44 protein-coding genes (2 of these 44 running past the window's edge) are annotated in these 57,671 nt (G+C 40.5%); 8 read left to right on the top strand and 36 right to left on the bottom strand.

Annotation, left to right across the window (positions count from 1 at the left end; genetic code table 11):
- Together JWG40_RS07245 and JWG40_RS07250 are read right to left on the bottom strand one after the other, a co-directional pair.
- Positions 1–261, bottom strand: partial view of an alkane 1-monooxygenase gene (locus JWG40_RS07245; protein WP_205285161.1) — the 5' end (the start) only. The gene continues 828 nt to the left of window position 1, outside the view; the window shows 261 of its 1,089 coding nt (coding positions 1–261); it begins with the start codon at positions 259–261; its stop codon lies off the left edge, out of view.
- Positions 262–276: 15 nt separating this feature from the next.
- On the bottom strand, positions 277–780 hold the full coding sequence (locus JWG40_RS07250) for a TetR/AcrR family transcriptional regulator (RefSeq protein WP_205285162.1): 504 nt from the start codon (positions 778–780) through the stop codon (positions 277–279).
- Positions 781–1,170: 390 nt separating this feature from the next.
- Here JWG40_RS07250 and JWG40_RS07255 point away from each other — a divergent pair, with 390 nt between their 5' ends.
- Entirely contained in the window at positions 1,171–1,620 is a 450-nt protein-coding gene (locus JWG40_RS07255; protein ID WP_205285163.1) for a DUF1499 domain-containing protein, read from the top strand.
- A gap of 39 nt (positions 1,621–1,659) precedes the next feature.
- Here the strand turns inward: JWG40_RS07255 and carB are convergent, their stop codons facing one another.
- The 12 genes from carB to JWG40_RS07315 all read right to left on the bottom strand — a co-directional run bounded on the left by carB (position 1,660) and on the right by JWG40_RS07315 (position 25,544).
- A complete protein-coding gene (gene carB, locus JWG40_RS07260; RefSeq protein WP_205285164.1) occupies positions 1,660–4,980 on the bottom strand; it encodes a carbamoyl-phosphate synthase large subunit in 3,321 nt (1,106 codons plus the stop codon).
- A 21-nt stretch (positions 4,981–5,001) separates the two neighbouring features.
- On the bottom strand, positions 5,002–7,260 hold the full coding sequence (locus JWG40_RS07265; protein ID WP_205285235.1) for a sulfatase family protein: 2,259 nt from the start codon (positions 7,258–7,260) through the stop codon (positions 5,002–5,004).
- A 41-nt stretch (positions 7,261–7,301) separates the two neighbouring features.
- Complete coding sequence (locus JWG40_RS07270; RefSeq protein ID WP_205285165.1) at positions 7,302–12,902, bottom strand: alpha-2-macroglobulin family protein; 5,601 nt, start codon at positions 12,900–12,902, stop codon at positions 7,302–7,304.
- Between the two features lie 181 nt (positions 12,903–13,083).
- Positions 13,084–14,346: a porin gene (locus JWG40_RS07275; protein WP_205285166.1), complete on the bottom strand. Its 1,263-nt coding sequence runs from the start codon at positions 14,344–14,346 to the stop codon at positions 13,084–13,086.
- Positions 14,347–14,490: 144 nt separating this feature from the next.
- A complete protein-coding gene (locus tag JWG40_RS07280; protein WP_205285167.1) occupies positions 14,491–15,174 on the bottom strand; it encodes a response regulator in 684 nt (227 codons plus the stop codon).
- Between the two features lie 12 nt (positions 15,175–15,186).
- Positions 15,187–17,763, bottom strand: a complete 2,577-nt coding sequence (locus JWG40_RS07285) for a sensor histidine kinase (RefSeq protein WP_205285168.1) — start codon at positions 17,761–17,763, stop codon at positions 15,187–15,189.
- Positions 17,756–18,334, bottom strand: coding sequence for a potassium-transporting ATPase subunit C (locus JWG40_RS07290; RefSeq protein ID WP_205285169.1), 579 nt, complete (start codon positions 18,332–18,334; stop codon positions 17,756–17,758). The genes JWG40_RS07285 and JWG40_RS07290 overlap by 8 nt, the downstream gene beginning before the upstream one ends.
- Entirely contained in the window at positions 18,331–20,385 is a 2,055-nt protein-coding gene (gene kdpB, locus JWG40_RS07295) for a potassium-transporting ATPase subunit KdpB (protein WP_205285170.1), read from the bottom strand. Before kdpB ends, JWG40_RS07290 begins: the two co-directional genes overlap by 4 nt.
- Before the next feature lie 9 nt (positions 20,386–20,394).
- Positions 20,395–22,032 (bottom strand): potassium-transporting ATPase subunit KdpA, encoded by a 1,638-nt coding sequence (gene kdpA, locus JWG40_RS07300; protein WP_205285171.1) that lies wholly within the window; start codon positions 22,030–22,032, stop codon positions 20,395–20,397.
- Positions 22,033–22,121: 89 nt separating this feature from the next.
- Entirely contained in the window at positions 22,122–22,910 is a 789-nt protein-coding gene (locus JWG40_RS07305; protein WP_205285172.1) for a hypothetical protein, read from the bottom strand.
- Between the two features lie 3 nt (positions 22,911–22,913).
- Positions 22,914–24,074 carry an LIC10775 family protein gene (locus JWG40_RS07310; RefSeq protein ID WP_205285173.1) on the bottom strand — a complete coding sequence of 387 codons (1,161 nt, stop codon included), beginning with the start codon at positions 24,072–24,074 and terminating at the stop codon, positions 22,914–22,916.
- A 3-nt stretch (positions 24,075–24,077) separates the two neighbouring features.
- A complete protein-coding gene (locus JWG40_RS07315; RefSeq protein WP_205285174.1) occupies positions 24,078–25,544 on the bottom strand; it encodes a hypothetical protein in 1,467 nt (488 codons plus the stop codon).
- A gap of 93 nt (positions 25,545–25,637) precedes the next feature.
- Here JWG40_RS07315 and JWG40_RS07320 point away from each other — a divergent pair, with 93 nt between their 5' ends.
- A complete protein-coding gene (locus JWG40_RS07320; protein WP_232369236.1) occupies positions 25,638–25,907 on the top strand; it encodes a hypothetical protein in 270 nt (89 codons plus the stop codon).
- 25 nt (positions 25,908–25,932) lie between these two features.
- Here JWG40_RS07320 and JWG40_RS07325 read toward each other — a convergent pair whose 3' ends face one another.
- The 3 genes from JWG40_RS07325 to guaB are packed head-to-tail and all read right to left on the bottom strand — an operon-like array spanning position 25,933 to position 28,927.
- A complete protein-coding gene (locus tag JWG40_RS07325) occupies positions 25,933–26,613 on the bottom strand; it encodes a 16S rRNA (uracil(1498)-N(3))-methyltransferase (protein ID WP_205285175.1) in 681 nt (226 codons plus the stop codon).
- A 4-nt stretch (positions 26,614–26,617) separates the two neighbouring features.
- Positions 26,618–27,391: an outer membrane lipoprotein-sorting protein gene (locus JWG40_RS07330; RefSeq protein ID WP_205285176.1), complete on the bottom strand. Its 774-nt coding sequence runs from the start codon at positions 27,389–27,391 to the stop codon at positions 26,618–26,620.
- Between the two features lie 9 nt (positions 27,392–27,400).
- Positions 27,401–28,927, bottom strand: coding sequence for an IMP dehydrogenase (gene guaB, locus JWG40_RS07335; RefSeq protein WP_205285177.1), 1,527 nt, complete (start codon positions 28,925–28,927; stop codon positions 27,401–27,403).
- A gap of 97 nt (positions 28,928–29,024) precedes the next feature.
- Between guaB and JWG40_RS07340 the strand changes: the two genes are divergently transcribed.
- A complete protein-coding gene (locus tag JWG40_RS07340) occupies positions 29,025–30,182 on the top strand; it encodes a DUF1577 domain-containing protein (protein WP_205285178.1) in 1,158 nt (385 codons plus the stop codon).
- 1 nt (position 30,183) lies between these two features.
- On the opposite strand, the gene JWG40_RS07345 is transcribed toward JWG40_RS07340, so the two are convergent.
- The 3 genes from JWG40_RS07345 to JWG40_RS07355 all read right to left on the bottom strand — a co-directional run bounded on the left by JWG40_RS07345 (position 30,184) and on the right by JWG40_RS07355 (position 33,784).
- Positions 30,184–32,121, bottom strand: coding sequence for a B12-binding domain-containing radical SAM protein (locus tag JWG40_RS07345; protein WP_205285179.1), 1,938 nt, complete (start codon positions 32,119–32,121; stop codon positions 30,184–30,186).
- Between the two features lie 46 nt (positions 32,122–32,167).
- On the bottom strand, positions 32,168–33,427 hold the full coding sequence (locus tag JWG40_RS07350) for an EAL domain-containing protein (RefSeq protein ID WP_205285237.1): 1,260 nt from the start codon (positions 33,425–33,427) through the stop codon (positions 32,168–32,170).
- A 192-nt stretch (positions 33,428–33,619) separates the two neighbouring features.
- Positions 33,620–33,784, bottom strand: coding sequence for a hypothetical protein (locus JWG40_RS07355; protein ID WP_002981258.1), 165 nt, complete (start codon positions 33,782–33,784; stop codon positions 33,620–33,622).
- A 79-nt stretch (positions 33,785–33,863) separates the two neighbouring features.
- Between JWG40_RS07355 and tmk the strand changes: the two genes are divergently transcribed.
- Positions 33,864–34,469, top strand: a complete 606-nt coding sequence (tmk, locus tag JWG40_RS07360) for a dTMP kinase (RefSeq protein ID WP_205285180.1) — start codon at positions 33,864–33,866, stop codon at positions 34,467–34,469.
- Position 34,470: 1 nt separating this feature from the next.
- Here tmk and JWG40_RS07365 read toward each other — a convergent pair whose 3' ends face one another.
- From JWG40_RS07365 to JWG40_RS07405, 9 genes are all read right to left on the bottom strand, one after another.
- Positions 34,471–35,352: a class I SAM-dependent methyltransferase gene (locus JWG40_RS07365; protein ID WP_205285181.1), complete on the bottom strand. Its 882-nt coding sequence runs from the start codon at positions 35,350–35,352 to the stop codon at positions 34,471–34,473.
- A 7-nt stretch (positions 35,353–35,359) separates the two neighbouring features.
- The gene (locus tag JWG40_RS07370; protein ID WP_205285182.1) at positions 35,360–36,214 is read right to left on the bottom strand and encodes a metal ABC transporter permease; all 855 of its coding nucleotides are present in this window, start codon (positions 36,212–36,214) and stop codon (positions 35,360–35,362) included.
- Positions 36,207–36,920: a metal ABC transporter ATP-binding protein gene (locus tag JWG40_RS07375; protein WP_205285183.1), complete on the bottom strand. Its 714-nt coding sequence runs from the start codon at positions 36,918–36,920 to the stop codon at positions 36,207–36,209. Before JWG40_RS07375 ends, JWG40_RS07370 begins: the two co-directional genes overlap by 8 nt.
- Positions 36,898–37,842 carry a metal ABC transporter substrate-binding protein gene (locus tag JWG40_RS07380; protein ID WP_205285184.1) on the bottom strand — a complete coding sequence of 315 codons (945 nt, stop codon included), beginning with the start codon at positions 37,840–37,842 and terminating at the stop codon, positions 36,898–36,900. Before JWG40_RS07380 ends, JWG40_RS07375 begins: the two co-directional genes overlap by 23 nt.
- 17 nt (positions 37,843–37,859) lie before the next feature.
- Positions 37,860–39,215 (bottom strand): TonB-dependent receptor, encoded by a 1,356-nt coding sequence (locus JWG40_RS07385; protein ID WP_205285185.1) that lies wholly within the window; start codon positions 39,213–39,215, stop codon positions 37,860–37,862.
- Positions 39,216–39,233: 18 nt separating this feature from the next.
- Complete coding sequence (locus tag JWG40_RS07390) at positions 39,234–39,989, bottom strand: hypothetical protein (RefSeq protein WP_205285186.1); 756 nt, start codon at positions 39,987–39,989, stop codon at positions 39,234–39,236.
- 53 nt (positions 39,990–40,042) lie between these two features.
- Complete coding sequence (locus tag JWG40_RS07395) at positions 40,043–41,002, bottom strand: amidohydrolase family protein (RefSeq protein WP_205285238.1); 960 nt, start codon at positions 41,000–41,002, stop codon at positions 40,043–40,045.
- A 43-nt stretch (positions 41,003–41,045) separates the two neighbouring features.
- Complete coding sequence (locus JWG40_RS07400; protein WP_205285187.1) at positions 41,046–42,803, bottom strand: acyl-CoA dehydrogenase family protein; 1,758 nt, start codon at positions 42,801–42,803, stop codon at positions 41,046–41,048.
- Positions 42,804–42,928: 125 nt separating this feature from the next.
- Positions 42,929–44,467, bottom strand: a complete 1,539-nt coding sequence (locus JWG40_RS07405; RefSeq protein WP_205285239.1) for a methyl-accepting chemotaxis protein — start codon at positions 44,465–44,467, stop codon at positions 42,929–42,931.
- 165 nt (positions 44,468–44,632) lie between these two features.
- On the opposite strand from JWG40_RS07405, the gene zigA reads away from it, so the two are divergent.
- Together zigA and JWG40_RS07415 are read left to right on the top strand one after the other, a co-directional pair.
- Positions 44,633–45,877: a zinc metallochaperone GTPase ZigA gene (gene zigA / locus JWG40_RS07410; RefSeq protein ID WP_205285188.1), complete on the top strand. Its 1,245-nt coding sequence runs from the start codon at positions 44,633–44,635 to the stop codon at positions 45,875–45,877.
- Positions 45,874–46,392 (top strand): hypothetical protein, encoded by a 519-nt coding sequence (locus JWG40_RS07415; protein WP_205285189.1) that lies wholly within the window; start codon positions 45,874–45,876, stop codon positions 46,390–46,392. The genes zigA and JWG40_RS07415 overlap by 4 nt, the downstream gene beginning before the upstream one ends.
- A gap of 70 nt (positions 46,393–46,462) precedes the next feature.
- On the opposite strand, the gene JWG40_RS07420 is transcribed toward JWG40_RS07415, so the two are convergent.
- From JWG40_RS07420 to JWG40_RS07450, 7 genes are all read right to left on the bottom strand, one after another.
- Positions 46,463–46,975, bottom strand: a complete 513-nt coding sequence (locus JWG40_RS07420; protein ID WP_205285190.1) for a VOC family protein — start codon at positions 46,973–46,975, stop codon at positions 46,463–46,465.
- Positions 46,976–47,133: 158 nt separating this feature from the next.
- The gene (locus JWG40_RS07425) at positions 47,134–47,607 is read right to left on the bottom strand and encodes a group II truncated hemoglobin (RefSeq protein ID WP_205285191.1); all 474 of its coding nucleotides are present in this window, start codon (positions 47,605–47,607) and stop codon (positions 47,134–47,136) included.
- Positions 47,604–49,169, bottom strand: a complete 1,566-nt coding sequence (locus JWG40_RS07430; RefSeq protein WP_205285192.1) for a HEAT repeat domain-containing protein — start codon at positions 49,167–49,169, stop codon at positions 47,604–47,606. The genes JWG40_RS07425 and JWG40_RS07430 overlap by 4 nt, the downstream gene beginning before the upstream one ends.
- A 112-nt stretch (positions 49,170–49,281) precedes the next feature.
- Positions 49,282–50,790, bottom strand: a complete 1,509-nt coding sequence (locus tag JWG40_RS07435; RefSeq protein WP_205285193.1) for a di-heme oxidoreductase family protein — start codon at positions 50,788–50,790, stop codon at positions 49,282–49,284.
- A 26-nt stretch (positions 50,791–50,816) separates the two neighbouring features.
- On the bottom strand, positions 50,817–52,652 hold the full coding sequence (locus tag JWG40_RS07440) for an RCC1 domain-containing protein (RefSeq protein ID WP_205285194.1): 1,836 nt from the start codon (positions 52,650–52,652) through the stop codon (positions 50,817–50,819).
- Between the two features lie 187 nt (positions 52,653–52,839).
- Positions 52,840–53,517, bottom strand: a complete 678-nt coding sequence (locus JWG40_RS07445; protein WP_205285195.1) for a hypothetical protein — start codon at positions 53,515–53,517, stop codon at positions 52,840–52,842.
- An 11-nt stretch (positions 53,518–53,528) separates the two neighbouring features.
- Positions 53,529–54,824 carry a hypothetical protein gene (locus JWG40_RS07450; RefSeq protein ID WP_205285196.1) on the bottom strand — a complete coding sequence of 432 codons (1,296 nt, stop codon included), beginning with the start codon at positions 54,822–54,824 and terminating at the stop codon, positions 53,529–53,531.
- Between the two features lie 223 nt (positions 54,825–55,047).
- Between JWG40_RS07450 and JWG40_RS07455 the strand changes: the two genes are divergently transcribed.
- On the top strand, positions 55,048–56,340 hold the full coding sequence (locus JWG40_RS07455; protein ID WP_205285197.1) for an imelysin family protein: 1,293 nt from the start codon (positions 55,048–55,050) through the stop codon (positions 56,338–56,340).
- An 8-nt stretch (positions 56,341–56,348) separates the two neighbouring features.
- On the top strand, positions 56,349–57,671 hold the 5' portion of the coding sequence (locus tag JWG40_RS07460) for a di-heme oxidoreductase family protein (protein ID WP_205285198.1). The gene runs 204 nt beyond the window's last position; 1,323 of the gene's 1,527 nt are visible here — the first part of the coding sequence; it begins with the start codon at positions 56,349–56,351; its stop codon lies off the right edge, out of view.

The following is a 57,671-nucleotide window of genomic DNA, read 5'->3' on the forward strand; positions in this document are numbered from 1 at the left end:
AGACCAAATTACAAACGTTAGCTGAACAAAAGCCCAGGTTTTTGTCAGATATCGAAAATAAGAATCATTTTGTAATTCTAAAAAATTGGTATCGGTTGGATTGGAAGTATCTCTCCCAAGAAATAAATCAAGGACTGGCAAAATGAGAAAGACTGTGATAGGGACAATCAAATAAGAAAGTCCCCCCATTCCTTCCGCAAAAACTGCCAAAATCGGCAAAAGATAACAAAGTAAAAAGCTAAGTCGTTTGGTGAGAGTCATAAACTCACCTCCTTATTATTCTTTGCTTTGAAACAATACCTTCAAGTTCTCCAAACCTTCAAAAAGGGCAGGCCAACCTGTTTCTTCCGTTGCTTTGTTTTTCAAAAACAAAGCTCCCAGAAAAAAAGATAAAAAAGCCTTTCCACTCATAACGCTGGCATCTGCAGGAAAAAATCGGTCCAAAGCCGTTCGGTATGAAGTAAAGGAATCCTCAACGAGTTGTGTCAGTTCTGTAGAGTCACTGAGTTGTCTTTTCACATCCACTGCGAGTAACATCAGGTTCATAAAATGGACCTCTCGTGAAGCAACAAAGTTCATAATGTCCGCTAACCCTGAATGATTTTCGGAAAGCTCAGTAATCTCTTTTGCGTCAGTCGCAACCACTTGCCTTACCATAGAGGCAAAGAGAATCTCTTTCGTTGGAAAGTAATGATAAAGAGTACCCGTTGAAACTCCGAGCTCTTTAGACAACTCACGCATCGAAACGGAAGACACTCCTTTAGCTACAAAAATAGGCATACACTTTGTCAAAAGCTCCGCCCGATAAAGATCGTGATCGACTATCTTTGGCATCTGAGGAAATCTCGCTTTATATCGAACGATTGTTTTAAATAAATACTTTTACCACAGTTTGTCCATCTTTTTTTCCTAGCTGCAATAGATTCCCATTTTTTCCGATTAATTTCCATAAAATCCTGGTCCTTCCCCTAGCCCATCCCCCCAATTCCAATCGGATTAGGGGGAATAGGCACAAGTACGAAGCGCGGATGGGAAAATTCAAGCGAGAAAAGGGGCCAAAAACCCCGAGACCCACTAAAGCGGAGATGTAAAAGGGAAAGCTGTTCGATTTTTGACATAGAGGCTCACCGGAACCGTCGAATAGATTGAAACTAAAAAGATAGGTATCCAATGAATCCTAAAATCCATACCCTCCTCGGAACAACACTCCTCGCGTTGTTTTTCAACTGTACGGGAACCAGGCCAGACTCTCTAGGAATCAAATCAGAGAGATTGGCCGAATGTCCAGAGACACCGAACTGCGTCAGCAGTTTTGCCAGTCCAACCGATAAAGAACATTATCGTAGCCCAGTGCCTTATAAAAAACCTTTAAAGGATGCCTATTTGGTTTTGAAGGGAAAGTTAGAAGTTTCTCCTCGAACAAAGATCATAGAGGAAAATCCGAATTACATTTATGCAGAGTTTACGTCTAGACTGATGAGGTACGTGGATGATGTGGAATTCTATTTCGATGAGAAAAATAAACTCCTTCACTTCCGATCAGCCTCGCGGTTGGGGAAATCGGATTTTGGAGTGAACAGAAATCGAATCGAATCGATTCTTAAGGATTTAGAAATCTAACAATCATCTGTTAAACTTTCTAAATCCTCGTTTCTTTAGTTAAACCTTTTTGTGATTTGCGTGAATTTCCTGCAGGGAATTCACAGAAAATCCTTTGTCCTTCATTTCCACCAAACCATGAATTAACGCCTTAGCCGCTTGTGCGGTAGTCAAACAAGGAACCTTATATTTAATGGCTGCTTGACGAATCGTAAATGCATTTTCACGAGTGACTCTTGACAAAGGAGTATTGATGATCAAATGGATTTTTTTCTCTTTGATATAATCAATCACGTTAGGGAAGTATCCATCGTAAATTTTGTTAATTTTACTAGATAGAATTCCGTTATCAGAAAGAAACTTATGGGTTCCTTCTGTTGCGATAATATTATAACCTAAGTTAGATAACGAACGAACCGATTCGAGTAATTCTTTCTTTGTTTTATCATTGATCGTTACAAAAACCGTTCCGTGTTTCGGTGGTTCTTCTCCCGCCATGATCTGTGCTTTGACAAAGGCTTCCCCTTTTGTCAGAGCAACACCCATCACTTCCCCAGTGGATCTCATTTCAGGGCCGAGGATTGTATCCACACCTGGGAATTTACTAAAAGGCAATACAGCTTCTTTCACCGTAATCATTGGTGCGGAAAAACGTTTTCCAAGTTTAAAGGATGCCAATGGTTCCCCTAACATCAATCGAACGGCAATTTTCACCACAGGAATTCCAATGGATTTTGCAACGAAAGGAACCGTTCTTGAAGCGCGTGGGTTTACTTCTAAGACGTATAGTGTTTCTTCTTTGATTGCATACTGAACGTTGATTAAACCCTTCACATCTAACTCTAAAGCCAAACGATAAGTTGCTTCTTCAATTTCTTGTAACATACGTTGCGAAATGTTCTGTGGCGGCAACACACAAGCAGAATCACCTGAGTGAATCCCTGCTTCTTCAATGTGTTCCATAATTCCAGCAATAAATACATCTTTTCCATCACAAAGTGCATCGACATCCACTTCCACAGCGTCTTGCAAAAAGGAATCCACAAGAAGAGGCCGATCTTCCGACACCTCTTCCGCTTCTTCCATGTATTTATCAAGTTCAGACTCTTCGTTGACTATAAGCATCGCCCTTCCTCCCAACACGTAGGAAGGTCTTACAAGAACTGGGTATCCGATTTTTCTCGCGATTTCTCGTGCTTTGTCTTTGGAGGCAGCAATTCCGTTGTCAGGTGATTTTAAATTGAGTTTTTCTAAAACTTCAGCAAACCGTTTTCTGTCTTCAGCACGGTCAATCGAATCAGGGCTTGTTCCCATAATGGGAACTCCTCTTTTTTCAAGTGCTTTTGCAAGTTTCAGAGGGGTTTGTCCACCTAACTGGACAATGACACCATCTGGTTTTTCTTTTTTGAAAATTGCCATTACATCTTCAAGGCTTAATGGTTCAAAATACAATCTATCCGAAGTATCATAATCGGTAGATACTGTTTCTGGATTGGAATTGACCATAATGGATTCCACTCCCGCTTCCTGTAAGGAAAAGGAGGCGTGACAACAACAATAATCAAACTCAATCCCTTGACCGATACGGTTGGGCCCACCACCAAGAATCATCACTTTCTTTTTGGATGTTACATCAGATTCATCTTCCTCATCATAAGAGGAATACATATAAGGAGTAAAGGCTTCAAATTCACCAGCACAAGTATCAATCCGTTTGTATACGGGGCGAATGTTCTTTTCTTCTAAGTATTTTTCAATAGACTCTTCTTCTTCACGAATAGTTTTTTCTACCTTGGCTTTGGTAATTTCAATGGCCGCACCACTGCGAACTTGCGCAAGAATTTGTTCTTCTTTGGTAAGGAAAGCAAGTTGGCGATTGGAAAAACCTGCCTTTTTCATTTCTTCAATGATGGCTTTTCCCTCTTTGCGAAACCTGTTTTCTAACTGGTATAATTCTTCAAACTGATAGAGAAACCAAGGATCAATTTTACAAATCTCAAAAATTTCCTCCACACTCATCCCAAAATCAAAAGCCATCTTTACATAAAAAATTCGTTTGTCAGTGGGACGTTTTACTTTCGCAGTAAGCCAAGTTTTTCTTTCTTCTTTTGGAATAGCTTCCCATTCTAAAAGTTCTTTTAGATATCCATCACTTCCAAAACCAAATCTGTCAGTTTCCAAAGAACGAAGTGCTTTTTGAAAACTTTCCTTGAAGTTACGACCAATAGCCATCGCTTCTCCCACAGCTTTCATCTGGACTCCCAAGGTAGGATCAGAGCCCGGAAATTTTTCAAATGCGAACCTTGGAATTTTGGTCACAACATAATCGATAGATGGTTCAAAACTTGCTGGAGTCACTCGAGTGATATCATTTTTAATCTCATCTAAAGTGTATCCGATGGATAAAAGAGCCGCAATTTTTGCAATTGGGAATCCTGTTGCCTTCGATGCCAATGCAGAAGATCTAGAAACACGTGGGTTCATTTCAATAACGATGACATCACCATTTTCAGGATTCACTGCAAACTGGATGTTCGAACCACCGGTTTCCACCCCGATTTCTCGAATGATATCAATGGACATATCACGAAGGCGTTGGTATTCTTTGTCGCTTAAAGTCTGTTGTGGAGCAACAGTAATGGAATCTCCCGTATGAACACCCATAGGATCTAAATTTTCAATAGAACAAATGATGACTACGTTATCTGCAAGATCTCTCATCACTTCCAACTCAAACTCTTTCCAACCCATCACAGATTCTTCAACTAATACCTGTGATATGGGAGATGCGGAAAGACCTTTTTGAGCAATTTCTTCAAACTCCGATTCTTCATAACAAGTGCCACCACCTGTTCCGCCCAAAGTAAAGGCAGGACGGATAATGATAGGAAATCCAATTTCATCTTTAGCTTTCCTGGCTGCGTCCATATCGGAGACCATAAAGGACTTTGCCACACGGATTCCAAGTTTTTCCATCGCTTGTTTGAACAGTTCCCTATCTTCCGCTTTACGAATGGCTTCTACTTTCGCTCCAATCAGCTCTACATTGTATTTTTCTAAAACACCTTCCTTATGAAGAGCTAAGGCTAAATTTAAAGCAGTTTGTCCACCTACTGTTGGTAAGATGGCATCTGGTTTTTCTTTTTTGATAATTTTTTCTAAAACAGGAACGGTGAGTGGTTCGATATAAGTAGCATCGGCAAGATCAGGATCCGTCATAATCGTTGCGGGATTTGAATTTACGAGGATGACTCGTATTCCTTTCTCCCGTAGAGCTTTGGTGGCCTGGGTTCCGGAGTAGTCAAATTCACATGCCTGCCCGATGACAATAGGTCCGGATCCGATGATCAAAATTGATTTTAAGTCGTTACGTTGCGGCATAGTTTCCTCTTTTTTCCTTATTTAATTTTCGTTAATCTCTGATATAGAACTTGGTATTAAATACTCTCCTGCAAGAGTTGCATCTTCCCACTGAATCACCGTTTTGTACAGAAGATCTTTCAATTTTGCTGCTTCGGGGTGATGGGGGAAAAGATTTCTCCTATTGAGCGGATCTTTTTTTCGATCATACAACTCAAAGACCACACCTTGACGTGTGGGAATATAAATTAATTTATAATTAGAATTTTGAATCGATCTATGTTTTGAAAAAGCGATGGTTTCCCTGTAAATAGGATCTGTGATCATAATCTGGTAGTCCTCTTCAGGAACCACTTGGTGGAGAGTTAAGATATTGGGATAAGGAATTCTTTGTTTTTGAAAGAAATGGTCACCCGTATCAGAAAACCAAATTCCCGTTTCCGCATAAACAGACCTCTCCTCTTCCCAATCGGTTTTTCCAAGGATCGGCAGTAGCGACTTCCCAGGAAACTTTGATTTGGTGGATATTCCAAAATATTCCATCAGGGTGGGATAGATATCTACACTGGATGTGATTCCAAAAAAATCGTGTTCTGTTTTTGTTTCTATGCCTGACTTGGGAAATTTAATCAGCAAAGGTACATGTGTTACTGCTTCCCCTCGAAGGTGTTCCCCATGCCCTTGTCCATGGACATCTTCATACAAAGCCTCGCCATGGTCTGCAGTGAGAATGATGATGGCTTCGTCATAAATCCCTCGAATCTTTAGTTCCGAAATAATTTCGCCAAATTCTGCATCGAATGCGTATACGGCACTAGCAAAGAGTCCACGAATTTGTTTAGTTTCCTCTGGATTGGGAACGGCCGAGTTTGTAGGATCTACAAACTTTAAATACTTATACTTCCCATAGTAGTCTGGATCTGTAAATGATTTGTAGTAAGGATAGGCCGGTGTGTATGGGAAATGAATGACACTAGAAAAGTAAGTTACCGAATAAGGTGAATCCCCTTCTCTTCTGACAATTGAACGAAAACGGTCAAGGATCCGACTACCATCTCCCCAAGTGGACAGTCCGTCCATTTCTTCTAAATACATTCCCCCGGAAAACCAAGAACCCGTTAGAAAAGGCAAAAGGAATAACTGTGATTCGGCTGTCCTTTGGACCGTCATAATCCGTGCATTAAAGTTCGGTGCGAGGACTTCATCAAATCCGAAGTTCGCGCGGGGAAAAATATCTGCGGCAAAACTGCCGACCGCATAACTTCTGTATCCTAAACCATGTAACATCTGTTGGATGGTAGGAAAAGAAGTCGATCCAATCCTTTGTTTTTCTTCTGGGGAGGGAAACATATCGCGGACCTTATGACTCATGGAATATTGTCCGGTCAATAGATCCGCCCAACTAGGGAAGGTGCGCGGAATGGTGGTATGGTGGTCGTGAAATACAAAACTATCATTGGAAAAGGAATCAATATTTGGTGTGATACTTTCACCACTAATTTTGAATCCGATCTTATCATAACGAAGAGAGTCAGCCGATAGAATAAAAATAGGAGGTTTGCCTTTTTCTTTCGAATGAGTGAGTGCCTCAATTTGATTCCAAATACTAGGTACTAAATAAATAAATACGAGTAGGAAAAGAATCAGTCCATAAGACTTGGTATGAATCCTTTGGTATTGTTTCCCTTGCCAAAAAAGAATCGCGAAGTAAAAAATTCCCACGAGATAATACCCAGAGGAATGAACAAGACCAAGGACAAACACATGAACAAGTGCAAAAAAACTTTCTTTGGATTTGTGAAGATAAATTTTCCAAAGGAGCAGTAATAAAAATCCGAATAGGAGAGAACCTAAAACCAAACTAAAGTAACCAGGACTTGTATGGTCGGTTAAAAAATACAAAAAGGAGGCAAAAGAAGGATACCGAAAGAAAAAGAACTCACCATAAATTTGTGGGAAACTAACCATCGAATGGCAAAGGGCCAAACATTCTATGACGAGAACTGAAAGTGATAAAACATACCAAGAAACTTCTCTTCGGTTTAGAAAATGATAAACCAAGTAAACGAGAGAAAAGAGCGCGAGGTGCAAAAAGAGAGAAACCGAAAAAACTTTGAAGGTAGTAGAGAGATAAACCCCAAAAAAGGCACCTAAGTATTGTTTAAGGAAGTCACCTACATCGACTCCCATAATGGTAAAACTTGTATTAAAGATTAAAAAAAATAGATAAAAAAAAACCGTAAACCAAAGGGAGATTTTTAGGATTCGGATTGGGAAAAGAGGGGCTTGGTTCGGACCCATTAGAGTCATCATTCCAGAACCCCCGATTCCGTAAACTTTTCCTAGTCCCCGTTCCCCGAAATCCTAACAGTTTCATTCGGCCATTCTGCATGCGTTTCGGGAGAATACATGGCCTCGACCCGAGTGGCTGGCATTTGGAAATTCCCTGAATGGTTCAACCGAAAGCTATGCTCCAAAGTATGCGTCCCCTTAGGCAAATATTCAAAATACGCTCTGTACTGGGAGAGGGTCTTTTCTTCAAAACTCAAATAATAAGAGGTATCACCCACCTTTCCCTCCTGCGTGATGATTGACTCCCGACCAAAACCCCTTCCCAGAGGGAGGGATCCCGGCGGAATCGGATCTTCTACCACCACCCAAGTTTTATCTGAGTCCGCTTGGATCTCGATAGTCACTCGAACCGTATCACCTTTCGAAAGGATTCCTGGTTTTGCCACTTGGATCGGCTCAAAAGTTCGTTTCAACCGGTATCCACTAGAGATGGGAGCCTTTAAAGGAAGGATCGAATTCACAGACCACTCCACCCAAGGTTTTCCTTTTCCCTCGTAACTAACAGAGACAGATTCCGGCGTGGTTCCAATGGTCTGTGTTACCGTTTGTTTTCCGTTAGGTTCTAAACTTAACGTTTCTTTTGCCGATTGGATTTTTAATTTGCCACCTGTGACTTTTTCTGATTCTAAAAGTTTACTCACTCGGTCAAAAACCAAAATAGAATACGCATTGCCGAGGGTGGTATCATAACTTCCCCGTTTTTGCATTTTGACAAACCCTTTGATGAGGCGTGGCATATCTTTTTTATAACTTGGTTCTGCAAATGCCCAAAGTAAAAGTTTCGCCATGGTATAATCACGGCTTCCCAAAATCCACCAAGGGTTGGTAAATCCTGAATCAGCAACTACAAGTTCAGAACCTTGGATATTGAGTCTTGAGCGCAGAGAGCTTGTCAGGCGAGATTTCACAGAATTATCTCCCCCATTCACTCTCCCCCAAATCTCCGCAAGGTCAATGAGAGATGCTGTCGGTAAAAATTCAATTCCGTCAAAAATAGGACGCACCTGTTCCCACTCATAAGTTTGGTACCTAGTCAATGCTTCCCAAACAATGATCTTTCGAACTACAGTGTCCGCCCCAAATTTATAACGCTCCCCACTCACACGACCTTCCAAATACCCTTGGAGTCCTGCCATCATTCGTACCAAAGAATCCTCGGGAATTTTTTGGTTTGTGAGACTTGCCGATGCCAACACATAAGCGGTCAAAATTTCACTTCCATGTTCCATACGAGCGAAGTATTTCACAAGCCCATCATAATCCAAAAAGGAATTTAAGTCGCTGAATACATCACTCCACATGGCTTCCGATTTGAGACCTATGGCTTTGGAAACACGTTGTTCCATACAATAGTAAGGATAGTTTTGAAAGTAGGTTTGGATTCCGCTAAGGCTTGTAAGAATGGTAGGAGAGGCTTTCCAAACCATCTTACCAGAGTTTGGTTTAGATCCCTCTGGCACTTGCACCGATTCTTTGATGGGAGATTCATACAAAAAGAGTCCCGCTTGGTAGACCCTTTCTGAATCGACAGGTAAAACTTTTTGTTCTACTGACATTTGATCTAGAACGGTTCCGTTGGGTGCAGATACTTCTAGATAAAACTTCCGTTTGGTGGTGTTTTCAGGAACCGTTAAATCCCAAAAAACAACTTTGGTTTCCCCTGAACCCAAAATAGCTGATTTTGTTTCTAACTCTTCTTTTACATCCGTTCCATTCTTTAAATCCGTCACAGAAAGACGCAAACGAAGTTGTTCCTTTGTTTCGCCGGCATTCCTTAGGGTCACTTCATGGCGAAGAGTATCACCTAACCGAACCACAGGCGGAATTCCAGAAAAGGATTGGATTTTCTGTGTCGTTTGGATTTTGGCAAACCCGGTTCCAAATTCTTTGGCTCCCGAAGTGGCAACGGCTACAATTCGAAAACTGGTAAGGGAATCATTCAAAGGAAAACTAAATTTTAATTTTCCATCCTTTCCCACGATGGCTTTTCCTTTCCAATAGAGTAAGGTATCAAAGAGAGAACGAGTGGATTGTTTTCCGCCCCCGCCCCCTTCTGGTTTTGCCTTTAGGCCAAAATGTCTTTTTCCAATGATTTGTGACTGAGCTGTGGAGGTTCCGACCAAATGAGGCCTTGTTCCCATCATCACATCAAGTAGGTTCCAGGTAGGGTTCGGTGAAAGTTCGAGGAGTGCTTCGTCCACAACAGCGAGTGTGACCTCCGTGGATTCTATTGGAAGTTTTCCATCGGAGGTTTTGATCTCTAGTTCTACGTTGGCAGTTTCTCTTACTTGGTAAAGTTTTTTCTCTGGGCTCACTGCAACGGACAGAGTGTACGGTTTAGAACCGACCTTTAACATGGTTAGGCCAAATCGGTATCCCGGTTTTGCTAAATCCACAAGCCCCGTGGGTTTTGGTTCTCCCACCCGACCGCGCACAAGAAATACCGATACATATACGTTAGGTGCATAATCCTTTTTGATAGGAATGGAGATCACAGGATCTTTTCCTGAGACTGGTGTCACAAAATAATCCAAAACCCCTTCCCGTTCTAAACTCACAAGAGCTGTCGCTTCCCGAAATGGTGAGCGAATTTGTACTTTGATTGTCTCTCCTACTTCAACAGAACGTTTTTCCGGAAGGATGTCCATACGGTTGTGATCACTTACATCAAACCAAGCTTCTTGTTTGGAACTCACCCAAACACTGTATCCAGAACTTGTAAGATTTCCTTCTGAATCTTTGGTTTCTGCAAGAAATACAATATCACCCACACCAGGTGATTTTCCTTCGCAAATCAAAATCCCTTTAGAATCTGTTTTTCCTTCACAGAATTCTCCAAGTTTTGTGACTTCTTCATAATGTTCGTAGGCATAAAATCCACCCACAAGACGTTTGCGGTTGGAATAAAATTCTCTTTTGTAGGCTGTGACTTTTATTTTTTGCGAACCAAGTGCTTTGTCCTTCGAATCCAGAGCCACTAACTGAAGTTTGACGTTTTCTTCTGTAAACAACCAACCATCCGGTAAAATTCCCAAATGCACTTCCGCGGGAGAAACAGGAAAACTTCTAGATACGGTTTGAATTTCTCCGGAAGGATCGGAATATTCCATTTCCACTTGGAAACTTCCATAACCTGAAACGGGTTTTAATCCACTAAACGTATATTGTAAAAAACCCTTATCATCCGTTTTTAAAGCTGTCGAAAGAATTGCCGGTTTTGTTTCCTCTGCTTCTTCTTCCTCATACCCACTGGCCTTCCACTTTCCTTCTCTCATTATTTCTGGAGAGAAAGAAAAAGCGGAGTATTCTTCTTTCGGAGTGTAATGGCTTGCCACCACTTGGGAACGAATTTTGACGGGAAAACTTCCGGCACCTCCCCCGGATAGGTATTCGAGGCCAAATAAAACTTTAGATTCTTTCGGAGAGACTAACTCTTGTTTACTGCCTACAAGTTGGATATTTCCTTTCACTACGGGAAGACGGAATTCTTCCACTCGAAACTGTGCGACCGTTTCCCCATAACTCGAGTCATCATTTGAATAAGGATAATATACGATATACACCCCATGTTTAGCGGTTTTGGGAATTTTAAATTCTGATTCAGAATGTCCAGGAAACGACCAAACCAAAGGCAATGGATAGGCCTCGCCCGAACCTTCGTGTTTGATGATGACTTGCGATGGATAGTCTTTGGGTTCTGCGGGCATAAGGCCTTTATTTCCGAAACCACGCCGAACATGTTTTAGGTGGACTGTTTCCCCTTTTTTAAATAAGGTTCTGTCAAGAACGATGGATTTTATCTCTTTAGAAGAACCGAGAGTTGTATTTGGTAATTGGTAACGCCAACTTTCGATCCCTTTGTCCCAGGTGCTTGAGGTAAAACTGATATCATCATTTTTTTGAACAAAGATGGTAAGTCCAGAACCTAACTCATGATAACCACAGTAGGGAACCTCTTGGAAACTTAAATTTCCAAAGAGCATACTCCCGTCTTTACCCGTGATCCCCGCTCCTCGTAGATTTCCCTTACAATCCAAAATTTTAATTTGGACTCCTGCTTCGGGTAGTCCTTGGTCAAGGTTTGTCACCCAAACAAGACTTGTATCTTTACCCCATTTGAAATGGGCGGAGAGGTTTGTAACAAGAGCTGCACTCGAAACATACATCTTACCCTTTTTTTCAAGAAGGCTGTTCCCTAAAATTTCACTAGCAAGTTCTACCACATAAAACCCAGGAGTTTCGAGAGGTATCCCTACTACTTCCATTGGTTTTTTCCCATTAGGTTTCGGAAGAGAAAAAGAGGTGATACTCGTGTTTGCTGGTGGATTTTGAAATACAGATTGTTCGCGTTCTCTTGACGAAAGGATTTGGAACCATTTTTGGATCTCCAAAATATCCATAGTCTTTTGGCTTTTACCACCTACCCCGAGAGAAATCGATTTCATGGGAAGATTGGCTTCTAAATTACGAACTGTGACTGGTAACGCTGGTTTAACTTTCGATTCTAAAATTCCAAATTTGGCTCCGAACTTAGCAAGGGGTGGGAACTCATCCGTTTTAAATTTTAAAGGGAAGGACGCTTGGTTCGACAAACTTCTGTTTGTATCATCTTCTAACTCTGGAATCCGAATTTCAAATTCGCTGTTTTCGGGAAAGGGTCCAGGAAAACTCACCCATTCATAAAATTCGTTTCCCTTTTCCGCCATTGGAGACTGTGGGTATTCCTTTCCGTCTTTAGAGACTAATTTGATTTTTTGTAATAAGGAACGAGAGACCGCCGAACTAAAAGAAAGCGAAACAGGGAGGATAGGAATACAATCTGCTTTTGCATTTACACGCTCACAAGTAAACCGGACAGAAAATACAGGTCGCACCGTAAAAGACAAAACTTCATCCTCTCGGATCTCCCCACCCCAAATGGATTTTGTTCCCTTACCGAGTACCAATTGGATTTGCCTTTCCGGTAAAAAAGTTTGTTTGGATTTGATAAGAACTGTTTCTTCCCTATCAGTATCTCCTGTCGACTTTAAGATCGCTTTTCTTTCCGACCCAGTGACAAGGACAATGGGGATCCGGTTGCCTAATTCTTCCGAACGAAAGTAAGTGTATTTCTGAAAAGATGCGAGATCCGGTTTTGCATCTAAGTGCAAAACAAAAATTTGATCTTCGGTGATGGAAGATCCTTGGTAAGGAGAAGAATATTGGACAGAAGGCCCACCGGTATGGAAAGAAAAGTTTCGTTCCCCTTGGACCTGCTCCCCACTCAAAGTTTTGGTTCCCTCTTTCAATTGGAAGGAACAGTCCACCCCACCTGGAAGTTCTTTTTCAAATTCATAAACCCAGGTCGTTGAATCAAGAAACCGGCTTGTTCCTGGCAAGGGACACTTAATTTGAAAAATATCGACTTTGGGTCGGATGTCCCCGAGAGAAACTATGGGTTTTGTGAACCGAACGGTCACTTGTTTGGGTTGTTTGACAAATCCACTCGGAGTGAAAAATTCTATTGTCGCAGGAAGGGATTGGGAGTCATCTGAACGAACCAAAAATAAGGAAAGGAAGAGGAATAGAAAAAGCCAGCGCTTTGCAAACATGAAGAGAATTTAGAAACAGGAAGTGGCTTGGAAAGAAAAAAAAGAAAATCAGGGATATTGACCCCTCCCTGCGGGTATCATAAGGAGAAACATCTATGAACAGAAATTAGACCCAAGATAGGGGGAAAAGGTTTCCCTTTTTCAACTGCTACCCAAGGCCAAATTTCCAATTTTCCTGGACTTAAAACTTCATTGAAAATGCTACAAGGAAGAAATCTTCTTTTTTTGAGGTTTGACTGTCTCTATAAGCAAACACAGAATCGGCGGATCTTCGATAGACGTATTCGAATCGAATTAACCCTGGATCAAATGTTAAGATATCAAAGGTAGCTGTATACCCATTGCTCATAAATCCGTTTCTTGTTCCCGTATTCACCATCACTTGTAATGGGTCATAAAACCGTTCTATGCGAAAACTGAAGCGGTATTCCGGGGTGATTTTGTAACTAACCCAAATCGTTCCGTGATACCACTGGCGATAGGCATGGGATTCTGTTTCCCGATACTCCCCAAGACTTGGGTCGTAAACACCTAACCAAGGTTCATAAATAAAACTTTGTTTTGCTTTTTGTGCCCCTACATCGAACTGACCCACTAAACTAAATCGATCAGACAATATCCATTCCAAAATCGTATTCTGATACAAACGCATTTGTTTCCTTTCATTATTTGGAGCTTCGTTTCCGACAAATTGATTGAGTGTTAAAATGAGATTTTGACTAAATAGATACTTAATCTGGCTTCCAAAAGATTTATCTTTATTGTTATCAGTTATATTTTGCCATCCATTCAATACTTGCAATTGCCCACTTAATTTATCACTGAACTTGTGACTCAATCGGACTCCCGAAGAATAGTAAGGTACATAATCTAAAGCAAAGGCTCTTGTATAATTTACGTTGTTTTGGGAAATCCAAGATTCGTGTCCGATATTTCCAAAAAATATTCCAGCATCGATCCAAGTATCCTTACCGATTTTAAATCCGGTATATGCTTCTTGGATATTTTTTACCGAGTTTTGATTGGAATATTTTTCCGCTGTAATCTCAGCCGCATAATTAGCGTTTACTGAAGTTCCCCATTGAAACGCCAACCTACCTCGATAATTTTTCTCTTCTACTTTTGCCTCTACATAAGCTAAATTTACATTGAACTCTCCATTCCTTACGGCTTGGGTAGTAAAATTTCTTTCCGTATCCTTGGGAAGATTCCTATTATACAAATAATAAGAATCAATAAACCCGCCAAATTGAATAGAATTTGGTAAAACGATGGCTTTAGAAATAGAATCTGCAGTTCGAACATTTTCCTTAGATGGAGTTTCTTCTGCCACCATGGAGGAAAAAGTTGAAGAGAAAACCAAGACAACTATGTAGAGAGAAAATTTTACCAGATCTCTGCATTTAACTTTCACAAAAGGCAATACACTCATTTGATTCAACATGATAGTATCAAATTAACATAATTCGATACTACTTACAATGTTTGAGAGATTATGGTTTCCCGTTTTACCTTAAGAATTGATTAAGAAGATATTCTGGTTTTCTTAATTCAGGAAGAATATTCTTTAGTTAGATATTTTTTATTTTTAGTTACCAACCCAACGGTAACCGATTCCTGGTTCTGTAATAAGAAATTGCGGACTACCGGGGGAATCTTCAATTTTTTTTCGGAGTTGTGTGATATGAACACGCAGCGAATTCATTTCATTGAGTGCTTGGTCTCCCCATATTTTTTTAATCAATACATCATGAGTAATCACTTTACCAGAATTTTTAATGAGAAAGGTAAGGATTTGGAATTCCGTCGGTGTTAGTCGGACCTGAATATTATTTTTGATGACCTGGTAGTTTACAAAATCGACTACAAGGTTTTCTTTTTCCCAGTTCGATGGGGCCTCTTCCATAGGAAGTCTACGCAAAGCAGTGCGAATCCTTGCTAACAATTCCCCCATACTAAAAGGTTTGGTAATGTAATCGTCTGCTCCTGAATCAAGTAAGGCAATTTTATCTTCTTCTGAACTCATTACTGATAATACAATAAAAGGAATTTCAGAAAAGGTTCGGACTTCTTTAATCACATCCAACCCACTCCCATCAGGAAGTTGTAGGTCTAGTAAAACTAATTTGGGTGAATTTAAGGCAACAGATTCTATCGCTTCTTTTTTAGAGATTGCTTCTATGGTTTGATAACCTTTCGCTTCCAGAGCAATGCGCAGCATTTTCCGAATGGCACTATCATCATCCACAAGTAGTATCAAATCCTTAAGCATAAAAAATCTATACTATGTAGAATACGGAATGTCAACGAGAAAGCAGGCACCTCCTTCCTTCCGATTCATCGCTTCAATAGTTCCGCCATGTAATTCGATGATCGACTTAGAAATAGCAAGACCAAGTCCTGTTCCAATTTTTCCAGAGGATTCCCCTCTGTAAAATTTCTGAAAGATCCGAGAGGAATCTACCGGTAAACCATTTCCATTATCCTCCACAGTCCAATGAACAGTATCTCCAGATTTTTGTAATGTTATCCAAATAGTCGTACCAGGTGGTGTATATAAACACGCGTTATATAAAAGATTAAAAATCGCATGAGAAAATAGAACCCGGTCAAGTTCAATGGGAAAATCATAATCATTCAAATTGACTTTGATGGAATGGTTTGTTTTATTTTTTCCTAAAAAGGAAATCGCATCTTGAATGATATCCGAAGGATAAACTTTTTCCTTCTTTAATGTTAAATATCCAGATTCGATCCGGCTGATATCCAATAGATTTCCCAGAAGTAAATTCAAAACAAGAGAACTCTCCTGAATTTCCTCCAATAAACTCTTTCTTGCAATAGGATCTGCATCAATCTCTGGATCTAGTAAAGCAGAGGCAGATCCACGTATCGAAGTTAATGGAGTTTTTAATTCATGCGACAAAGAATTAAAAATTAGATTATATAATTTCTCTGATTCTTTTAACAAAAAATTCTTTCTAGAGTCTTCCGACAAAGTATCACGATCTAGTGCCAAGGCCACTTGGTTAGCAACTGTATTTAATAATATTTCCTGCTCCAAACTTGGTTCCTCAGAGGACTTAACATTGATCACACCTGTAATTCCTCCAGGAGAAACAAGCGGATAAAAAGTAGCATTCGATAAAGAAAGAGTTTCGGTATACCTACCAGCGGGTTTTCCGTTTTTAATGGTCCATGAGGCCACAGCCAAATCTTTCGAATCCTCTATACTCGGAGTAAATTCACCCCCTTGGTAGAAATGTAGGTTCACTGGGAATGGAAAGATTCGTTTAAAGAATGAATCTCCTGTTTTAATAATATCTGATGCCGAGGAAGTTTTTGACAAATTCTGAGTGAGTTCATAAAGAATCGAAAGTTTTTCCTCTCTCGATCTAAGTTTCGATTCATTTTTTTTAAGTCTTGCTGTAAGACCCCCATTAATGAGTGCAATCAACATAAAGATCACAAACATCAATGCATCTTCCAACTTAGAAATATAAAATGTGTAAAGAGGTGGTATAAATAAAAAGTTCCAAAAAGAAGCTGAAAGTATCGCGGCAAGTAAAACTGGTCCCCGACTAAAAAACATCCCGAGTACGGCCACATAAAACAAATATAAAATTGAAATGGTCCAATACCCTATGTAAGATAATAGAAATTGATTAAATAAAGTAACGAGGGATGTCAGAGCAAAGATAGCTGCGTATTGCCTAATTCCAGAAGAAGGAATTAATTTTTTATAAAAGTCAAATTGATAGGACCTGTCATCCTGAAATGGAACGATGATGATCTCAACATCCCGAAGATGTTTGATGATCTTTGCTGAAATATTTTTTTGTAATAGGCCCGAAAAAAAACTTCTTTTCGATCCTCCAATCACCAAACGATGGATACGTTTATCCTGAACCGCTGCAACAATTCCCACAACAGGATCGGATTCAAAAGAATGCACTACTTCTGCACCTAGTTCTTTTGCAAAACGAATATGCGATCGAATTGAATTGGCAGAATCCAAATTTCGATCCTCTTCGTTTTCTGAAAAAACTGCATACAGCTCAGAATTTCTTTCTAGGGCCAATCTTTTAGCATTTCGAAGGAGTGTTTTCGAATGGGGACTTGCAGAGATGGCGACCATAATCCTTTCTCTTCCTTGAGGCATCCTTTTTTCTACATACTTTGCCGTATAAGAAAGGGACAATTCCCGAAGGTAAGTTAGATTTTCTTTGCGAAAGAAATTTTCCTTAGCAGAAATAACTTTTTCGGGAATATACACTTTCCCTTCAGACAATCTTTTTAATAATTCATCTGGAATAATATCAATTAACACTAGTTCATCGGCACGTTCCAAAATAATGTCGGGGATAGTTTCTTTTACAGGACTTTGGATGATTTTTTCTACAGAATCCACCTGACTCTCTAAATGTTGGACATTCACAGTCGAAAGCACATGAATGCCAGCATCGAGTAATGAAAAAATATCTTGGTATCTTTTTTTATTCACTGAGCCTGGAATATTAGTATGAGCCAATTCATCAACTAACACATAACCTGGTTTCTCTTTTAGAATACTTTCGACATCCATTTCTTCCCATACTTTTCCCCGATATTCAATTTTTTTCAGAGGAATCCAAGGTAGACCATCCACCAAGGCCTTGGTTTCTTCTCGCCCGTGACTTTCCACTACACCAATCCTTACATCCTCTCCTTCTTCTTTTAAGTGATGAGCTTCCGTCAACATCGCATAGGTTTTACCAACCCCAGGAGACATTCCAAAATAAACTTTCAGAATCCCTTTTTTCTTAGGCTCTTCTTGGTTGGCTATCGAGAGAAAGTCTTCTGGGCGTTTTCCTTCATTCATGGGTAATCTCTTTCCAATCTCGATTTAGCTTGTTTACGTTGACTCTTTCGCGACCCATAAAACCAAAAAGTGGATGTTCTATATGTTTTAGAATCAATTCATTTATTTGATCTAAGGGAATCTTTCTTTCCTTTTGGAGAAATTTTGCCTGTTCATATGCACATGGCACTGATATATGTGGATCTAACCCAGAAGCAGAAGTATAAACTAATTCCAAACATTCTTCTATACTTATCCCAAGAGTTTCCAATTCAAGTTTCCTCTCTTCCACTAAATTCTTTAATTCCAAACTGGAAGGACCTAGATTGGAAGCTCCACTCGGTATCGTGGCATAACTCACAGCACTCGGCCGGTAGCGAAAGATAGATTTCGATACGGTCCCTTGAGCCAAAAGTTCTGAACCAACCACTTTCCCTTCAGATAGAAACAAACTTCCATTAGCTTTCAATGGGAAAAAAGTGAACGCTAAGCCGGTAATCGCCAAAGGATAGAGAAAACCTAAAACGAGTAAGGATAAAAAAGTAAATCGGATCACAATTTCCCATTGGTTTGCTGTTTCGTTCGATTTCATAAAAATCCTCCAGATAAGATTAAGTCGATGAGTTTGATTCCGAAAAAAGGAAAAACCATTCCACCACCTCCATAAATAATAAAATTTCTAAGTAATGCCTCGTCCGGAGATTTCGGCACATACTTCACTCCCCGTAATGACAATGGAATGAGAGCCGGAATCACAAGGGCATTGAAGATCACGGCAGAGAGAATCGCATTATCAGGATTTGATAACTGCATGATATTTAAAGGAGCTAAAGGTAAAAACAAAGCAGGAAGAATCGCAAAGTATTTAGCAATGTCATTGGCAATACTAAATGTGGTAAGTGCCCCCCTTGTCATCAGGAGTTGTTTCCCAATTTCCACAATTTCGATGAGTTTACTTGGATTACTATCCAAATCAATCATATTGCCTGCTTCTCTTGCCGTTTGTGTTCCTGTATTCATAGCCACACCCACATCAGACTGCGCTAAGGCCGGTGCATCATTGGTTCCGTCACCAATCATTGCAACCAAATAACCGTTAGCTTGTTCCTCTCGAATTCTTTTGAGCTTTGCTTCTGGAGTGGCTTCTGCAATAAAATCATCTACCCCTGCTTCCGCTGCAATGGCTGCAGCAGTGAGAGGGTTGTCACCCGTGATCATCACCGTTCGAATTCCCATCCTTCGTAAATAGGTAAATCGTTCTTTAAGCCCACCTTTCACAATATCTTTCAATTCAATGATACCCAATAAATGGTTTCCTTCGGAAACAAGAATGGGGGTGCTACCCTTTCTTGAAACTTCATCCGATGTCATTAACATGGACTCTGGGACAACTCCCCCTAAAGATTCAATATGTTTTCGTATCGCATCGATGGCACCCTTTCGGATGTTACGAATTTGTTTGCCATTTTCAGATATCTCGACTCCGCTCATCCGAGTCGATGCAGAAAATGGAATCCAGTTTACTTCCAAGGAGTTTAAATTTCTTTCACGAATCGCATACTTTTGTTTGGCGAGAACGACAATCGATCGTCCTTCTGGAGTTTCATCAGAAAGAGAGGAAAGTTGAGCGGCATCTGCCAACTCTTCTTCTGTAATGCCTTCGGAAGGATAGAATTTATGCGCTTCCCGATTTCCCAGTGTAATTGTACCGGTTTTATCCAATAACAAAACATGGATGTCGCCAGCCGCTTCCACTGCTTTTCCGCTTTTAGCAATGACATTGTATCGTATCAGCCGCTCCATTCCAGAAATTCCAATCGCACTAAGAAGGGCTGCAATCGTTGTTGGAATCAAACAGACAAATAAAGCAAGCCAAACCGAAAAATCAAAATTCCAATTTTGACCTATTTGATTTCCCACAAATTTGGCGATGGGAATCAAAGATAAAACTCCCAAAAAGAAAAGTATAGTTAAGGCAAAAAGAAGAATACCAAGAGCCACTTCATTCGGAGTTTTTTGTCTTGTGGCTCCTTCAATCATACTGATCATTTTATCAATAAAACTTTCCCCAGGTTTTGTTGTGATTTGAATATACAAATGATCAGAGATCACTCTGGTTCCACCAGTCACTGCTGACCTGTCACCACCACTTTCTCGAATCACAGGCGCTGACTCTCCGGTTACTGCAGATTCATCCACACTGGCAATTCCAGAAATCACTTCCCCATCACCAGGAATGGTAAATCCAGCTTCTACAAAAACAATATCGTTGATTTTTAATTCGTTCGAAGGAACCTCGATAAAGTTTTTATCTCCCACTGATTCTACTTTTTTTGACATCGTTGAAGATCTTGACTTTCGTAAACTATCAGCCCGTGCCTTACCTCTACCTTCGGCTACGCTCTCTGCGAAGTTTGCAAAGAACAATGTTAAGACTAACCAAAAGAAGATGGGAAGTTCATTACGAAATGGAATCCCAGATCCTAAATAGTAAAGAATTTGGAAAAAAAGAATCAAAGTTCCTATCCAAACCGTGGCCATAACGGGATTGGAAAATGCATTTTTGGGAGAAAACTTTTGCAAGGCATTCCAGAAAGAAACACTCAAAAGTTCTTTAGATATCATATTTTTAGAATTTACCATACATTCCTCTTAAAAGAAAATTCCCTTCCCAAGTTGTAACTGCTCCAAGATGGGACCTAGAGCTAAAACGGGAAAAAAAGATAGACCACAAACGATTAAAATCACGCTGAAAACCAATATTCCAAATAACACCGTATCTAATTTAAAGTTTCCCTCGCTAGACTTGGTTGTGACCTTTCCACCTAAACTGCCGGCAACCAAAACCACTGCATAAATCACGCTAAAACGACCGACTAACATAGAAAATCCGAGAGATAAATTTCCCCAGATGGTATCCGCAGAAAATCCAGCAAAGGCGGAGCCGTTATTGCCTGCAGCCGAACTATAAGCATACAAAATTTGAGATAAGGCATGGGGACCTTTTGCGTTATAACCCGATTCTAAAAATATTGAGATGGTTGTTCCGGCTAAAATACAAACGGTAGGTGAAAGGATTCCAAAAAGAGTCCATTTGATTTCATAACTTCCAATTTTTTTACCAAAATATTCGGGTGTGCGACCGGTCATGAGTCCCGATAAAAACACAGTGAGAATTAAAAATAGAAACATTCCGTACATTCCTGTTCCCACTCCGCCAAAGATAATCTCGCCTAACATCATCTGAAAAATGGCAATTCCTCCAGCCAGTGGGGAATAACTATCGTGCATAGAATTGACTGAACCGTTGGAGGCGGCCGTGGTTGCTGACAACCAAAGGGTGGATTCCGTTAGAGTAAATCTTGTTTCTTTACCTTCCCAAAAACCGGGGTGGTTCCATTCGGAATAAAAAACACAAGCAAAACCTAGTATAAAAAAAGCCAACATCACAAAGAAAATTACCCAAGCATGGCGAAATGAATTTGTGATTTTGCCGTATAAAAATACGCATGAAGCTGGCAAAAAGAGAATCGAAAACATCTGAATGAAATTGGATATAGGAGTTGGATTTTCAAATGGATGGGCGCTATTCACACCAAAAAAGCCACCCCCGTTGGTTCCGATTTGTTTGATCGCAATTTGGGAAGCAGCAGGTCCCAAAGGAATGGTCTGTGGTTGTCCATCGAGACCCAAAGCTTGTATTGGTTCTTGAAACGATTGAATGACACCTTGACCCACGAGGAGAATGGCAACAAAGAACGAAATAGGAAGAAGGATATAAAAGGTGGAACGAAATAAATCCTGCCAAAAATTCCCAAACTTAAGTGCTGAAGAAGATACAATGGACCGACTGACAAACGTTAAAATAGAAATTCCAACTCCAGCACTGAGAAAGTTTTGCGGGGTGAGTCCCACCATCTGTGAAAAAGTACTGAGTTGGCTTTCGCCAGAATAGGCTTGCCAATTGGTATTGGTAACAAAGGAAATTGTTGTATTGAGTGCTAAATCCCAATCCATTCCCGGAATACCGAGCGAATTCATTGGTAAAAAATTTTGGTATCTTAGGATTAAAAATAAAATCCCACCTCCTAGAAGATGAAACACTACCATACTGTTTAGATATTGTTTTGGAGTTTGAGAAGGAGGCTCGCCTGAATATAAAAACCGACGGAATGTTGATTCCAAGGGTAAAACTTTTGCATTTAATACAAAAGCCATATAGTAACCAACAAAGGGTGAAACTAGTATCAGTAGCCCAACGTAAAAAGGGAAATAGAGTAACTCAACCATAAGTAAATTCTCTCATGAATTTCTCTTAAGGTAAAGGGTGAGTGGCTTAAGGGATAAGATTAAGGCATTAAGAAATGATTAAGACAGTCTTAACCTTTCCCAGTCGGGAAATAGACAATAAGAGCCCAGAGCAAAATTAGAAAAATAAAAAACAGAAAAGAAAAAATCCCTTTGGTGAAAAATTCAGAATCCAAGGATCCTCGCCAAACAAGAAAGACCGAGTCTTTTGCTAAAGGTAATTCTTCCCCATCCCAAATCGGATCTTGTAAGACAACTCCACCCGAAAACAAACTAGAAAGATGACATTTACTGTCTTCTTTGGAGTAACAAATGGCATATAACGTAGGTTTTATGTCTTTTCCTGAGATTGAACGAATCCTTTTGTATTGGAACCGAATCACAGGCCCATAAACAGCTCCTCCTGACCTGCGCCGAACAAGGAGTGGGGATCGAAACTCTCCGGCATCAGCATCATCCAAATAAAAATCGCGAAGATACAAATAACGATAGTTAAGGTAATGGGAGACTTCTTCGGGAAGGACTTCCATTTTTGCAGTGATCCCTAAACTATAACCAATCGAATCCCCCAAGAATAAGACAGAATTTCCTCCTGCCAGTAGAGATAAAAAAACAGCCAACAAGATCTTTAGTCCTGTTCTTTTCGAAAGTATAATTCCTAAAAACAAAATAGGTAAAAATAAAACAAGGATGGCCCAAACAGAAATGGAAAGTGGGAAGTAGGCACCAAAGGGGAGTAAAAAGAATCCAAACCCCAAAATAAGAGAAAGTCCTGTCCAAAAGATAAAAAAAGAAGAGGCAGGATCTTCGTTGGGTTCTGGTTTTTTCCTATTTTGATTTTCAACGAAACCAACAAACATCCATTACTCCTTTACTTCAAATGAACTGCGAATGGTTTGCCAATAGAGGTTTGCTGTCTCCTTTTCCCTTTGGGGATAAGACAAGGAAAGAAAGTAACCACGAGGTGCGTTATAAAGATAATATTCCTTCATTTCCATTGCAACTGTATTTCCAATTTCATCTACCTCCGTCCACTCACTCAAATATTCCGATTTCGATTCAGTCCTTTTAAAACCCAGTTTCCGGATTTGGGTGGGTGTAAGAGAACGCATTGAGTCCCAAAAACGAAAGTAATTTTTACTATCACGAAGGGGCCTTGTTTTATCAAAACTAGAGCCTATGGAGAGAATAATTTTCGGTAAACTTTTCTTTTTTTTACCTGAGGTTTGTAGTTTTAAGGCTTCATCCCATTCAGTTTGGCCCTCTGGTAAATAATTAGAAAGAAACTGTACAAAACGTACCATCCTAAAAATAGAATCTCTATTTTCCCCATAAACCCCTAGACGATTTCCATATAGTCCCTCATAACGTAGGTTCGAGGAAAATCGAATTCGATATCGAAAAGATTCAGATTCCAAAACCAATTGGTCTTTTGGTTTGGAATTACTCACGTAACACCCATAAGGTTCGCTCACCAAATCTAAGGGAATGGTTTGGTCAGACCATTCGTTGGCGGCTCTATTTGTGATTTCATTGGAACGAACAAGCCATTGGGGGAAAAATCCAGGTTCTTTTTCTAATTTCAATCGGTAACAGAGATGAATTCCTTTCCCAAGAAATACAGCTTCCTTTTCTTTACGAACCGCGTATAATGCTTCTAATTCTTTGGCGGCAATGTCGGCCTCATCAGTCACCGGAAATTCTTTATAATATTCATCATCGATAAGAAAACGCATCTGGCCCGAAGGAGAGACCAAATAGTTGCGGCCATGAGCGTCTTTTTTTTTGACTGTGGATTGTTTGTTTTTGAATTCCGAAAGGAAACGGTGGAAACTACGACTTTCCTCTTCTTCTGCATCGGGAATCCAAGGTTTTTGTAATAATGGATCGACAATGATTTTTGAATTTGGTTCTGGCTTTAGAAAAGAAACAGGAAAAAAAAACAGAACCAGAGTGATTCCAATTTTTATATTTACTTTTACATTTATTTTCAGGAATTGAAGAGAGTGCTTCTCCCCTAACATTGATTATGCCTGAAATTTAGATTGGATGAAATTCAGCGCCATAGTAAAGATCTTAGAAAAATCCCTCTTATGGTTTTCGTCATTTACTCTAGATAAAATCCCTTTGAGGAGCGTTTGCACTTGGTTGTAGTTTGGAACTTCGAAAAATGCCTTTTGGATATGAGGCCATGCCATCTTTACCATTTGCATAAACTCAGGACTTCCTTTTTTAAATTCCTGAATCATCCGGTCTAACGTAAGTTTGACGACTTGAAAGTTTTTTAGTTTTTTAACAATACCAACTAAAACCTCGCGACTCAAATCAGATTTGGAACTCATCATTTGAAAGAGGGCATTCCAATCCACAGGTTCATTTTTTTGTTCTTTGAGAACTTGAGTGCGTAAAGAGACCACTGCCTTTTCAAATTCGGAAAGACCCCGTAACCAGTTTTGATATCCCACTTGGTCTGATTTGGATTGAAATCCTGTGATGGTCTGCACAAGGTCCATAAATTCTTTTACACTAAAAGTTTCCAGACGTGCGAGATTAGGATCGACTTTCGTGATTGGTTCTGGTTCTTCAAAATCTACATCGATGTCTTGGGAAAAGTCATCATCGTCTGTATTTGCATTGGATGTGTTTGATCCGCTTGCCGAGGAATCAGAATCATCAAATTCCAAATCTTCGATTTCATATTCTTCCGAAGCAGTGGAGGTACCGTTTTTGGAGGATGGTTCCGGGAGGGGATTGTCTTTAGGGTCTGGACCAATTCTTACTTCTAAGAGTTCGCCCGTGAGATTTTCGCCAAAAGTTTCTACAATTTCCAATAGGATGGATTTGTCTCGTTCGGGAATGAGGGATTGTTTTTTAGCAACGGGTGTAGGGGGAGCATTCGCCACGGCCAAGGCATCGGTCAGAGAAACGGGTTCTTTTTCCGATTCCGCAGTGGATGGCATAGCCAAAGCGGCTTTAGCAGATTCCGCCATTAGGCCTTTGGGTTCAATGATCTCTCCGGTAAGCGGATTTTCTAGTACCGTTAAAATTCCCTTTTGGACAAAAACAAAATCCTTGGGATGAGTGACTTGCAATCGTTCAATGATTTCTTCGGCTACAGACGAAAAACTAGGAGGAGGTGCATTGGTAATTTTGTCCAATTCCTGAGTTTTTAGTTTTTCTTGTACTTTGTTTAGTACTTCGATAAAATTGGAATTTAAATAAGTAGAAACTTCGTTTTGAGGAACACCTAACATCGTAGCAAATTGGGGTAGGTGTTCAAAGAACTGGTCTGTCTTTTTGATATTCCCAGTCATGTAGGATTTGATCTGTTTTGCGACCTCTTCCACTTTGGCCGGGTCCATTTTCCTTGCTTTCAGTAGTTTTTTGAAAATATCGATATGGGCGTGGAAATAGGATAAGAATTCCCCATAGGCGGTAAATTCAAACTCTCCGTGCGCTTTTTTTTCTAAAACCTTTTTAGAACCGTCTGACATAGTAGGATCTCATCCAATGCATAGGAAAAGTCACAAGGGTCAAGATTTTTACGAACCGATTGACGAAATGCAGGGAGAACGGAGTTTAGGAATATGAATCGTTTGTTTGTTTTGGTAGTATTGTGTTTTGTCATGATCTTCTCTACATCTTGTCAAAAGAGAGAAGACAAAACTGTGGAAAGAAGTCTATTTACTTTCCTGGTTACATGTACGGGGGGAAGTCTCACAGCCTGCAATGCTGATTGTGCTGCCAAATATCCCGACGTGACTGGAGATAATTACCCAGCGGCTTCCACTTGTTTTACTGCTTGTTCAACTAATTGTAACTTATCTACTACCTTACTTTTACTAACCAACAAATAGTAAGGGTTGTTTGTTTCTTTAAACTTTAAGTTCCATACACAAGGAAACTGGCAGCGACAATGCCTGCCGTTTCTGTACGGAGCACTCCACCGGGAAGAGTGATTCTTGGGATTTGGTTTGTTTCCATCCAATCTTCTTCGTCTGCATGGAATCCCCCCTCAGGCCCAATCACAGGAATTTTTCCTGATAAAAAACTAGGCAGAAACATCTCAGACTTATATGGATGGAAGACCACCAAACTCTCTTTATGTGCATCCATCCATTCACCTGCAGATTCAATGGAAAGAGTCAGAAGTTCTGTCTGTTTGGACTGAGCCGCCGCTTCCTTCACTATTTTTTCGGCACGCTCCAAATTGAATTCCTTACGAATGGAATGCCGAAAGACAAGAAACACTACCGCATCAAGACCAATCTCCGTGACCTTCTGTAAAAAAAAATCAAACCGGTTTCCTTTTGGGAGAGCAATGGCTACGGTTTTCCTTTCGATCTTTCTAGGAACCCGAGTTTCTTTTAAAAATTTGAGTTCTTTGGAATGAGGAGAAAATTGGTAATCATAAAGTCCACCGAAGCCGTCTCGGATTTGGATGATGGTTTCTTCCTTACTCAGTCGTAAGGCACGTAAGTGAGCCATCTCTTCTGGGGTGAGGGAAATTGAGGGTTTTTGGGAAAACCCAGTGCGAAAGAGGATAAGACCAGGTTCTAACAAAGGTTTAACGGCTTAGGTTATCCACCGCAAACAAAGAAGCATCCGGATTTACGGATTTATCCACTTCTTGGATTTCCCATACAGTGATACTACCTGTATTCAAATCTAACATCTCGAGCCGAGATGCTTTTTGAATTTCTTCTACCTTCCCAGAAAGTTCTTTTACTTTAACAGGCCCGTATTTTAAGTTCAAAGTTTTGAATAAAATTCCATCCCGATCATGAAAGTCTACGCGGTAAGGTTTTAGATCTTTTTTCCCAATGAGAAGAACTAACTTTTTATAAAAATAAGGAAGGATGGGTTTTAGAGAAACTCGGTAATACACTTCTCCACCAATTTCCAGATCGGCATTCACAAGCGGGTTGTAGTTGGCCTGATAGGAATACCCAGAAAGATCTACATAGAAAAAACCGGTCCCCATCAGAGCTTCATACTTTTCATCATCAGTTTTGCGAAAGAGTTTAGCACTTAAAACATTGAAGAAAAACACATTTTCCCCTTCGTCTTTGGTTAAGAGTTTGGATTCAAGTCCCCTACCCTTTCGATCAAAAAGAAGGAGTGCATCTTCCCCATTGAAAAACCGGTTGATCTTCCAAGTTTCTGAAGTTCCATTCCGACGGATGAGGACATAGGTTCCTTTCACAAGACCTTTTCCGAAATCCAGTTCTCGGTCAAGCCTTGCTAAAAGTTCCTGCGCCGATAAACTCGTATCAGGTGGTGCTTGTGCCTCTATCGAAACAAAACTAAAGAATAGTATCAGTATCCAAATCTTTCGCATGTATAATTGTTATTCCGCTCGCATGGATGGTTTAGTATAGGAATACAAGCCGTGAACACTACCTTGTGCTTGGGCTGATTCTGTCCTTCGTTCAAAACGAAGTTTTCCTTCCCTTAATGCTTTGTGAAGGTCAGGAATATTTTGAAATCCCATATCCTGAAAACTTTGCCTTAGTCCTTGTACCAAGTAGGGAATGAGATTTAAAACAGAACCTTTATCCACGACATATCCAGAAACACCTTGTGCTACCTTGATCTTTTGTGATTCAGAGAAATACCGTTTGTCCCCACCTTTACTCATTGCTTCTAAACTTGCCATTCCTCTGTATTTCTTTAGACGAATACCATTTTCATAAAAATACTCACCAGGAGCTTCTTTTGTACCAGCAAACATAGAACCCATCATACACATGGAAGCACCAATCGCCAGAGCATTGGCAATATCTCCAATATTGGAAATCCCTCCATCGGCAATCACAGGAACTCCATGTGCTTGGGCATACTCTGCTGTTTTGAATACAGCTGTAGCCTGGGCACGACCAACGGCCATTGTATCTTGTGTGATACAAATAGATCCAGGACCCATACCTATCCGAAGTCCATCCGCACCCGCTGCGATTAGGTTTGCCGCTTGTGCTTTGGTCACCACGTTTCCACCGATCACATCAATGTTGGGAAAATTGGATTTGATCCATTGAATCATTTCCATTTGGTAACTGGAATTTCCTTGTGCGGAATCAATGATGATGACATCAACCCCAACACCAGCTAAAGCCGCCATTCGATCACGTGACTCAGGTAAGGTGGAAAGAGCCGCTCCGACTCGAAGTCGTTTTTGGTCATCTTTTGAGGACTGAGGAAATTCTTTATTTTTTTTCAAGTCACTGCGACATATCAGTGCTACAAGTTTTCCTTGTTTGTCTACTAAAGGGAGTTTCCCCTTTTTACTAGTTCTTAAAATATCGTTTGCTTCTAATAAACTAATTCCAACATTTGCGGTGATTAGTTCCGTAGTCATCACCTTGCCTAGTTTGATATTACGATCTTTTTCAAAGTCAACATCTCTGTTAGTAACAATACCAACTAACTTTGTACTAGCGGTTCCGTCTTCTGTGATAGGAATTCCACTAAACCCGTATTTTTCTTTAACAGCATCCAAATCGGCAAGAGAATGTTCTGGAGAGAGTAAAATTGGATCTTTGATAAATCCATTTTCGTATCGTTTTACTTTGCGAACTAGATCTACTTGTTCATCGATACTGTTGTTATAATGTATAATTCCAATTCCACCCATAAGAGCTTGTGCGATCGCCATCTCAGACTCTGTGACTGTGTCCATCGGAGAACTCATCAGTGGTCTTTTGAGTGAAATATTTTTGGAAAGTTTGGTTTCAAGTTCCACATCACTGGGATTGAAGTCGATATAACCAGGTAATACTAAAAAATCCCGATACGTGAGTCCCATGTTGACCGAGAAGAGCTCTTGTCCACTGACTCCATCGAGAAGCTCTTGTCCTGGTAGGGGTTGATTTGACATAATTATCCTTCCTTTTTCTACTTTAGGCAAGAAAACTCTCCTTGCAAGAGAATTTCAGGAGAAATTCGTCCGATAATAGTAAGTAACACGACCTTTTATGGAAACCCTAGAAAGAAGTAAGCGATCGTTGGATGTTTTTTCCGACAAAGAAAAAAAACTCCATGTTTTGACCAAATTTTTATTAAACCAAGAATTGAGTCTAAAGGACAATATCCATTCTGGGGAAAGTTGTTTTTTAAAAAAAGTTTCTGCTGATGGAAACAAGGTCCTCATCAGCGTACGCCCTACCCTAACCCTCTCTGTGGGCCAAAAAATCACCCTTTATAAAATTCTCGGAAGATACCTTCACCTGGAGTGCACCGTCGAACAAGAAAAGGCGGAATCCCAATATGTCCTCCATTTAGACAAAATTGCCATTGCCAAAAAAGATCGGGAAAGTTCACGAATCCCTGTCCCCCCTGGTTCTGCATGGATTACCAACGTAGTTTCCAGTAAGGCAAAAATCGAAACGGATATGTTCCATGTCCCCACGGCAGTGAAGGTAAACTTTCAGGACTATGAAACCAAACTAAAAGATACAGTTGATTTTATCAAAATATCTACTTTTAACTCGAGTGAAGATTCTGAAATCATTCGCCAAATCAAAAAGACGAAAAAAGGCCTCCTTTTAGAAGATGCCACAGACCGAAAGTGTTACGAATCTTCTCCGAACGAAGACTTCTTGGTATTTTCTGAAGAAATCGAAGAAGATATAGATAAAGAAATCAATAACAAACGAAACCAAAAAATCAAATCGGAACTCATCCTTCCTATTCTCTACCTAACCGATGAAGAAGAATCCATCCCGATTGGTTATATCCAAATGCAAAGTAAATCAGAAACCTTTGATTTAATGAAAGCGATGGAGATGAAAACTGTTTGTTTCGAAATGGTCGACCGGATCCGTCATTCCAATATGATTAAATCAGATGGAAAGTTTCCGGTAATTGATATTTCCGAAGGCGGTTTAAAAGTAATCGTAGACCATCCCGATTTAATGTTAAGCCTTCCCAAACTTTCTGGATTCCAATTTGATATATTTTTTAAAATGCAATCTCCTTTGACAGCTTTTGGAACGATCAAAACCATTACTAAAAACGAAGAAGGCCACCTAACAGTAGGTCTTGCGATTGCCGGACACTCCTCTAGATCGGGTGAGAAAAAACGATTTTTAGAAAACGTAGAATTCTTTCGTAAACAAAATCACAAATCTTAAATTAAAGTTCCCCATACCCAAGAACTTCCATTGACCACCTCTCTTCTAATTTTCTCGAAGAAAAGGTAATGGCCTCTGGATCCATTTCTTCTTTTAGAAAGGCAAAGTCACTTAAATCCACTTTTTCTCCTTCGACCAAATAAAAGGCTTCTTTCGATGGATCCAAATTTTGAATTTTTGTGGTAGAAATTCTTTCGTAAATTAAGTAAGAAGTGGAATCCAATTCTGTATCTCGCCAGTTCTTTAACTCTAATTGGTTTCCATCAAAAACAAAAACCAAACGGTGTTGGAGATTCTCTCCTCTATGAGCCAATGTCCGCGCAAGATAAGAATTTCTTTGGGTTTCGAGAAGAGATACAAGCCTTTCTAACTCTTTGGGTTTAGGAAGAGAGACCAAGGGGATAACAAAATCAATCGTACAAAATGGCTCGGCTGTGATTCGTTCCTTCATCAAAATAAGGATACGAGAGAGGTCATTCGAAAGATCTTCTGTGTGAAACCAAACACTGTGATGGCGACTTCCCGATAGACTAGACCATTGGGTATCCAAAATTGGATTTGTCTCTGAAGAAGAAAGGGTTTTTGTACCCGATAAAATCAAATCAAACCGATCGTTTTTATTAGGTATGGCTGCACATAAAAATGGTCTTGGAAATTCATCCAATCGTCTCTCGAGTAAGTCCTCTGCAAAGTACAAGGACTCTGTCAAATCACGCTGGCTAAAAGTCGGGGTTTGGATGATCCGGTAAGGTGGAGTTGGCATAAAGGATAACCCTTCTTTTTCGGCATCCCTACGCATGGCAGTTCCTGGAAGGACAGACAAAGGAAAGGCCTGTACCCATTCGCCTAGTCCATGTTCCAAAAAGAAATGAATTCCCCGTTCGACATCATCCGGTTTGTCACCGGGAAGTCCAATGATAAGATCAAGAAGTAACTCCATCCCCTCACCCGCCAGCATCTTTGCCACTTCCGCAACTTTGTGAGGGCTACCGTAACGTTTGACACGTTTCAGGGTTTCTTCATTTACAGATTGAAGTCCAAGTTCCACACGAGTGAATCCCGCCTTACGAAGTTTAGTTGCTAATTTCGGAGTCACACCTTCCGAACGTAATTCAGCAAACATGGACATACTTCCATCCGAATTCACTTCTGCAATGGCATCCAAAAAATTTTCAAAGCCGGGTCTATGGTTGAAGGTGGGATCTAAAAATACAAGCTCCCGAGCGCCCTTTTCTTTTAAGTTCGAAATCAACTGAATCGTTTCTGGAATGTCCAGAGTGCGAAGGTTCTGCGAAGATTTTGGATAAAAACAATAAGTGCACTGCGACTTACATCCCCGCACAGTTTCTAAGTAAGTAGAACGTTTGGGATCCACTTGCAAATGTCCTGTTGTATAGGGAGAAGGAAAGTCAGTCAAAGGAAAGTCAGCTGCCGCTTGTTTTCCAAAGGATGTGAGTGTTCCATTTTCCTTGCGAAAGGCTACATTTTCCAATCCTTCCAAGGATGACTTAGAGAGTAAAGTGCGCATCAGATTACGAAAGCTATGTTCTGCTTCTCCCGATACAGCAATGTCATAACCCTCTTCTCCGAGAACATAAGGATTGTCTTCATTCACCTCAGGTCCACCGACGAGGATGGTTGTTTCTGGATTTCTTTTTTTAACTTCTTTTGCGATGTAAAGGCTACGTTCGGTATTCCATAAATAAAGAGAGAGCCCTAAAAAATCCGAACCTTCTTTCGTGATGCGATCAATGAGCTCCCGATCTCCTAAAGAATCAGTATCTTCAGGGGAAACTACATAGGGACTCAGTCCAAGGACCGGGTCTTCTTTGGATTCAAGGCAACTTGCCAAACTAGCAGCTGCTAAAGGAACATTTCCTGTGGCAGCATAGTAGGATGGAGGTGGTACAGGTAATTGCAAAAATTGGATTTTTGCCATAGATACTTGCCAGTATCCGACCAGAGACTGTTTTTCGCAAAACCTTTCAGGAGCGGGAAACCACCACATCGATAAATAAAATCAAATTTTCAGAAAGGTTTCTAGCAAATGTCCGTAACATCATCCGTTCCGAAATGTCGTGATACATTTGGGAAAGAGTCCAGGCATCCCTGCTGGTTTTGGATTTGTGAAGGTGCTCAAAAAAATAAGGACGAAACGACCAGTTTTTACCCAAAAAAGAATAGTCCGGTTCCATTTTGCCCGACTTGTCTCTTGAATAATTAGGAGAAACCTGAAAACCAAGGGGACTTGTGATGTACATCCGAAAGAAATCCCCATCTCCAAAGACACTCGTTTCGAACCCACCCTTCCATTCCCAAATTCCATTCTCTTCGGTAAAACCCATCATGATTTCTGAAAGTTTGTCCTTCCAGATGGTCTCCCATTCAATCTGACGGTTCATCTCTCCTTGTTTGCGAGCATGAAAGTATTGTAAGGAAGCCTGCATCTCGGTTCTGTATTCAAAGCGTTTGGCAAAATATGGTTCTGGTTTGGCAAAATAAAATCCTTGGATGTATCTGGCTCCATAGTTAAGAGCATTGTAGAGTTCATCCTCCGATTCAATACCTTCAAAGAGAAGACTACTTCCCAGAGATTCACCTAACTTTGACAAGTTGAGTAAAATTTCCTTAAAATTACGGGAGAAGGTAGATCTACGTAACATCTGTAAGTCGACTTTGATAATTTCAGGATGGAAAAGCCCAATTCGGTCGAGGTTACTTGCCTCCGATCCCGCATCGTCAACGGCGATAGAAAATCCTTCTTGCCTATACAGCTGCAGGACAGGTCGCAAAAGTTCTAGGTTATGGGGGAATCGTTCTTCTGTAATTTCAATGACAATCCTTTCCGGATCAAGACCCACTTCTCTGACCATCTGAATGGTTTGGGGAAGTTCTGTTTCCAATTGTAGCAGGGCATGGTACATGACATTCGGGGAGATATTTAAAAATAACTTGGTTTCTGGTGGCGCTTCTTTAGCGAACTTTCGTAAGGCGGCAAAACGAATCTCTTCATCGACTTGTTTTTTTAGGAAAAAAATTTCATCATAACCATAGGTTGGGGACAAAAAGAATTCTCCAAGACTCACAAGGCCCTCCGGTGTGGAAAGGCGCCCTAATAGTTCATAGCCGTAAATGCCAGTGGATTCGGACGAAAGGATGGGCTGGAATACGGGAACAAGAGTTCCTCCAGATAACCAATCTTTCCAATCGCTTAGGAATTTATGACTTTCTCTTTCTGTAATCATAGATGGATATACGTATTTTAATGCAAGATCGGTACCAGTAAGCATTGTAGGGAATTTTACTGCATTTTGCTCACGATATGGGCAATCAGGAACAAGGAAGGGAGAAAAAGTTTATTGGCGCTTAATTAGTAAGCAAAATGGTATAAAAAAACCACCCGAGTTTCCTAGGATGGCTTCCGCTTTGAGTAGTAATTACTTAATGTCTCTAGCTCTTGTTTTGAATGACTCATCCAATTTTGGCTTTTTAGAAGGTTTTGGTTCTTCCACAACTGGTGTTTGTTTAACTTCTTCAGAGGCACAGTTAATCATAAATACAGCCAAAAAAGCAATGATCAGCATAGACGAAATTTTTTTCATGTTTTTGCTCCTTAGACTAAATTGCCGAGTTTAGTAAATAAGTCGAGGAAAAAACGACCATTCTTATAATGGAGGGGATATGCCCCAAAATAATCAGTTCTTTGTATTTGAAGGGATCGATGGTTCCGGGAAAACCACCGTCTCTCGTTTGGTTTCCGAAGTACTTCTCACAAAATCAATCCCCAACCTCTGGCATAGAGAACCGACTGATAGTGTACACGGAAAAAAGATAAGAGAGTTCTTACTAGGAAAACTCAAACTCTCAAAAGAAGAACAAATTGAAACTTTTATTGCCGATCGTGAATGTTCGGTAAATGAAATCATCCTACCTACTCTCAAAAGTGGTAAATCAATTGTACAAGATCGCTATTATTTTTCCACCGCGGCTTACCAAGGCAGAGATGAAGAACATGCTGCTGACATATTATACAGAAATGAAGACAAAGGTTTTCCTGAACCGAACAGAGTGTATTTTTTAGACCTTTCACCAGAGGAAGCATTGGAACGCAGAACCAGTCGTGGAGGGGCCGAAGAAGTATTTGATGAAGATTCAGAACAGTCTCGTATCTACCAAAACTATTTGGCGATTTTACCTGAGTCTACGATCTTCGTTGATGCCACTGCAGAACTAGATGAAGTTGTTGCCTTCTGCGTTGAGGATATACTCAAGTCTCTCGAAGGTTAACTCACTTTTTTACCATATAGACCATCATGTCACCTAACTGAAACCACTTCACTAGACGGTCCATCACCCGTTTCCGGAGTTTGAAAAAAAATCGAGCTTCGGGACGAGTGGTCATTCCACTTCCATAGGTAAATGATACAGGTTGGTGATAACCCAAAGACAAAAGTAGTTTTTTTAAACCTAAATACGAATAATAATATAAATGTTCAGGAACATTCAAATACCGCCACCTAAGTCCTGCTAGTTTAGCCAGCAGGCCGTATCGACAAGTGGATAGGATAAGCACTCCCCCCGGTTTTAAATGCTTCTGAATCTTTTCCAAAGTTTCTTTTGGCTGGTGCAGGTGTTCAATGGTTGCCCAAAGGGTGATGAGATCAAACTGGTTTTGGAACGTTGTATCCCAAGTAAGAAAGTTCTCTTGGAAGATATTTAGGTTTAATGTTTCGCGGGCAAAACGAACGGGACCATCGGCGATCTCAATTCCATACGCGTCGTAACCACGATCCTTTTGATAAGCCACAAAGTATCCAGCAGCACATCCAATGTCCAAAGAAGTTAATTTGGTATCTTTTGGTAGCTCACCAATTCGTTTTTTTTCCCAAGAAAAAAAATCCAAATCATTTAGGTTGAGTTGGAAAACCCGAGAGATTTCCTTACGTAATTTGTCGGAATAATAATTGTCATACCCACGTTCCGTCCTTTGGGTAAAATAAGAATCATCATAGTATTTTTTTACATCTGCAAAAGTCGGTTGTGGGTTCACTTGCACAAGCCCACAAGATTCACAGGCAACAATTGAAAAAGATTCACCGAGTGGGCTTTCTTTGGTATAAATCGGACGAAAGCGGTTTTGTCCGCAGGTATTGCAGGGGATTAGTTCCACAGAATAACTATCGGACAGATTTGGAAAAAACGGAAGTAGTAAGAAAGCGAATGAGGTGGATAAAAAAAGCTAAAGCACAAAGCACAAGAATGATACTTGAGGATGTAGGAAAGTAAATCAGTTCGCCATTGCGTTCCATACCAACAAGGGAGATGAGAAAACCCGAAATCGTTGCAAATACAGAAAACAAAGCACAAACAATGGTAAGGAGTTTTAACGAACGAATGAGAGGGAGGAGTGCAAAAACTGGCAAAATCAAATGGGCAATGCTATAAAAAGTTCCAAGTAAGTTCACGGCTACGGTGAGAGAGGCCGCAAGGATGATATAAAACAAAAGGTCAAAGGGAAGAGGATTTCCCACTTGGATTTTGTATTCGTCCCGATCAAAACTGATAAAAAGAAACCTTCTAAAAAAACTCAAATACAGAATGAAAAAGAATACAGCGATATAAATTCCGAACGAATCAGCCCGCACCTGGGAAGTTAAAATGTCTCCAAAAAATGCCGCCATCAAATGATTTTGTACATTCCCACCAAGAGCCAACATAAACTGAGAGGCAGCAGAAAAAAATACAAAGAGAATGCCGAGGATGACCTCTTCTTTTATCCCACGCAGTTTTCTCACATACAAAAGGGGGAATACCAAAATAGAAGAAAATACAATGGGAAAAATTTCTCCAGGCCATTCCATAAACAAGGATAAGGCGACAGAAAAAGTCACTGCTTGGGAAAGAGTCACTCCAAAGAATGTCATCCCCCTTAGAACAATCAAAATTCCAAGAACTGATAGCAGAGCTCCTACAAGGCTACCAACGATCATTTGTGGTAAAAATAAAGTCCAACTAGAAAGGATATTAGTCATGGTGGTGGCAGTTCGGAGGCCTTTCTCCACTAGTGATATTGTAAAGTTTTCCTTCGTCTATTTCATAAATTTCATCAAACCCGAATCCCCAATCATGTTCCAAACTATGAGTGATAAAAAATAGAGACCGGTTCCCTTCTTTTAAATATTCGGATAAAACGGTTTGGAAGAGTTCTCTGGCATTATGATCCAAAGAATCCATGGGTTCATCCAAAAAAATCAAATTGGCTTTGGTGAGGAGTGAACGAAGGATAAGAACTTTTTGTAACTGTCCCCCACTACAAAGAGAAATTTGTTTTTTTAAAATCGAACTAACACCTGTTCTTTCAATCAGAGCCATATCTTCTTCAGAGAATTTTTTTTTGGGAAAAAAACTGAGGCCAATGTTTTTTGGCATCAGAAGTACATCTTGTACGCGAAGAGGAAATTCTAAAGACATTCGTTTGGCCTGGGGCACATAGGAGGTTGTGATTTCTTTAGAAAAGGAAATGAATCCAGAAAGTGCTGGAAGTAAGTCTGTTAAGGTTCGGAATAGTGTGGTTTTACCAGCTCCGTTTCCCCCAACAAGGGCATAGGTTTTGCCAGAGTGGATATGCAAATGAATGTCGGATACCACCGGAAATTCCTTTCTGTAACCGACGGACAAAGCTTCCGTATGGATGAAGGTATCAGTGCCTTCTAGTTTATTTGGTTTTGTCGCTTGCATCACGTATTTTTTGTAACATCAACCGAAGTGTGTCTTCGTAAGTGAGGGCATCAGGGTTACCACCGACAGAGATCGGCAATACAACAACCACAGAACCGGGCACTTTAGAAGACACATACTCAGCATACTTTGGATTGTGATAGGGCCCAATCAAGATAATTTTTATCTTTTCTGCTGTCATATAACTGATGACCTGGTCCATATAACGAACAGAAGGTGGAACACCTGGCCGTTCTTCAATGGTTAAGTTGGCATTGAATTTAAAGCGAGCAGCTAAATATACAAATTGGTCATGGAAAACCGCAACTTTTAATCCAAAATAAGGTTCCATTTTTTTCATTTCTTCTTTCGTCAATTGGATCAGACGTTTTTTGAAAGTATTAAAATTGGCTTCATAGTATTCCCCATTCAAGGGATCCACTCGAGTGAGAGCATTTTTAATATTTTGAGCCATTTGGATGGCATTGATGGGATCATTCCAATAGTGAGGATTTCCATAGATATGCATGTCACCCATCGAACGATCCATCATCACTGTAGGTTCGCCGAGGATTTTCACTCCAAAGGAAGTATCACAATACCCAGGTTGCCCTTTTTGGATTTTGATATTACGGGATTGTTGTTGGAGGTAAGGAATCCAACCAATTTCTAAATCAAGGCCTATCACACAAAGTACATCGGCTTCACTGAGTTTCACAAGAAAGTCAGGCCTAGTCATTACAAAGTGCGGGTCATCGGTTCCACGAATCATTCCAGAAACCTCTGCACGATCCCCCGCTACTTGTTCGGCAATGTATTTGATATCGGGAAGGCTTGTGACAAGGGATACCTTCGCCGCAAGATTCTGTGTAAAAAAAATCGAAAGAAAAAAACTGAAAATCAAAAGTTTAGAGAAGTGATTTTTCAATACTGTCTGTGACATGACGAACCTCTTTTGTCTTAATAACTATGCGCTGGGTGAGAGCCAAGTATCGCAACTGTTTGGATATAAAATCGATACTCTCTCACTTCTTCTTGTGATGCGCGAGAATAGTCTTGGATGTATCTACGTTCCACAGAACCTCGCACCTTTCCAAATTCAGAACTATGGAAGGTCATCTGGAGTGACTGTGCCTCAATGGCATTCTTTGCAGGATCTCCATTTTGGTCGACAAGGGACTTGTCAGTAAAGTAATCATACCGAAAACCAACAGACCACAACTGGTGGAATTTAAAATCTAAAAATGCGTATGCGCCCCACTGGTCTTTGGTGGGAGATTTGGTCTTCTGAAAGGTAACAGGATCAAGATTCGACGGAAACACTTCTTGTTGGTACCAACCCTCTCCCATAATCATAATTTCACTTAAATTAGATCGGTTCCATCGAAGCACTGCATCGGCCCCATAAAGTAATCGTTGGTTTTTCCTTTCCGTGGTGGGCTCAAACCTGATTCCTGAAAATCCAAACTGAGTTCCCCAATTATTCCCAAAATAATAAAAATGTTTTAAGTGAGCATACAAAAGTGGATTGTTTTTTTGTACACCGGCATCGTGAGAGTGACCCCATTTCCTTCCGTTTGTTGCACCGAGCACAAGTTCTTGAGTGATAATTTTCCAAGGAAAAAGAATACTAAATTCTGCCCCGGTGTCAATGGCCGATTCCCATCCAATAAATTTTTCATGAACAATGGGAGTCATAGTAAAGGCGCGGTCATGCGCGTGGATTTTATTCAACCGACCCACATCGATAAACATCTGCCCAGCTTTGAGTGAGGTATTAAATGGCAAAAAAGGAAACTGAACCCAGGCTTCATGGACTTCAAAAAAATACTTACCGTTTTCACCGTGTGCTGCCCCAACAAAATTGGCACGCATCCATTGGTCTACAGCTCCGTTAAACCCGAATTCAGCGGTGCGTATGTCGAGTTGGTTATCGATCCTTTCTCCAGTTCCCCGAGGTTTGTTCCGATCCCAAGCACCAACAATGTCAAGGGCAGCATAAGCATCCATCATGAGGTTTTGGGCTGATCTGTTGATCTGTTGGTTAGACTGGACTGGGGACGAGATCCCCCGACTGCCTTCGGTTCCCTTTTCACGTTTTTCTTGGTCTTGTAAATCTTTCTCTAAATCCGCTTCCCAATCAGAAGTGATTGTATTGGATTCAGATATAGATTTCGCATTCTTTTTGTTAGCCGATCTTGTATCATCAAGTTCTTTTTCCCATTCCGTAGCCTCGGCAAAAAGAAGGAAAGAAAACAAAAGGGAGAGGATCACTCCCCCGATTTTGACTTTTGAAAAACTATGGTTTGGTTTCACGATAAGTTTTAAATGATATTATTGAAAGGATCCGTTAGTCCCGATGACTGTCGAGTAAATGGTGATCGACTTAATGATCGCTTTGTTGATTTTTAAACCGATTCGGTCTCCAGTAAAGCCAGTAATGGCAGCATTTTCTTCTTCAAATTCATAGGAAGAACGATTTGCCAAATTACAAGGAATAGACCAACCAAAAATATGAGCATTCGAACTTTCTTTATGAACTTCTAAACATACGGTTTTTTCCACTCCCACAGAAGAAGCCCATGGGGTACTTGCTGTGGTGGCAAAAGGAGAAGGAGTGGAACCGTTCAGCCATTGTGCCACAGTCGGAGACAATTGTACGCCAGGACCTGCAAAACTAGTCGTTGATTGGATGAGTGCATCCAAACTGGAATCCGCTTGGTTCATCACATAAGTGATTTCGATTCCTGCTTTGGACTCATTTCCCGTTGCAGAGAGACTGGAAGCATTGGTTACAATTGTAGATGCTGCACTTGTTCCTTGTAACCCTCCACTAAAGGTAATTCCACTTGCAGTGAATCCAAAGGCTCTTAAAACTGAAGTCACATCCCCGGAACATCCTGTAAAAGTATAACGAGTTCCATTTCCGGCAGATCCAGAAACAGCTGTGGGCCCACAACCAGGTGCAGCAAATAAAGCAGCTAACAACGCATCAGCATTATCTTTCTTATCTTTGGACTGGAAGAGTTCTGCACAATTCATCACAGAGAAAAGGATGGTAGAAAATAGGAAAAGTTTGGCAAATTTCATAAATACCTCTGTGGGACAATCATTTGCAACACTGTTGCAAATGCAACCACGTTTCATTTAAAAAATAAGTTTTCTGCGTTCCGGTAGAGAATTTTTTGTTTGGCCAAGTCGCTAATCGGTAAATCCAAAAATCGGGTGATGGGGTGATTTAGATTGTAAGGGATATTAGGAAAGTCAGATCCAAAATAAATTTGGTCCTGGTAAGTTTCTAAATAAGAAACTGCGCCATCCACATCTTCGGCTTTTCCTGTCGCAAGAAAATCTACAAAGACCATTGTGGTATCCAGTCCCAAATTCGGATAAGTAACAAGTAACGAAGCGTAGGCGGAAATTTCATGAGCACCCATATGGGCAACGATGACCTTTAACTTAGGGTAGGTTTCCAAAAATGGTTTAAAGAATTGAATTCCCGTAAACTCACCTGGCAGAGGTGCTGTACCTGTGTGGATGAGAATGGGAATTTGTTTTTCTTGCAAATAGGCAAAAGTTTCGGTGAGCTCCGGTCGATTTAAGTTGAGTTTGGATACCTCACAGTGGAGTTTAAAACCTCGGAACCCGTAATCTTCGACAGCCTTCTTTACATAACCAAGGACACCCTCCTCTGGATAAAAAGTTCCAAAAGGAATGGCTCCCAACCATTTTTTATAATTGGCATAGGTCCAATCATTTAAAGAAGAAGCCATACCTACTTTGTGCGCATAGTTCAGAGTGGTAAAACGTTTGATACCATTCTGATGGAGGCGTTCCACTCGTTCCGCTTCTGGTAACCTATAGCCGATGGCCCAGTTCACATTGTCAAACCAACGCCAAATCAGCTTCATCACGGTCTCTGGAAAAAAATGAGTATGGATATCAAAAATATAAGGGATTCCTAAATCACGAATCCGATCCAAGTGGTCGGGAGTTTCTGAATCTAGAATGGCGGGATAAGAATCTCCTCTCCACAAAAAAGGAGAAGAGATCCGAGTGTCAGGTTGGTTAGAAGACTCTACACCTTCTTCCCCTTCTCCCATAAAACAAGCGTAACAGGGAAGAAGAGGATTTTTATCTACTGGTTTATGCAGTGACTGGTGTTTTTTTCTTTCCACGAATCTTTGTTAGGTTCGAAGCTAAGATTGCCGAACTATCAAGAATATAAGCATCAGCAATAGACTTACGATAGTTTCTTCTTTCTACCTTAGAGCGACCGATACTTCTTTCGAGTAACAAACTGTTGTGGAAACGTGCTGCAGACTCTACCACTTCAAAAGCCAACTCTTCACGAAGAGGAGTGGAATCAATTTCTGCAAACTCTGCCACAACCGATTCAAATTGTTTGAATAAGTCGTTTAGACCTTGGCTGGAAGCGAAAGTTGCCATTTCCGATTTTAAGTATTCACGGTAGATTCCCGTTTCTGTCATTCCAGAAACAATTCCACCGATACAAGCAACCGTTTGTAACTGAGTGGTTCCTTCGTAGATATTGGTGATTCTCACATCGCGGTAAAGTCGTGCTACATCATAATCTTCTGTGTATCCCGATCCGCCATGAATTTGCATAGAATCATAAGCTACAAGGTTTGCCATTTCTGTGATATAGTATTTAGAAAGTGGTGTGAAGAGTGAAGCTAGTTTTTCCCACTTCTTAAAAGTTTCATCTTTTTTGATTTCCTTCTCTGAAAGCCCTTTCATCTTTCCTCGTTCTTCTTTCCAACGATACTGATCCACAGCAAAACTTGCTTCATAAAGAATACAACGCATGGCAGCAACTTCTCGCTCCATCCTTTCCAACATTTTTTTCACCGCAGTGATATTGTTTATTGTTTTTCCAAATTGTACTCTTTCTTCTGCATACTTTTTACCTTCGAAGTAAGCAGCCGTGGCAATCCCCATCGCTTGAGCTGCAATGTTGAGTCGAGCTTGGTTCATCATGGCCATAGAGTATTTTACAAGGCCTTTCCCTTCTTCACCAATAAGAATTCCTGGACTATTTTCAAAAACCACTTCACAAGTTGGCGAACAATGGAGTCCCATTTTCTTTTCAATGGATGCTACAAATACATCCTTAGAGTGAACCAAAAAGAAAGAAAGTCCGCGAGCTCCACTTGTTGTGGTTCCTGTTCTTGCAAGTGTCAAAATGATAGAGGGTGCTGATCCAAACCCACAAGCATGAGTGATAAAACGTTTGGTTCCTGTTATCTTCCAAGTTCCATCTTCGCCTTTGATCGCTTTTGTTTGTAAGTTAGGGAGGTCAGATCCGTAGTTTGGTTCTGTGAGTGCCATAGCCCCACAAAGTTCACCAGCTGCCATCTTTGGAACAAATTCATGAATCATTTCTTCTGTTCCAAATCGTTCGACAGTCTCCGCTAAGTTCATACATCCCAGAGTGATTGCAAGCGATCCGTCCCCTCGAGAGACACATTCAGATAACATCGATTGTACGACTGAAGGAAGACCGAGTCCACCGTAATGTCTGTGGATTCCGTAAGGAAGAAGTCCGGCAGATTTGATTTTTTCTACCACATCCAACATGACTTTTGGAAATCCGACTTGCCCGTCTTTGTATTTCAGTCCTTCTTCGTCCATTTGTTTGGAAATTTGAGAAATATCGTTTCCTGCAATATCTCCTCCAGCTTCTAAAGTGGAACGGTAAAATTCAATGGCATCTTCATAGTTTCCGGGAGCAAAGGCGAGTTCTTCCTTTCCCGATTTTTGGTATTCTGCAAAGTCTTCGAAACCTTGTTCGTATTGGTCTACCACCTCGTTCCAAGGGGTAAGAGAATCAAAATGATCAATCAGGTCATCGTTATCGTTAAAATAGTTATTGGAAATCATACAGTCGCTCCTTAAGCAGGACTTTCACTCAAAGATCAAACTAGGGAGAAGAATTACAAATAATTTTCCCACCTTCCCTTCTGAACGAAACCGAACCCTGTTAAGTTAATGGTGTTAAACAAGGACTAACGGATCCGGTTGGCTAAGTCTTGAATGTCCTCAATATGTTCCGCAAGCACCCTTGTATTTTCGGCTACTACTTGGACTGCGTCTTCAATACTTTGTGCAGCACGAGCCACTTCCTGGTTCCCTACGGACTGTTCATTCGCAATGGATTCGAGTTGTGAGGAAAGCTCTTTGAGATCTTTTTGTGATTCTACTACCCTAGCATTTAATCTTTGCAAGTCGACAAACTTCTCATTAAAACTGATTACCTTATTTTGAATTTTGGACATTTCCGTTTCTTGGTTTTGTGCAAGTTCGTTCGCTTCTTTTGCCGAGGCATTTCCTTTCAATAAATCCGATTTTGATTTATGAATGGTTTTTGAAATGATACTGGCGTTGTTCGCAGAATTTTCAGCCAGTTTGGCAACCTCACTAGCCACAACGGCAAAACCACGACCATGTTCTCCGGCTCTAGCCGCCTCAATCGAAGCATTGAGAGCAAGTAAATTGGTTTGGTCTGCGATTTCTTTCATGATTTGGTTTACGTCTTCTACTTTCTGAAAGCTAGAACTTACTTCCCCTAAAATAGAATTTAAGTTTTGCATCGAGTTCGTCACCAAATTACTAAATTTGGAAGACTGGTTGATTTGATCCGAGATAATATCAATCTCCCCTCGCACAGATTTTACAATTCCTTCTAAGGTTTGGCTTTCCTCATTCAAAGTTTCGATTCGTTTGTATTGGTCCTTAACAAAGGAAACAGAGTTTTCAGTGGATTGCGAAATTTCAGTTAAGGAAGCAGAGATTTGTTCAATGGATGCTGCTTGGTTTTGTACAAGGCCATTTAAATCATCAGCAAAAACTTTGAGAGCTGCCACCGATTGGTTTAAACTCTCTCCCGTTTCCACCATTGCCTCTTTTTGTGTTTCCATTACTTTCGTATGTTCTTCTGAAGTTTTTTTACCCAAGATGGCTTCATCGCGGATGGAGGTAAGTAAGCCCACCATTTTGCCAATTGTGACTGTTGCCATTAACAGAAAAAAAACTTTTACAATTTCTACAGGTAAAGAAATCGAATAAGCCAACTTATGAGTATCATTCCGATCTACAAATTCCATTCCTACAAACCCTGCCAATACTAGAGAACCAATTTGAACTAATGTCAACAAGGCTCCAATTACATATGTTTGGCGGGATGAAAAAAGAAATCCCGAATATAATAAGATAAAAAAGGATATGATATAGTTCACTCCATCCTTTAAGGCAGAGGCAGCAATATCCAAATCCATAAAACTTTGTCCCAAAGTATTGGAACTAATCAAAAAGATATCAATAATTACAAACCAAAAGGCATGTGGGGCTTTCCCTTTTTTCAATAGGATAAATTGTGTGAATGCCACCATCCCATAAAAGAAAGTGGTGAAGAGCATCAGAATGAGTTGGTCTTTATGAAGAGAACCCAAACTGCCAAGAATTCCTAAAATAAAAATCACAAGGAGAGTGGAGCGGATAGAATTGATGGTCTTTGTGGCCTTCAGGTAGTACGAATCCAATTGCATATCCAAAGAATTTGAACTTGGTTCATAAAATGCAAGGATTTCCTCGTATTTTGAGGGCAAAGTCTGGCTTATCTCCAGAAAACAAATGCAACAAAATTGCATTTACTTATTGACAGAAATCCTCGCCCAAACCAAATGCAACTATATTGCACTAAGGAAACACCTATGAAACCAAAAATTCCAGTGACCGTCCTCTCTGGATTTCTCGGGGCGGGCAAAACCACCCTACTCAACCATATACTCTCCAACAGAGAGGGCTTACGTGTAGCTGTCATTGTAAACGATATGAGCGAAGTGAATATCGACGCAAGACTTGTTGCTTCCGGTGGCAGTTTAAGTCGTACCAATGAAAAATTAGTAGAGATGTCCAATGGTTGCATTTGTTGCACACTCCGAGAAGATCTACTCATTGAGATCACCAAACTTGCTAAAGACGGAAGATTTGATTCTATCCTTATCGAGTCCACGGGAATTTCAGAGCCACTCCCGATTGCGGAAACCTTTACCTTTGAAGATGAAAATGGAGTGAGTTTGTCCGATATTGTTAAACTTGATTCTATGATTACGGTTGTGGATGCCGTGAATTTTTTAAAAGACTTTCAGAGCCTAGATTCCTTACAAGAACGTAAATTAGGTGCTGGTGAGGAGGATGACAGAGATATTGTGGACTTACTTGTGGACCAAGTAGAGTTCAGTGATACCATCATCGTCAATAAAATCAGTTTGTTATCAGAAGAAAAAAAGAATAGACTCCTTACCATTTTAAGATCCCTAAATGCAGACGCAGAAATCATCACCACTGACTATAGTAAAGTTCCTTTGTCAAAAGTTCTAAATACAGGACGATTTGATTTTGATAAAGCAAGCCAGTCTCCTTTGTGGCTAAAGGAACTCCGCGGAGAACATACACCCGAAACCGAAGAATATGGAATCAAAAGTTTTGTTTATGGAAACAGACGCCCCTTTCATCCAGAACGTTTCCATAAATGGCTACATTCTGAAAAACCTGGAGTGGTACGTGCCAAAGGATTTGTATGGCTTGCTAGTAAAATGGACTGGGTTCTTCTCTATTCCCAAGCAGGAAACTTATCCTCTTATAAACCGGAAGGGTATTGGTGGGCCAGTATCCCTGATGAGGACATTCCAGATGATCCCGATGTATTAGAAAATTTGCAAGCGCATTGGTTAGAACCCTGGGGTGATAGACGCCAAGAGATTGTTCTTATCGGCAGGGATATGGACGAAAAGAAATTACGAGCATCTCTCGACAAATGCCTGCTAAGTGATAACGAATACAAAACGGGGCCGGAAGGTTGGACATCATTCGAAGATCCATTTCCTGATTGGGATGCCATGATTGCAGAATCAGAATCTACATCCGAAGAAAAAGAGGAAGAACCAAACCTATGAAGGTATATTTAGGAAATATGCTGGTAGAACTTACCGGCAAAAGGCCAAAAAAAGGATTTCAGTGGCAACATAACTTCCAATTTTTACCCGCACTGAATACAGAATCAAATTTCCCCAATCTAAAGAATAAAAAAGGACTGATTTTCATTTCCACTTTGCCCAATGTCCGAAGTTTTGCCTGTTCGACTCAAGTATTAGATTTGGAAGAAGAATTAAAAAAAAGAAAAATCCAGGCAAAGATCATTCACATAGCTTCCGATGGCAAAGACGCATGGTCGGAAATTAAAAAATTGCACCCGACTATAAAAGCGCACGGTTATAGTTTAAAAAACGGAAACCCAGATGATGTAAATACACTCAAGGAAATTTTAGGAATCGGAGTTGCCAGTTCCCATCGATTGGCACATGGCTTATTTGCAATTCAAGATGGGATCCTTATTTCAAGTTTAATTCCTAAACAACAATACGGGGTACCCAATATCAAAAAGTTTCTAAACCAACTGAAACAATCGTAAGAATAAACTCAGGTTATGAAGTCATTGAAAAACTTTTGTGTTTCAAACTATAAAGATGTGTTATTTATAATTAAGCAACTGCTGCCTTAAGGGCAGCAATATCAATTTTATGCATCTTAAGCATTGCCTGTTGGGCTCGTTCGGCCTTCACTGGATCCGGATGGGAAATCAGTTGCAAAAGAATCTTTGGTGTGACCTGCCACCACATACCAAATTTGTCCTGAAGCCAACCGCACATACTTTCTTTACCACCATCGGCAAGAAGACCATTCCAATAATGATCGACTTCCTTTTGTGTTTCCACGCTAATCATAAAGGAAACTCCCCAGCTGAACTGAAACCCAGGTCCTCCATTAAAAGCAAAAAACTTTTGGCCATTCAGAATGAATTCTGCCTGCGTAGGATTTACGATGAGAAACTTAGACTTTTTGAATATGGATTTATAGAATTTAGCAACTTCTTCGATGTTCGCGTTGAACATAAGAAAGGGAGTGATACTCTGCGTAGGTGAACCGATATATTCCACTTTTTTCAGTGCAGATTTTGGTTTTTTCAAATTACTTTTCTTTTTTGCAACTGCCATACTTTTCTCCCTTTTTCGAACTGATTTTATGGTAATCAACAAAGGGACTCAAGGAAAAAAATATGTTTTTTCTTAAACTAGTCTTTTGTAATGAAGTGCAATTACCTCGGTAGACATCTTATACCCTTTGTTACATAAAGATGCATCATAAGCATATTTTAGTTCGGTAGGTAGGGCCCACCTGTTTCCCCCCATCCCCATTTGGGCATAGGTTCGTTTGTATCCATGGGATTATCGACTAACTGTGAATTAATCACAGCAAGCCTTGTCCCCCATTCTATGTAACCAACAAATGCAGAACGAAACTCAGGATCACTTTTGAGACCAACTTCATCAGCTGTTTGTAAAAGTAAATGAACCCAACGTTGCCTCATCTCTTCTGTTAACATTTTGCCAATATGTTTTCCAATCATATGGGAATGGCTTCCACCGTCATTCGAAGTATAAAATTGGCCACCTCCAAAAACCTCTGAGACAAAATGAGATACATGTTGAACGTGTTCCGGTGACATATTTCCAAACACTTTTCCAAGTAGGTCATCTTTCAAAACTTTGCCATAAAACCGAGCAAACAAAGCATCAAAAGTTTTTATATCGCCTGCCCATTCGTATAACGTTGGTATTTTTTTCATAATTTCTCTTTCGCCCATTGGTTCCATTCTTTTGCTGTCCGAAATTTTTGCCCGGTAATAGACGTTAAAGCATAATAACTCAATTTGCGTTTTTCAGAATCATCACCATTGACAAAGGATAATAAAACTGGGACAGATTTTTTATCCTTACGTTTGGCAATTTCTTCCATGGCAGGCCGGTAAACTTCTGCCTCTTTAGATTTTGTTGCCTCTTCGATTAAGAGACGAGCTTCTTCTGTGGGAATCAAAGCCACTGTGGAAAGAATTTGCGGAGCCATTTTAGGTCTTTCGGAAAGTAGTTCTTTTAGTTTAGGTAAACTTGATGGATCGGCAATCGAACCCAAGGCTTCCAAAGCATAGACCATAAGTTTTGCATCTCCCATGTCCAGAGCCTTGATCAAATCAGGAACCGCCTCTTTAGAACCCAAAATTCCTAATGCCCAAGCAGAACCATAAGGTCCCTCTTTAGCTCCTGATAATAAAATCTTTCTGAGCACAGGAATGGAAGCTTTGTCACCAATCCAACCTAGGGCTTCAGCAAAACTATCCCGCTCTGGAGTGGATTCTTTTTCTAACAATTCTTCCAGACGTAACCTTCCTTCTTTAAACCTTTGGCGACCAACAATCTTTGCTGCACTTCCCCAGTTCTTTGTATCTTTTCCACCAAACAAACCGAAGGCTAACTGTGCCGCTTCTTTGGAAGGGATAGAACAGAGGACATCAGTTGCATAAAGTTTGGTTTCTGGATCATTTGCCTGTAAGGTTTGAAACACTTTTGGAACCACAGATGGATTTCCAATTTCAATAAGTGCCATCGACGCATTTTCTTTTCCTTTGCTATAAGGAAGACTCAATGCTTTCACTAGCACCTCATTTGCAGTTTTTGCTTTGATTCTTCCAAGAGCGAGGTAGGCTGCAGCAAGAGTGGGTGATTCATCTTGGGTTTGGGTGAGACGGAGTAAATAGGATTCAGAAGAAGCGATTTTTAATTTTCCCAGTGCCATCGCATAGGTTTTATCTTTTTCCCTGTCTTTGTTTCTTAAAGCCAAACTTAGGATTTGTGAGCCCACTGAATTGGCACCGATTTGTACCAAGGCATCCACTGTTTGCAAACGTAGTGTTGGGTTTTGATCATCTAACAAAGGATAGATCTTATTTCCGATCGATGGGTCTTTCATTCGAGTAAGGGCATCTAAATAAACATCTTTTGGATTTTCGGAATCCGACCATAATAGATTGGCAATCGCAGTAGAGGAGGATTTGTCTTTTAGGTCACCTAGGGCAATGGCAGCACCAGCACGGACTCCCGCTTCTTTATCAGATAAAAGTTTTTTTAACTTAGGTATGGCGGATCTTTCTTCTCTACTCCCCAATTGCACAGCTGCTTGGGAGCGAGTGAAAGGATCAGGGGAATTTAAGTTTTCCATCAGTTCTTTTGTGGTTTGTTCTTCTGACACTGTTTCCTCTAGGGAAGTCGGTTCGTCCTTGGGCGGGACGGGATCACAATTCAAAATGAGAGTGAGGGAGAAAAAAAAAGAAATCAAAAACCAATACTTTTGCATGCCAGACAAATTTATAAATTTAAAAATCTGTATACAAGTGTTAATTCGAAGGAAGGTGATGAATTTTTTAGATTCATTGATTCCTTCCTTTCTGTATTTCCGAACTACCCTTTTACAATGATAATAAAAATCGAATCATACTGGCTCTATCCGATACATTCAGTGCTAAAAAATATTTTTTACTTTTTTCTGCTTCCCCCCCATGCCAAAGAATGGCCTCATCCAAAGTTTTGGCCCGGCCATCATGTAAAAAACGCGCTCGCCCATTCACAGTTCCAAAAAGTCCGATTCCCCAAAGGGGGGCGGTTCTCCATTCGCTTTCCGAGGCTTCGCCGTCCGCCTTTCCATCACTCAGATCCTCTCCCATATCATGTAAAAGCAGATCGGTATAGGGACGTATGACTTGATTGGAAAGTTGTGGAAAAGAAGCATTCGATGAGGTAACCATAATTTCCGTATGACATTTGTTACAGCCAGCTAGAAAAAAATGTTTTTTACCTGTTAATATTGCCGCCGAATTTGCATTGCGACGAACAGGTACAGCTACCAGTTGCATGTATTTGGTAATCGCAGTTATTTTTTCTTCAGATACTTCTGGATTTCCACCACCAGTGGCATTGGAACAAGCAGTCTGTGTTGCACTACAGTTCTCTTGCGAGAACATAGGGCTTGAAATTCCTATGTCACCAGAAAAAGCCGCAGAGTTTTGGCGTTTGAGACTTGGCGCATTGGCCTTCCATCCAAACCGGCCCAAAGACTTTCCACTTCCAGTCAGGTCCCAAAGAAAATTAGGTCTTCCTGAAATTCCATCACCATCTAAATCCATAGGATCAGAACGAGAAAGGATGGTTTCTTCTGGAACGGCTTCTAAAAGCCCAAGACCTATCACTTGCTGTGTCAACCGAACAGATGTTTTGTGTCCAGAAGCAAAGGCCCCATACCCGAGTCCACTAAATACCAAATTAGGTTTTCTGAGTGAATACGAACTACCATCCTGATAATTTCCACTGATGGTATCATATTCCAAGTGAACTGTCCCTTCCTTTGTGACTCCGGCAACTGCATTAGGTTGGAACTGCGTCCCATACACTGGTTCCGGATCATTTCCCCTAGCACCGACACCTAACCTAACCAAGGTGAATACTAATGGATCTCCATCATCTTCTACTGCTCTACCATTACCCACATGACAACTTAAACACGAATTGGTATGAAAGAAAGGACCCAATCCATCTCGGTCCGGTAAAGTAGAAGAAAATCCTGGACTCCAAGGGACTTCAAAGACGGCTTGCCCCACTGTAAAATCGGAAATTGTAGTTAAGGGAGAATTTTTTCCAAATTGAAGGAAGGCTCGAGCGTCAGTTACAAAACTCGTCATTGCCTTTCCTCCCGAAAGTTCCTCTCCTTCTTCATATTCCCAAGGGAATTTTCCGAATTGGTGTAGTCCGAATAAGGCCAAACAAGTTCCATCCTCACAAAGATTCTCTTCTTTGGGACAACCTAAATCCGTAGTAAGATTACCAATATCAGAAAACCCAATCCCCGTAGAACATGCGTTTGTCTCAAAAAACACACATCCATAAAAAGAACTAATAATCAAACAAAATAGAAATATTCTCATCTCAAGTTTTAGAAACAAAATGAGAACTAGTTGGGAATGGTAAGAAAAATCGGTGTTGTAGCGGCCCAAGTCTCTTGTAAATCAGAGCGACCAATGGAACCTTTAAAATTCCAACCCCATCCATACAAGGAACCTGTTTTTAGGATCGCAAAATTATGCAAAGCCCCGCATCCAAAGTATTGAATATCTTTGACGCCGACAACAATGTCGCCAGGAGTATAGAGTTTTGCCGGTGTGGTAAGACCAGTTCCTAAATTTCCGCTCGAATTTGCTCCCCAACCCTTAACTGTCCCATCACCTAAGACGGCAAAACTTTGGGTTCCGTTGGCCCAAACAGACACTACTTGATATAGTCCAGTCACTAGTGTTGGAGTTGGAACTGGTGTTGGACTTCCACTTCCCCCAATGCCCAACTGACCGCTTGCGGCAAGACCCCACGCATATACGGTGCCATCATTCTTTAAAGCAAGGATATGGTCACGGCCATTGGCAATATGAACTATACCAGATAAGGAACTCACTTTTTTCGGAGTAGAATTGACTTCCGCTGCCGTTCCAAGAACTCCATCACCTAAATTTCCATATTGGTCTCGACCCCAAACATAAACTTCACCTGACTTTGTTAAGGCGGCAGTATGTTCAGATCCTGCAATGACTTGGATAATATCGTTAGGAAGCCCAGTGACAGTGACTGGATTTGCAGAATAAGTGCCAGCACCGCCTGTCCCATTTCCCAGTTGTCCTACTGAATTTGAGCCAAAGGTCACTACAGTCCCATCAGATTTCAAAACAACGGCATGGTCATAACCATAAGTTCCCATCACCGCATTGTTGATTCCAGGAACCTTACGTGGTGGATTTCTTTGACCGGCATCAGCGGGTGCAGCTTGTAGATCACCAGTATTACCCATACCCAATTGCCCACTACTATTGGCTCCCCAAGTCCAAACACTTCCATCCTCTGTTATGGCAAGTGAATTGTTTTGATTAAATCCAATAGATACGACATTGGAAATAGTTGATAACTTGGTAATGGTTGGGTTTGTAAGATCCCCCGTTGAGGTTCCTGATCCAAGTTGGCCATAATTGTTCCTACCCCAAGTATAGAGGTTTCCATTCACCACATAACCAGAATGAGATCCACCAGCCGTAATTCGATTCCCGAAGTATGTTAAGATAGTTTTTTTAGCAGACATTCCTGCCGAGTTTGTACAATGAATTTGAATTTTATTGGCACCTAACATAGGTTTAATTGAAATGGAAGAGGTTGTCTCCCCTTTCCCAACATTAAAATTTTCTTTTTCTGCATTATTTTGTAAAACATGGCAAGACAAGGTATCTGCTGTTTTTATGTTCAATGGTAAGTCATAAGTTTTCACAATACTTCCATCACGTGGCGAAAGAATTTCAAACCTCGAGCCCACATCACGATTACCGGAAAGGGAAACGAGAAAAATTGTATCAGTCAGATGGGAGATGTCTTCAATCGAAGGTTCCAGATTTTCTGAAGAAGAAATTTTAAAAGTTCCGAGTAATTTCCCATTTGCATCTTTCACATGAATTAAATAACTCCCACTTCCTAGGGAGAGTTGCCAAGATCCAGTTTCCGTTGTTGTTGCCAGAGATCGGGAAACTCCTGAGGTTTTTACACTTCCTTGCATTGCTAACTCTAAGCTGGCGTTAGGAATCGGACTTCCTGCCCCGTCCGTAAGACTGCCAGAAATTGTGGAAAGGTTAAGGCTAAAGCCAAGCAATGCCAAAGCCGATGGGTCCTCATTTTCTTTTGCTTTGCAGAAACTGACAGCAACAAGCAAGGCCAGTACCACCAATGATTTTCCGCGGTTTTTTCTATTTGGGTTCATGGAATCTGTTCTCCTAAGAGGATACGACTCCGTAATGATACCGAGTCTCAAATTCATCTATTTTTTGAACGCTGTTCCTGTCAAGCACAGATAGAAATTTCTCTTCAGAGAAGAATCGGGACGCGGGTGAAAGAAAAAAAAAGAGGACCAGTGGTCCTCTTTTTAGAACTGCGGAATTCCGGAATGGTTAAGAGTTGGGAACTTGGCTTCTCACTTCTTTTAAAGTGGCCAATTCTTTTTTCCAAAGTTTTAGATCTTTCTCAGCAGAAACTTTTACATCGCCTGCTGGTTGTTTGTTTTCCATCCAATACTCGACCATTTGGATTCTTGATTCCAATTCATTGATCTTAAAATCAAAATACGCTTTTTGTGTTTTGGCCGATGGTCTTTCATTAGCATTCGGCTCTTCTGCCGAAGGTTTGTCGGACCATTTTTCTTTAGATATCGACGCTGAAATACTAGCGTCCATCGCAGTAAAAGAATCTAACATTTGAAGTTGTTCCTTCTCTTCTGCTTCTGTCATCCGAGTTTTGATTTCGCGAGGGATGTAGAAATTTTTTGGATATTTCGCCGCAAAATCTCTCCACTCTTCTTTTACTTCTTCTTTACGATTTGGTTTTTTCTCCAAAGCAAACGGCCAAAGCACCTCAGCCTGTGCCAATTCCAATTCTTCTGGATTGGGAGCGTCGGAAAACTCTGGATCGTCAAACAACGAATTGGCGTGACTTTCTGACTTTCCGAAATCGGAATCGGTGACTTCTGTTTGTTTATTAGTTTTGTGTGAAGAAAACTTCCATACAACAAAAGAAAATAAAACCAATAGAAATCCACAAACCGAAATGATACCTATAAACCGCTTGCTCATTGTTTAACCCCTTATGTAAAGATAGAAATTACCCAAGAAATTGCCTGACCAAAGATGTTCTCTGTGAGGAATTTCTTTAAGTCCACTGGGTTTCTATTAAGTGAATCGTAATACCAAGCAGTATACTCGCTTACTTGCGGAATTGAGTATCCGTAACGAGAGTTAATTGCTTTGATTAGTTCATTTGCAAATAGAGAATGTCCATACATATTTGGGTGAACACCATCTAAACCAAAAACTCCCGGTTGGTTTGGCAGAGGCCAGTTTGCTCTTGCGTTTCCAGGAGACCAACCATCTGCACTACGGATCGGTCTTCCATTTTCTTTTAAATCATCAAAAATCACTCGTAAGTCAGCAACTGCAAAACGCATAGTAGCTGCCTGTGCTTTGATTTCGTTGTTCAACATATTTAAGAAAGTGGAAATGGATGCGATCTCATTTGCATCGAGAACTTGGTTTGGATCTGATACAGAATTTCGAAAAAATGCTTTGAGTCCTGTATAATTTGCACGCCCGTTTGGATCTTTGTAATTTTCGAGAAATGCAATGGCAGTTACGTTTGGAACGGTAAAGAGAACTCCACCTTGCAAACTTCCCATAACAGACATTCTACGGAAAAATTCACGAATATCTCTTTTGAATCTTGTTTCATCTAAACAATCTGTAGATGTATGAAGTGCAGTACATAGAACGTGGTTGGCACCAGCTGACCCAAATAGAAAAGTTGGTTTCACTTTTTCCATCACTTGGGTTTGTGTTCCGGCATCGCGGAGACCAAATCTATGAAACTTATCTGGTTCTTGGCAATCAGCCACAGTTACCCAGCGGTAAGTGTACCAATACCATTTTGCCCAGTACCATTCTTTCTCTTGTTTGGTGGCAGTAATGTCTTCACATTTACCGGAAGTTTTAAGTAGACTTGTATACTCAGCACCAGTGATTCCGGCATGTGTCGGCAGAGAAACTGTAGAAGCATTTCCACCGATGATACTTTCTGCAATACAGAAAACACCACAGTCCCATTTCAGCACATCTTCTAAGTTTACAAAGGGTCCCTTTAGGACGTTGTATGAAACAGAAGCACCTGCTTGTTTACTCACAAGGACAGGATAGGCCCAATCTTGTGTTTTTTTCTCTACGGTGACACCAAAGAAACCTTGGCTTAAGGAATCTCCTACGACACCCACTCTTTGGAACATCTGGCTTTGGGTTTGTGCAGAGAGAGACCCCGCCAAAACCAAGGACAACACCAGTCCTATTGCTACTTTTGCTTTCATATTTCCTCCCAATCGAAACATTTTTAACATAATTTATACAATTGCCATAGATTCATGGCTTTTTGAACCAGTGTCAAATAATTTATTTCCGAACCATTGAGATTTTTTGAACAAAGTTCAACGAATGATCAGAAACCAAAACCCTGATAAATATCAATCAGAGAATCAATAAAACCATTTGCCCTCCGGAGGCCTCACCGGAACGCTGTTTAATTAATAATGAGAATCTATCTCAATTAGGAGAGAACCCGATATGACGTTGATGCGAAATCTTACATTCGTACTTTCACTTGGCCTTGTGCTGAATTATTGTACTCCCGAAAAGGAAAACTCTGATGCAAACCTTCTGGCAGCCTTAGCCCTTGCCGGTAGCGCTCCAAGCCAATCTGCCTTTCTGGAAACCTATGCTCAAATCGCCTTTGAAAATTATAGCGATTCGTATGCGGATGTGGTTGTCTTAAGGCAAAAAGTAGCTACCTTTGCGGCCAAAGCCTCCCCTTCTCTTTCGGAACTCAATGAACTGAAGACTTACTGGAGAAGAGCCAGACGAAGTTATTTACAAACGGAGATCTTTCGATTTAGCCAAGGACCTATTGATAACCCAGCCCTTACAGGAGGAGTCGAATTAGAACCTTTAATGAATGCATGGCCTTTGGATGAGGGTTATATTGATACTGTGATCTTAGCAGGAACAATCACAAAACAAGGATTAATTGATGCAAACGGAGGCGATTGTTCCGGTGGAACCTGCCATGATGGTGACGCTGCTAAAAATATTTCAGTTGGTTGGCATGCTATTGAATACCTGTTATGGGGTGCTGATGCCCAAAATAACTTCACTCCGGGTAACTCCATTACACAAACGAATTTCACAACAGCCAATGGTTCCGGAAGTGCCGCAGCAAAACGTTCTGCTTATCTATTATATGCAACAGAAATTCTAGAAGCCCATCTTCTTCTTTTGAAAAATTCTTGGGATCCAACACTATCCACTTCCTATGTTTCTAAATTCAAATCAAGTGCCACTTCCTTTGAAAACATCCTACGAGGGATTGCTAGATTTTCTGGTGGGGAATGGGGAGGAGAAAGAATGACCGGAGTATTTGGTGGAGAACAAGAAGAAGAACATTCCTGTTTTTCGGACAATACAAAAGCAGATTTCTACTATGATGCCAAAGGATTAGATAATCTTTATAATGGTTCTTATACTGGCTCTAAAACTATAAATGGGTATGGATTAAAAAATCTTTTGGGCAATGAATCAAGTTATATCAAAGAACGAATTGCAACAGCAGAACTTTTTTGTCTGAATGAATTTACCGAAGATGTATCACTCAACCAAGCTTGTAATAACTCCATCATTTCTAGCCGATTTGATCGGATGATTGCTACTGTGAATGTATCTGGTTCTGTAACTGAAAACGCGGACTATAATATTTTCCGTTACCAAATCCAACCAGCAGTTCAAGAAATTGCAAAAGCATTACAAAGATCTGCCGCAAGTTATGGTGTCTCCATTGGAGATGACGGCTTAGTGCTCCAATAAATATAGAAATGAAAACAAAACACCTTATCCTACTGATAATTTTTTCTCTTCTTTTTTCTTGCAAAAAAAAAGAAAACGATGATGTTACTACTGCTCTTATCCTTGCTGCCATTATATCCTCTCCCCCATGTTCTTCGGGAGATTTTTTAAACGACCCTTGTGAACAATTTAGCGGTGGAGATACTACTACTTTCGATTCCACAGAGTCTGCTTTCGATTTAGAAGCAGCCAATGTAGTAGATGCAAAGAGGTCCATTGACTTCCAAGATGGGAATGCAAATTTCAACCGCACTTGGCTTCCTTCTGGAAATTCTTCAGTAGCGGGACTTGGTCCTGTTTTTAACAATCGCTCTTGCCAAGGTTGCCACGTCAAAGACGGAAGAGGACGACCTCCTGCCGATGGAACTAGTCTTGCCTCTATGCTTATCCGATTAAGTGTTACTGGATCCAATCCCACAACTGGTGGTCCCGTTGCTATGACCAATTTTGGAACACAATTAAATACAGAAGGTATTTTAGAATTTGGAACAGGCACACAAATTCCCAAAGAAGGAACTGTAACCATTACTTATACAGAAGAATCAGGAACATTTCCAGACGGTGAAATTTATTCCTTACGTAAACCAAGTTATGCGATTACATGGAATGTAGGTGGTGGTGCTACTCAAATCAATGTGACAAACCCAGGCCAACCCTACCATCCAACAAACAATGCTTCGGGAAGTTATTTTATTTCTCCAAGAACTGCACCAATGATGCCAGGACTTGGACTCCTCGAAGCAATCCCTGAGTCTACCATTCGTTCCTTTGCTGATGTAACAGACTCCAATGGAGATGGAGTTTCTGGAAAACCAAATCTTGTTTGGGATACAACACAAGCCAAAACCTTTCTCGGAAGGTTTGGTTGGAAAGCAAACCAACCCAATTTAAACCACCAAAATGCCAGTGCATTTTTAGGTGATATTGGACTAACAACAGCTATATTTCCTACGGAAAATTGTGCAACTGGACAATCCCTCTGTGCAGCAAGTCCCACCGGAAATGGAACAAACCCTGAAATTTCAAATGATCGTTTATCGCGCGTTACGTTCTACACTAGTTTAGTGAGTGTTCCTGGACGAAGGGGGTGGCGAACAGAGGATGTCAAAAAAGGAAAAGATTTATTTATCCAAATCGGATGTTCTTCTTGCCATATCCCAAGAATGAAAACGGGAGATCACCCCATTCCAGAAGTAGCAAACCAAGAGATACGACCCTATACAGATTTACTTTTACATGATATGGGTGATGGACTTAGCGATTTTCGCTCTGACTTTTTGGCAATGGGAAAT

The sequence above is a fragment of the Leptospira abararensis genome (assembly GCF_016918735.1).
Taxonomy (GTDB): domain Bacteria; phylum Spirochaetota; class Leptospiria; order Leptospirales; family Leptospiraceae; genus Leptospira_A; species Leptospira_A abararensis.

Coding starts and splice junctions, on each gene's coding strand:
- carB (WP_205285164.1), bottom strand. CDS start 4,980: ATGCCGCAACGTAACGACTTAAAATCAATTTTGATCATCGGATCCGGA.
- JWG40_RS07415 (WP_205285189.1), top strand. CDS start 45,874: ATGAAGGTATATTTAGGAAATATGCTGGTAGAACTTACCGGCAAAAGG.
- kdpB (WP_205285170.1), bottom strand. CDS start 20,385: ATGGTAAATTCTAAAAATATGATATCTAAAGAACTTTTGAGTGTTTCT.
- JWG40_RS07435 (WP_205285193.1), bottom strand. CDS start 50,790: ATGAGAATATTTCTATTTTGTTTGATTATTAGTTCTTTTTATGGATGT.
- JWG40_RS07375 (WP_205285183.1), bottom strand. CDS start 36,920: ATGCAAGCGACAAAACCAAATAAACTAGAAGGCACTGATACCTTCATC.
- tmk (WP_205285180.1), top strand. CDS start 33,864: ATGCCCCAAAATAATCAGTTCTTTGTATTTGAAGGGATCGATGGTTCC.
- JWG40_RS07455 (WP_205285197.1), top strand. CDS start 55,048: ATGACGTTGATGCGAAATCTTACATTCGTACTTTCACTTGGCCTTGTG.
- JWG40_RS07355 (WP_002981258.1), bottom strand. CDS start 33,784: ATGAAAAAAATTTCGTCTATGCTGATCATTGCTTTTTTGGCTGTATTT.
- guaB (WP_205285177.1), bottom strand. CDS start 28,927: ATGTCAAATCAACCCCTACCAGGACAAGAGCTTCTCGATGGAGTCAGT.
- JWG40_RS07440 (WP_205285194.1), bottom strand. CDS start 52,652: ATGAACCCAAATAGAAAAAACCGCGGAAAATCATTGGTGGTACTGGCC.
- JWG40_RS07380 (WP_205285184.1), bottom strand. CDS start 37,842: ATGTCACAGACAGTATTGAAAAATCACTTCTCTAAACTTTTGATTTTC.
- JWG40_RS07255 (WP_205285163.1), top strand. CDS start 1,171: ATGAATCCTAAAATCCATACCCTCCTCGGAACAACACTCCTCGCGTTG.
- JWG40_RS07270 (WP_205285165.1), bottom strand. CDS start 12,902: ATGTTTGCAAAGCGCTGGCTTTTTCTATTCCTCTTCCTTTCCTTATTT.
- kdpA (WP_205285171.1), bottom strand. CDS start 22,032: ATGGTTGAGTTACTCTATTTCCCTTTTTACGTTGGGCTACTGATACTA.
- JWG40_RS07250 (WP_205285162.1), bottom strand. CDS start 780: ATGCCTATTTTTGTAGCTAAAGGAGTGTCTTCCGTTTCGATGCGTGAG.
- JWG40_RS07330 (WP_205285176.1), bottom strand. CDS start 27,391: ATGCGAAAGATTTGGATACTGATACTATTCTTTAGTTTTGTTTCGATA.
- JWG40_RS07405 (WP_205285239.1), bottom strand. CDS start 44,467: ATGCAATTGGATTCGTACTACCTGAAGGCCACAAAGACCATCAATTCT.
- JWG40_RS07320 (WP_232369236.1), top strand. CDS start 25,638: ATGAATCGTTTGTTTGTTTTGGTAGTATTGTGTTTTGTCATGATCTTC.
- JWG40_RS07305 (WP_205285172.1), bottom strand. CDS start 22,910: ATGTTTGTTGGTTTCGTTGAAAATCAAAATAGGAAAAAACCAGAACCC.
- JWG40_RS07450 (WP_205285196.1), bottom strand. CDS start 54,824: ATGTTAAAAATGTTTCGATTGGGAGGAAATATGAAAGCAAAAGTAGCA.
- JWG40_RS07280 (WP_205285167.1), bottom strand. CDS start 15,174: ATGCTTAAGGATTTGATACTACTTGTGGATGATGATAGTGCCATTCGG.
- JWG40_RS07395 (WP_205285238.1), bottom strand. CDS start 41,002: ATGGGAGAAGGGGAAGAAGGTGTAGAGTCTTCTAACCAACCTGACACT.
- JWG40_RS07370 (WP_205285182.1), bottom strand. CDS start 36,214: ATGACTAATATCCTTTCTAGTTGGACTTTATTTTTACCACAAATGATC.
- JWG40_RS07420 (WP_205285190.1), bottom strand. CDS start 46,975: ATGGCAGTTGCAAAAAAGAAAAGTAATTTGAAAAAACCAAAATCTGCA.
- JWG40_RS07430 (WP_205285192.1), bottom strand. CDS start 49,169: ATGCAAAAGTATTGGTTTTTGATTTCTTTTTTTTTCTCCCTCACTCTC.
- JWG40_RS07275 (WP_205285166.1), bottom strand. CDS start 14,346: ATGTTGAATCAAATGAGTGTATTGCCTTTTGTGAAAGTTAAATGCAGA.
- JWG40_RS07290 (WP_205285169.1), bottom strand. CDS start 18,334: ATGAAATCGAACGAAACAGCAAACCAATGGGAAATTGTGATCCGATTT.
- JWG40_RS07345 (WP_205285179.1), bottom strand. CDS start 32,121: ATGGCAAAAATCCAATTTTTGCAATTACCTGTACCACCTCCATCCTAC.
- JWG40_RS07400 (WP_205285187.1), bottom strand. CDS start 42,803: ATGATTTCCAATAACTATTTTAACGATAACGATGACCTGATTGATCAT.
- JWG40_RS07390 (WP_205285186.1), bottom strand. CDS start 39,989: ATGAAATTTGCCAAACTTTTCCTATTTTCTACCATCCTTTTCTCTGTG.
- JWG40_RS07445 (WP_205285195.1), bottom strand. CDS start 53,517: ATGAGCAAGCGGTTTATAGGTATCATTTCGGTTTGTGGATTTCTATTG.
- JWG40_RS07315 (WP_205285174.1), bottom strand. CDS start 25,544: ATGTCAGACGGTTCTAAAAAGGTTTTAGAAAAAAAAGCGCACGGAGAG.
- JWG40_RS07285 (WP_205285168.1), bottom strand. CDS start 17,763: ATGAATGAAGGAAAACGCCCAGAAGACTTTCTCTCGATAGCCAACCAA.
- JWG40_RS07340 (WP_205285178.1), top strand. CDS start 29,025: ATGGAAACCCTAGAAAGAAGTAAGCGATCGTTGGATGTTTTTTCCGAC.
- JWG40_RS07310 (WP_205285173.1), bottom strand. CDS start 24,074: ATGTTAGGGGAGAAGCACTCTCTTCAATTCCTGAAAATAAATGTAAAA.
- JWG40_RS07265 (WP_205285235.1), bottom strand. CDS start 7,260: ATGGGTCCGAACCAAGCCCCTCTTTTCCCAATCCGAATCCTAAAAATC.
- JWG40_RS07425 (WP_205285191.1), bottom strand. CDS start 47,607: ATGAAAAAAATACCAACGTTATACGAATGGGCAGGCGATATAAAAACT.
- zigA (WP_205285188.1), top strand. CDS start 44,633: ATGAAACCAAAAATTCCAGTGACCGTCCTCTCTGGATTTCTCGGGGCG.
- JWG40_RS07350 (WP_205285237.1), bottom strand. CDS start 33,427: ATGATTACAGAAAGAGAAAGTCATAAATTCCTAAGCGATTGGAAAGAT.